The sequence below is a fragment of the Streptomyces sp. B1I3 genome (genome assembly GCF_030816615.1).
Taxonomy (GTDB): domain Bacteria; phylum Actinomycetota; class Actinomycetes; order Streptomycetales; family Streptomycetaceae; genus Streptomyces.
Genome location: NZ_JAUSYD010000001.1, coordinates 2,844,505 through 2,902,175 on the forward strand (window position 1 = coordinate 2,844,505; position 57,671 = coordinate 2,902,175).

Below are 57,671 nucleotides of genomic sequence, written 5' to 3' on the forward strand. Positions count from 1 at the left end.
AAGCGGACTCTGCATGATGTGTCTCTCCCCCCGCTCAGTTCCGGACCCGCAGGCGGTCGGTGCTGTCCTCGCTCGGCTGGACGACGACGATGCCCTCCCCCGAGAAGGCCATCTGGTACGCCTCTCCGCTGCCCCGCCCGATGAGGGAGCTCGCCTTGAAGCTGCGCTTGCCCTTCACCTTGAGGTTGGGCGACCACGCGACGAGCGCGTCGGGGTCGACGTACGTCTCGTCCTCTCCGCGGCCGCAGTCGACGACGATCGGTGTGCCGCGCGAGGTGATGGCGACCCACCCCGTGCCCTGGATGGCGACGTTCCACAAGCCTTGGCCGGCGAACTTGGCCAGGCCCTTGACCCGCTCCACGCCCCAGCTGAGGTGCCCGTCGAAGGCGAGGAGATTGGTGCCGTTGACCGACAGCGAGTCGTTGTCGAGATAGATGACGACCACGTCGGCGCCGTAGTCGGCGAGGTAGAGCAGCCCGTCGCCGGCGCACTTCATCAGGGGCGCGCCCTCACCGGTGATCCACTGCGCGGCGATCTGGCGGGCGGCGGGAGGATTGGGCTCGTACTGGATGAAGCCCTCGTAGGCCACCATCGAGCCGGTACGTGCGTAGAGGTCCTGGCCGGAGGCCATGGCGACCTTGAGCATCGTCCGGCCGTGGTTCTCCATCCGGGCCGTGACGGGGGTCGGGGCGAAGCCCGCGAGTTGCTGGTTCATTACGGGCTCCCTCAGACCTCGTAGGGCTGGACGACGATGAAGTTCCCGGGGGCTCCCCGGAACTGGAGGTTGACGGTCTCCCCGCTGTGCCCGGGGTACGCGTTGCGGCGCAGCCGGACCTGGCTGGAGAGGATCACCTGGGACGCGGAGGACCAGGCCACCACGGCGTTGCAGTCCGCGAACGTGGTCGGGGTGACCGGCAGGACGACCGGAACGCCGTGGGTCTTGACGACGACGGTGCCGGTGCCCTGGAACTGCATGGTGAACAGGGCCCCTCCGGGAATCCCGTGCCCCTCGATCCTGCGGACCTCGTACTGCAGCGATTCGTCGAACGCGAGGACGTTCTCGGCGGAGACGCAGATGCCGTCACCCTGCAGCTCGATGGGGTGCAGATGCGATCCGTCCTCCGCGAGGAAGACCTGACCGCGGCCTGTGCAGCGCATCAGCTGCATTTCCTGGCCGGTCGCGTTGCCGACCATGCGGCCCGCGAATCCGGCACCCTTGTAACCGAAGTCGACCTTGCCCTGGTACATCACCATGCTGCCCTGCCGGGCCAGTACCGCGGTGCCTCCCATGGTCAGGTCGACGCGCATGAGCTGCTGGTTCTGCGGGGTCCAGCGCTGCCCGGTGGCCGTCTCCTTGTAGGGCTGCAGGGCGGCCAGCAAGCCCGCGCCTCCCTGCGGAACGCCTTGGGGCACGCCAGGGGGCTGCTGGCCGTACGGGGCCGGAGGCTGCTGCCCGAAGGCGGATGCGCCCGGAGGCTGCTGGCCGAAGGCGGATGCGCCCGGAGGCTGCTGGCCGTACGGGGCCGTCGGAGGCTGCTGGCCGTACGGGGCTGCCGGAGGCTGCTGGCCGTAGGGCGGAGCGCCGGCGGGTCCGGCCTGACCCGGGACCTGCCCGAACTGGGGCTGCTGGGGCGGCTGCCCATAAGGAGCGGGCGCCTGGGGGGCCATGGGCGCCGCCATCGTCGGCGCGCTGTGCATCGGCTGCTGCGCGGGCGCCGGTGTGGCCGGGGCGCCGAAAGCCGGTGCGGGCTGGGGGGCCTGGGGTGCGGCCGGGGCGCCGAACGCCGGGGGTGCGGCGGCTTGGGCGGGTGGGGCGAACGACGGTGCCGCGCCCTGTGCCGGTGCGGCGGGCGCCTCCTCGGCCACCTCTCCACCGAAGTTCTTCAGCAGCGCGTCCAGTCCGCCGTCGAAGCCCTGGCCGACCGCCGCGAACCGCCAGACGTCCTTCAGGTAGAAGTCACCGAGCATGACGGCCCGCTCGGTGGTGAACTCCGAACCGGTGAAGGCGTACTTCACCACTTCCTCGCCGCCCGCGACGATGCGGATGTACCCGGGACCCACCTGGGACATCTGTCCGGGGCCGTCGAGGGTCGCGGTGAAGGACAACTTGTGGATACTGGCCGGAATGCGGTCGAGGGTCACGCGGAACGACTCGGTGTCACCTGCCTGCGCACCGAGGAGCTGAATGGACTCCTCGGGCGATTTGGGCTGGTTGAAGAAGATGAAATACCGGTCGTCCGAGAGCTGTTCATTGACATCGAGACCGAAGCAGCTGATGTCGAACGTCAGGCCCGGTCCGGCGATCTGCACACCTACGTACAGATCCGTCCCTGGCGTGAGATCACTGATCTTGGCCTTGTGGCCGCGTTGGAATTCCCTGGCCATGCGTAACGACCGTCCCCCATCCCGAAGGTGAATGCGTCGCGTCAGGCTAACCGCAAAACACGCCATTGAGCCAAGTCGGTACAGACCCGGTACAGAATCACCGAAGTCACTCTTCGCGCGCGGTGGGCAGGCTGGGCAGCCGGTCGGCCGCCACGACCCCTTCGAGATAACCACGGGCCCGCTCGGTACGCGGGTAGGCCTCCATCAGACGCCAGAAGTCCGGCCCGTGGCCGGGCACCAGCAGATGGGCCAGTTCGTGGAGGAGGACGTAGTCGACGACGTACTCCGGCATGCCCTGCAGCCGGTGGGAGAGACGGATGCTCCCTTCGGCCGGGGTACAGGAGCCCCAGCGCGTGTTCTGGTTGGTCACCCAGCGCACCGAGGAGGGCCGGGCCCGGCCGTCGAAATGCTGGGAGGACAGCCGCTCGGCACGCTCGGCGAGGGCGCTGTCGCCGATCACGCGCTTGCTCTCCTGCGCGGCGAGCTTGTCGAGCATCACGCCGACCCAGCGCTGCTCCTCCGCCTCCGACATCCGGGCGGGGATGAGCACGATGGTGCGGTCGCCCTCCCGGTAGGCGGAGACCGTTCTGCTGCGCCGGGCACTCCTGCGGACCTCCACGGCACTCGTCACCGAGGCTCGGGACCGGTGGGCGGCCGCACTGCGCGGATTGCGTACGGCGCCGCGCGCGGGGGTCTCCCCGGCGGGACCGGGCGAGGAGTCGGCGGGCACGCCATGACGTTACCCGCTGCGGGTACGAGAAGTCCCGCCTCCTCGGCGGTCGGCGTCGATCCACTTCTCGTCACGCACCATTTGAACGATTAACGCCCCACCCTGTGGATAACTCTCCGCATGTTTCGCAACCGCCCCGCATTCTGGTGACGAGCCCGAACGATCTGGGGGACAAGTCATGCATCCGATGTTGAAGCCGGCGCTGCGCCGGGCCTGGCGTGGACGGAACACCGTGCAATTCGGTGTGACACCCGCGCATGCCGTGACGTTGGGACCGATGGATATCGCCACCGGAAGCTTTCTGGAACTGCTGGACGGAACACGCGGTTTGCCGCTGCTCCGCGAAGAAGCCCGGGCACTGGATCTGTCGGACCGGCACGTCGACGTCCTCGTGTCGCGGCTCACGGAGGCCGGGTTGCTCGACGACCCCACAGGAGGCGGTCCGGAAGCCGACACGTTACGTCGGCGCGCCGAGACCCTGGAGCGGCAGCGCCCCGACGCTGCGTCACTCTCCGTGGTCCACCCGGCGCCCGGCGGGGCTCTGCGCAGACTCGCCGCCCGCCGCGCCACGCGGGTCCAGGTGCGGGGGGCGGGCCGGGTCGGCGCGGCAATCGCAGCGGTGCTGTCCGGGGCCGGAGTGGGCCGGGTCGAAGTCCTCGACGGTGGCCGCGCCGAACCCTGGGACGTCGCACCGGGCGGACTCCCGGCGGCGGCGATCGGGGAGCGGCGTGACACGGCGGCCCGGCAGCTGGTCCGCCGATCCGCGGTCGGCAGCCCTCCCCGGGCCGGGGCGGACGGTTCGGCAGCCGGCGGCGAACCCGCTCTGTCCCTGGTCGTGGTGGCTCCACGGGACGGCCTGTCGGCCTACGCCCCCGACCCGGATTCGGCGGCGCAGTGGGTCGCCTCGGGTACACCGCACCTCTTCGCGGGTGTGATCGAAGCCACCGGAGTGGTCGGCCCCTTGGTGCTGCCGGGCGGCACCGGCTGCGCCGGCTGTCTGGCACTGAACCGCGCCGAGCTGGACCCGCAGTGGCCACGCATGCTGGCCCAGTGGCGGTCCGGCCGGCGGACCTGCGTACCGGCGTGCGATCTGGGGCTGGCGACAGCGGTGGCAGGTCTTGCGGCCGCCCACGCCTTGTCCTTCCTGGACGGAGATCTCCCCGCCAGCACGGGCAGCCGGTGGGAGGCCGCGATGCCCGTGCTGGACTGGCGATCGGAGCGCCTGGGCCCCCACCGCGACTGCTCCTGCGGTGCCGCCGGGCACACTGAGGTGGAGCTCACCTCCGCAGGCGGCGCCCCGCAGGACACAATGGCCGGGTGACCGCCGCAGACGGAGCAGGACCGCATACTCACCGGCACGGCAGTCCGGGAACTGGAGGGGCACATGTCTGATCTTCCCCGGAAGGCGGTCACCCGTACCGCGAAGCTGGCCGCGCTGCCGCTGGGCTTCGCCGGCCGTGCCACGTGGGGGCTGGGCAAGCGCATCGGCGGCAGGTCGGCGGAGCTCGTCGCCCGCGAGGTCCAGCAGCGCACCGCGGATCAACTCTTCAAAGTGCTCGGTGAGTTGAAGGGGGGTGCGATGAAGCTCGGACAGGCCCTGTCCGTATTCGAGTCCGCACTGCCCGAGGATGTCGCGGGTCCCTACCGGGCGGCGCTGACGAAGCTGCAGGAAGCGGCACCGCCCATGCCGACCCGTACCGTCCACGGAGTCCTGGCCGAGCGGCTCGGTCCCGACTGGCGTGACCTCTTCCTCAGCTTCGAGGACCGGCCCTCCGCCGCCGCGTCGATCGGACAGGTCCACCGCGCGGTGTGGCACGACGGCCGGGACGTCGCCGTGAAGGTGCAGTATCCGGGCGCCGGTGAGGCGTTGCTGTCCGACCTGACCCAACTCAGCCGGTTCGCGCGGCTGCTCGGTCCCCTGATACCCGGAATGGACATCAAGCCACTCATCACCGAGCTGCGGGACCGGGTCTCGGAGGAGCTGGACTACGCCCTGGAGGCCCAGGCACAGCAGGAGCACTCCGCCGAGTTCGAGGACGACCCGGACGTCGTGATCCCCGGCGTGGTGCACCAGTCCGAGCAGGTGCTCGTGACGGAGTGGATCGACGGAATACCTCTGTCGGAGGTGATCTCCGACGGCACGCCCGCCCAGCGGGACAGGGCAGGCCAGCTGCTGGCGCGTTTCCTCTTCTCCGGGCCCGCGCGCACCGGTCTGCTGCACGCCGACCCGCACCCGGGTAACTTTCGCCTGCTGCCTCCCCCGAGCACCGGAACCGACGGCGACGCAGGCGCCCGCGTTGCCGCTGAAGCCGGAGCCGGTGACGCCGAGGGCTCCGACGGGGACGTGGACCGATGGCGCCTGGGAGTACTGGACTTCGGCACGGTGGACCACCTGCCGGGTGGCCTTCCGCAGACCATAGGCGACTGCCTGCGGATGACGCTGGACGGTGACGCCGACGCTGTGTACGCGATGCTCCGCGAGGATGGCTTCGTCAAGGAGTCGATCGAGCTCGCACCGGAGGCCGTGCTGGACTATCTGCTCCCGATCATCGAACCGGCGCAGGTGGACGAGTTCACCTTCACCCGCTCGTGGCTGCGCAGTCAGGCGGCCCGGATAGCTGATCCGCGGTCGCCCGCACATCAGCTGGGCAAGCAGATGAACCTGCCCCCGTCCTACCTGCTGATACACCGGGTCACTCTGAGCACCATCGGGGTCCTGTGCCAGTTGGGCGCGACGGTTCGGCTGCGGGAGGAGCTGGAGGCCTGGCTGCCGGGGTTCGCTCTCGAATGCGAGCCGGAGGACAGGCCGGAGGACGAGGGGCAGGAAGAGCCGGAGGACGAGGGAGACGGCGCCGGGAGGGAAGCACCCGTCAGGGCCTGAGGCCTCCCGTCGGCTTCCCCCTCGCCCGGCACCTGAGGGGACCCGGCCGGTGCTTGCCGGCCGCCGTCACCACCAGGCGGAGTCGAGGCGGCCCTCGATGGACCTGATATGCGCGCGGGAGCACGCGTCGCAGAGATACTGCCGCCTGCCGTTCTCCACGGAGAAGACCCAGGTCGGCGGCGCCGTCCCACCGTCTGCGGTGCTGCCGCAGCGGGCACAGGTCACGTGTTCGGCAGCCGGCTTCGCCGGTTCGCGCCTCTCCTCGTCCACCTGGTGACGATAACTCCGCCCGTACCGGGTCGCACCACACAACGCACCGCGGGGCCGGTCCGTTCGGACCGGTCCCGCGGGAGGGTGGGTGGCTGTACGGAGCAGAGCGGTTGCCCCGGCCGGTTGTTGCGCGGCACTGACGAACGGTCAGTGCATGACCGCCATGGCGAGCGCTCGGCGAGCGCGCATCGACGCGCGCTCGGCCCGGCGCTGCATCCGCCGGGCGGCCACCAGGCGCACTGCCTGGCGGTCCACCTCGGCTTCCCTCAGGCGGTCGTGCATATGCGCACGTGCCAGGGCTTCTGGGATGAGTTGCATTTCGCGGGTCCTGTTCTGACGCGAGTCGTTCGCGCCGATGATGGTGACGTCCGGGGTCGCGGAGCCGACGGGCTCCCTCGTGGGGGTGATCATTGGTGCCTGGTTCCGGGGGTCATGGGTGTGGGGACGATCGATGGTTCCGACGCGTGCGGGGGACATGGCCCCCAGGCCGGCGGTCACGCCGCGACCGGGTTCTTGCGGGGGCGCCCACGCGGACGCTTGCGGGCGACGACCACGCCCTGGACGAAGAGCTCGCCGCCCCAGACGCCCCACGGCTCCCGCCGCTCCTTGGCGCCGGCGAGGCAGGCCTCGACGAGCGGGCAGGTCCGGCAGAGGGACTTGGCGTACTCGACATCGGCCGGCGACTCGGCGAAGAAGACCTCCGGGTCGTAGGAACGGCAGGGGACGGGCACGCCGAGGTTGTCGATGGCGTCGTCGAGCGCGGTGAGCGCGGTGAGGGGGATCAAGGTGGAGTCCTCCGTGAGGCCGGGCGGGGAGATCGTGTCGGAAGGCGGTACGGACGGGGCGTGCGTCTCGAGTTGCACGGTGGTGTTGTCCTCGTCTGGTCGTGCCGGCCTGTTGGCCGGTTGGCGGCTGGTACCAGGTCCTGCTGTCCCGAGGCCCTTCGTCTCGTCTCATCCGTTCGGACAAAACAAAAGGGCCGCGGATCCCGAGTGGGGTTCCGCGGCCCTGAAGGCGCCGGCCTGATCGAATCAGGCTGGATCACTCCAGGGTTCAGGCCCACGGAAGGCCCACATCGTGTGATGCGTCGTCGTCTGCTCGGCTCCGGCACCGGCTGCCGCAAAGGCATAGGCCTGGGCCTGTCCCTTCGCTACTGCTGCCGCCGGTGCCTCGGTCGGTCGCTCATTACGCTCCCGAACGGGCAGGCTCGCGAGGGACAGCGGGCTGACGGCGGAGATGCCGGACATACCGGTGCCACGGAGCGAGAGTTCCGAAGAGCAGGTGAGGCTGCCGAGCGAGCATGCGGAGACGACCGAGGGATCGGTCATTTTGCTGGTGCTGATGATGTTGATCACTTCAATCGCCTCCTCTCGGCGTCTCGGCAGATCCGGCCGGGCCGGTCCTGCGGTAATCGGATAAGTACAGCACGGAGTCAGGGCTTCAGAGAAGTCGCTGTTCCCGTGGTTAAGAACCTATGGTGATGACTGCTGCCCGCGCAAACTATTTTTTCGACGAGTTCTTCTCACACGCCGCCGTCGCCCTCCCCCGATGCCTCATCCACGGGCCTGCCTGCGCAGATGGTCAGGACATCGGCTCCGAACCGGGTCAGCTTCCGGTTGCCGACGCCAGGGATGACGACGAGTTCCCGCTCGGTGCTCGGCACGGCCTCCGCGATCGCCATCAGCGTCTTGTCGGTGAACACGCAGTAGGCGGGCTGGCTGATCTCCGCAGCCCTCTCCGCACGCCACTGCCGCAGCCGCTCGTACAGCGCCTCGTCCATGTCCGAGGGGCAGTCCTCGCAGCGCATCAGCTTCATCTCGCCCGCTTCGGTGAGCGTCCTGCCGCACACCCTGCACCGGACGGGTCCGCGCCGCCGCGGCTGAGCCGCCGCTTCGGCCCCCGCGACCCCCGCGCCCGCACCCGGGCCGCGGTCGATGCCTCCGCTTCCTCCGGACCCGCCTCTCGCACCGGGTGCGGAACCGGGGCGCAGCCCGTTCAGGAAGCGGGTCGGCCGGCGTCCCCCACGACCGCCCGGCGAGCGGGACAGCGCCCACGAGAGCGACAGGTGGAAGCGGGCCCGGGTGACTCCGACGTACAGCAGCCTGCGCTCCTCCTCGACCTGCTCGTCCGTCTTGGCGTAGGCGATCGGCATCATGCCCTCGGTGAGACCCACCAGGAACGTGGCGTCCCATTCCAGTCCCTTGGCCGAGTGGAGTGAGGCGAGCGTGACGCCCTGGACGGTGGGGGCGTGCTGGGCGGCGGCGCGTTCGTCGAGCTCGGCCACCAGATCGGAGAGCGTCGCCCCAGGCCTGGCCTGCTCGAAGTCCTCGGCCAGCCGCACCAGGGCAGCGAGTGACTCCCAGCGGTCCCGCACCGCGCCGGACCCGGCGGGCGGCTTGGACCTCCACCCCTTGGTGGAGAGGACGGCGCGCACCTCGGAAGCCAGGTCGTCGGCGCCGTCGAGCAGGGAGTCGTTGCTCCCCGCGCGAGCGGCCCCGCGCAGGGCGACGCCCGCCTCCCGCACCTCAGCTCGGTCGAAGAAGCGCTCGGCACCGCGCAGCTGGTACGGCACGCCAGCGTCCGCGAGTGCCTGCTCGTAGACCTCGGACTGGGAGTTGACCCGGTACAGCACGGCGATCTCACCGGCCGGCACCCCGGCGGCGATCAGATCGCGGATCCGGCGGGCGGTCCCCTCGGCCTCCGCCGGCTCGTCCGGGTATTCCGTGTAGGTGGGTTCGGGCCCCTTGGCTCGCTGTGAGATCAGTTCGAGCCGATGCTCGGCCGCCCTCCCCCGGGCCTGGCTCAGCAGGCCGTTGGCCAGATGGACGACCTGCGGTGTGGAGCGGTAGTCCCGCACCAGCTTGACCACCGTCGCGTTCGGATGGCGGGTGCGGAAATTCAGCAGGTGGTCGGGGGTGGCACCGGTGAAGGAGTAGATCGTCTGGCCGACGTCGCCGACGACGCAGAGACTGTCCCGGTCGCCGAGCCAGAGATCGAGGAGCCGCTGCTGGAGCGGGCTGACGTCCTGGTACTCGTCGACGACGAAGTGCTGGTACTGGCGGCGCACGTGGTCGGCGATGTCGTGCCGGTCCTGGAGGATGCCGACGGTGAGGAGCAGTACGTCCTCGAAGTCGATCACCGAGCGGTCGCGCTTCAGCTGCTCGTACGTCCCGTAGATCTGGGAGAGCTCGGCCGGGTCGCGCGGTGCGTCCCGCTGGGTCTTCGCGACCGCGGCCGGATAGTCGGCGGGCACCGTCTGTGTCACCTTGGCCCACTCGATCTCGCTCGTGACGTCGCGCAGTTCGTTGCGGTCGAGGCGGATCCCGCAGCGGGCCGCCGCCTCGGCGACCAGCTGGACCTTGCGCTCCAGCAACCGGGGCAGCTCGCCACCGACTGCTTTCGGCCAGAAGTACTGCAGCTGGCGCAGGGCCGCGGAGTGGAACGTCCGGGCCTGCACGCCGGTCGCGCCGAGCTGGCGGAGCCGGCCCCGCATCTCGCCCGCCGCCCGGTTGGTGAAGGTGACGGCCAGGACGGTGGACGGCTGGAGGATTCCGGCACGCACTCCGTACGCGATGCGATGGGTGATCGCCCGCGTCTTGCCCGTACCGGCTCCGGCCAGGACACACACAGGACCGCCGAGAGCCACGGCGACCTCGCGCTGCTCCGGGTCGAGCCCGTCCAGCACAGCGTCCGGGGAGTCGGGGACCTGCGGGAAAAGGGTGGAGTGCGTTGCTGCTGTCACCCTGCCATGCTGCCAGGTCGCAAGGGGCTGGCGCGGAGGTTGTCCACAGGGGGTGCCGTTCGTCATACCGGTGGGGCGGTCAGGAGGCGGTGACGGGAATGGCGATCGGCTCCCGTACGTTCCCCTGCATGCGGGACAGTGCGCGAGCCGTGCTGTTCCGCTCTTCTCAGCAAGACGGACGAGACAAAGGAGCGCCGACGACATGCCGGGCACTGTGACGATGTACAGCACCACGTGGTGCGGCTACTGCCGCCGGCTCAAGGGTCAGATGGACCGCGAAGGCATCGCGTACACCGAGGTCAACATCGAGCAGGACCCGGAGTCGGCAGCCTTCGTCGAGAAGGCGAATGGCGGAAACCAGACGGTTCCGACTGTGCTCTTTCCCGACGGCTCGACGCTGACCAACCCCTCGCTGGCCCAGGTCAAGCAGAAGATCGGCGCCTGACCGGCTCCACGCCGCGTCCGTGCAAGGAGAAGGCCCCCGCCGAGGCGGGGGCCTTCTCCTTGCACGGACGCTCAGCCGGCGTTGCCCGGCCTCGGGAGCGGCTTGCCGTACCAGAGCTCGATGAGGCGGGCGGCGATCGAGACGCCGAACGGCGGCAGGACCGCACCCGACTCGAAGGCCTCCGTGAGTTCCTCGCGGGAGAACCACCGGGCCTCCTCGATCTCCTCGCCGTCCACCTCGATCTCCGAGGAGGTGGCGCGAGCCATGAAGCCGAGCATCAGGCTGGAGGGGAACGGCCAGGGCTGGCTGGCGATGTACTCGACCTCACCGACCGTGATCCCCGCCTCCTCGAACACCTCACGAGCCACGGACTGCTCGATCGACTCCCCGGGTTCCACGAAACCGGCGAGCGTCGAGAAGCGGCCCTCCGGCCAGTGCACCTGACGCCCCAGGAGTGCCCGGTCCTGGTCGTCGGTGACCAGCATGATCACCGCCGGGTCGGTCCGCGGGTAGTGCTCGGCGCCGCAGGCCTGGCAGCGGCGGATGTGGCCGGCCGCCGCGATGACCGTGCGATCTCCGCAGCGGGAGCAGAAGCGGTGCAGCCGCTGCCAGTTCTCCAGGGCGACGGCGTGCACCATGAGCCCGGCATCACGTGCGCCGAGGAGGAGTCCGGCCTCGCGCAGCCCGGCGGGGCGCGCGGACTGGTCCATGCGGCCCGGGAGGGAGTCCTTCTGGAGTGCGAAGTAGCGGACGCCGTCCTCGTCCGTGCCGAGGAAGTAGCGGTGGGTCTCGGTGAGCGGCGCCTCGAAGGACGGCGTCATGACGAGCTCGGTGCCGCCGTCGGGGGTGTCGTCGATGAGCGCCTGACCGCCGGAGACGACGAAGACCCTGGTCGTCGGGTGGCTCCAGGCTGCGGCGAGCCAGGCCTCGTCGAGCCGGTGGTGCGCGGCGCGGTCGATGCCGCTGGGCGCGGTGAGACCGATCGGGCGGTCTGCGCTGGCGTTGTCGAAGGTGCTCACAGGTGCTTCCTACTCCCCCGGGGATGGATCGGGTGTTCAGAGGATTCAGCGGGGTGCCGCGGCCAGCTCGCCCCACAGGTGGGCGCTGGTCTCCACGCCCTTGAGGAGGAGGTCGAGCTCGACCTTCTCGTCGGGACCGTGCCAGCCGTCGGACGGCACGGAGATGCCCAGGAAGAGCACGGGTGCGCCGAGCACGTCCTGCAGGTCGGCGGCAGGACCCGACCCGCCCTCCCGGGTGAACAGGATCTTCTGCCCGAACGCGCGTCCCATGGCCCGGGCCGCCGCCTGGAGCGCGGGGTGGTCGAGCGGGGTCAGGCAGGGGCGGGTGGCGGGCGAGAAGGTGATGCGGTGGCGGATGCCGGCCGGGATCCGGTCCTCGGCCCAGGTGCGGACCAGCTTCTGGACGTGGGCCGGGTCCTGGCCGGCGACGAGCCTGAAGCTCAGCTTCACCAGGGCCGAGGAGGGGATGACGGTCTTGCTGCCCGCGCCCTGATAGCCACCACCGATTCCGTTGACCTCGGCGGTGGGGCGGGCCCAGACGCGCTCCAGAGTGGTGAAGCCGGCCTCCCCCGCCGTGGCGTGGGAGGCGGCGGTGCGCAGCCAGGCGTCCTCGTCGAAGGGCAGTTCGGCGAAGAGGGCGCGCTCGGTGTCGGTCAGTTCGGCCACGCCGTCGTAGAAACCGGGGACCGCCACCCGGCCCTCGGCGTCGTGGAGCGCCGCGACGAGGCGGGCGAGGGCGGTCGCGGGGTTGGGTACCGCGCCGCCGAAGGACCCGGAGTGGATGTCCTGGTCGGGGCCGTACAGCTCGATCTCGCACTCCGCGAGGCCCCGCATGCCGGTGCAGACGCTGGGGGTGTTCTCGTCCCACATGCCGGTGTCGGAGACGACCACGACGTCCGCGGCGAGCCGGGAGGCCCGCTGCTCGGCCAGCGCCCGGAAGTTCGGGGAACCGGACTCCTCCTCGCCCTCGACGAGGAGTTTGAGGTGCACGGCGGGAGTGGTGCGGCCGGTCGCGGCGAGGTGGGCCCGGACACCCAGTGTGTGGAAGAACACCTGGCCCTTGTCGTCGGCCGCGCCGCGTCCGTACATCCTGCCGTCGCGGATCACCGGTTCGAACGGGTCGGTGTGCCAGCCGTCCTCGCGGGCCGCCGGCTGTACGTCGTGATGGCCGTAGACGAGCACGACCGGTGCGTCCGGGTCGTCGGACGGCCATTCGGCGAACACCGCGGGGGCGCCGGGCGTCTCCCAGATCTCGGTGACCGGGAAGCCGGTCTCCGCGAGCTTGGCGGACAGCCACTCGGCGCTGCGCCGTACGTCCCCGTCGTGCTCCGGCTGAGCGGATACGGACGGGATGCGCAGCCACTCGGCAAGGTCCTCGAGAAAGGCCGCGCGGTGCTGCTCGGTGTACGTACGGACGGCATTGTCCGGGGTGTCGCTCATGCTCCTGAGCCTATCGGCCCCGCGGAGGTGGCTCGTCCAGCAGGAGCTGTTCCAGCTCCGCCCGGCCGGGCAGGGCGGTGGGGCGGACGGTCTCCCCGGTGCGCACGTACAGGAAGGTCGCCGTCACCGAGTCCAGGGGCAGGCCGTGCAGCTCGGACCAGGCCAGCCGGTAGACGGCGAGCTGGAGCGGGTCGGCCGTGCGGTGCCGGGTGGTCTTCCAGTCGACGATCTCGTACGTGTCCCCGGTGCGGTACACCGCGTCGATCCGGCCGCGGATCAGCCGGCCCGCGAGGACGATCTGGAACGGGGTCTCGACGCGGTACGGGGTACGCCGGGCGTACTCCGTACGCTCGAAGGCCTCCTTGAGCTCGGCGAGATCGCGTTCGTCGGCGATCTCCGCGTCGTCCTCGCCACCTCCGGGGAGCTCGTCCGGGCCGAGCATGGGCAGCGGCAGCTCCTCGAAGCGGGACTCCACCCACGCGTGGAAACGGGTTCCGCGGCGGGCCGCGGGCTGTGGGGCCCTGGGCATGGGGCGGGCGAGCTCGCGAGCGAAGCCGTCGGGGTCGGCGGCCAGGTGCAGCAGCTGGGTGGCGGAGAGCGAGGCGGGTACGAGGACGTCGCGCACACCCGCGCGGGCACGGCGCAGCTCCCCGGCGAGGGCGTCGAGATCACGGTCCCAGGAGGCGAGTGCGCGGGCTTCCTCCGGGGTCAGGCCGGCCTCCGCTTCGGCGTCCGGACGCAGGTGCGTGCCGGCGTCCGGGTCCACGGGGGCGCGGGCGGCGGGGATGTGCCGAGCGGCCTCCCCCGCAGCGGGGACAGGGGTGTCCGCATGCGGGTCACCGTCCGGGAACGGGTCGTCGTACGGCGCGTCCTCCTCGTCGTACGGCGCGTCCTCCTCCCCGTACGGCGCCTCGTCGTCGTACGGGGAGGGCCCGGCGTACACGTCAGGTACGGGGGTGGCGGCCAGGGCCTCCAGGTGGGCCAGCACCGTGTCCCTGGCGGCCCGGCGGCGGGCCATGGCCGTGCCGTCCAGGGGGAGCGGCCAGGCCTGGTCGGCGTCCCGCTCCTGGAGTGCGGGATTCTCCTCGTCCTCCGCGGGTTCGTCGGCCCAGACCTCGATCTCGCCGTACCCGGCCGCGCAGTGCCCGTACAGCGCCTCCAGAAAGGCGGACGGGCCGCGGGCCTTCTTCTGGGACGGCCCCCACCAGTGGCCGGAGCCCAGGAGAAGGCTCCGGGGGCGGGTGAAGGTGACGTAGCCGAGGCGGAGCTCCTCGGTGTGCTGATGCTCCTTCATCTCCTCCTTGAAGGCCTTCAGGCCCTTGGCGTCCCAGGAGGGGACGACCGGGAGGGTGGCCGCGTCGCCGCGCAGGGCGTGCGGCAGGACCTTGGACTGCGAGGTCCAGGCGTCCCGGGACTGCCCGCTGGGGAACTGGCCGGTGACCAGTCCGGGCACGGCGACGACGTCCCACTCCAGGCCCTTGGACTTGTGGGCGGTGAGGACCTTGACGGTGTTCTCGCCGCCGGGCAGGGCGTTGTCCAGGCCCTTCTCGTACTGCGCGGCGGTGCGCAGGAAGCCGAGGAAGGCCAGCAGCGAGGCCTCCCCGTCCACTGCGGCGAAGCCGGCCGCGACATCCAGGAAGTTGGCGAGGGTCTCGCGGCGGCGTGCGGCCAGGGCGTGCGGCGACGCGGAGAGTTCGACCTCGAGACCGGTGGTGGAGAGCACGCGGTGCAGCACGTCCATGAGGGGGTCGGCCAGCGCGCGGCGCAGGTCGCGGAGCTCGGTGGCCAGGCGTGCGAAACGGACACGGGCCTCGGCGGAGAACGGCAGCCCGTCGTCCTCCGCCCCTCCGGCCTCCAGGAACGTGTCGAGGGCGTCGGCGAGCGAGATCACCTCCGCGGGGTCGATGCCCTCCACGGCCTCGGCCAGACGGATGTCCGGGTCGATGTCCTCGCCGCCGGGGGACGAGCGGTGCACCAGGAGGCGTGCGCGGCGGCCGAGGAGGGCGAGGTCCCTGGGGCCGATGCGCCAGCGCGGGCCCGTGAGCAGCCGGACCAGCGAGGCGTTGGCCCCCGGATCCTGGAGGACTTCGCAGACCGCGACGAGATCGGCGACCTCCGGGAGGTGCAGCAGTCCGGCCAGGCCGACGACCTCGACGGGGATGTCACGAGCGACGAGGGCTGCCTGGATGCGCGGGAAGTCCCCGGCGGTACGGCACAGGACGGCGATCTCCCCGGGGGCCGTGCCCGTCCCCACCAGGTGCGCGAGGGAGTCGGCGAGCCAGTCGATCTCCTCGGCGTGCGTACGCAGGAGGGCGCATCGGACCGTGCCGTCGCGCTCCGCGCCGGGGGCGGGGCGCAGGGCCTCGACGCCCTCGTGCATGGCGCGCAGTGGGCCGGCGAGAGCGTTGGCGAGGTGGAGGAGGCGGCCTCCGCTGCGGCGGTTCTCGCTGAGGGAGTAGCGGGTCGCCGGGGTGCCGTCGGCGTGCGGGAAGTGGAGCGGGAAGTCGTCGAGGTTGGCGACGGAGGCTCCGCGCCAGCCGTAGATCGCCTGGCAGGGGTCGCCGACGGCGGTGACGGCGTGACCGGTCGTGGCCCCGCCCTCCCCGCCGAAGAGGGCGGCGAGCAGGAGCCGCTGGGCCACGGAGGTGTCCTGGTACTCGTCGAGCAGGACGACCCGGAATTCGTCCCGCAGGACGACGCCGACCTCGGGCCGGGTGAGGGCGAGCTCGGCGGAGAGCGCGATCTGGTCGCCGAAGTCGAGGAGGTCGCGGCTGCGTTTGGCGTCCCGGTAGCGCCGGGTCAGTTCGAGGAGCTCGCGGCGGGCCGCGGCCGCCTCGGGGATCTTGCGCAGCTCGGCGTTGGTGAGCCGTGCCGTCTCCAGCGCGGCGAGCAGCTCGGTGTCGTACGCGGCGAGCCGCTCGGGGCGTACGAGGTGTTCGGAGAGCTCGGCGTCCAGGGCGAGCAGGTCACTGACCAGGGTGGGGAAGGACCGGGTCAGGGCGGGGTAGGGGCCGGGCGCCTCCCGCAGCACCCGGGCGGCGAGCTGGTGGCGGGTGGCGTCGGCGAGGAGGCGGGTCGTGGGTTCCAGCCCGATCCGCAGGCCGTGGTCGGTGAGGAGCCGGCCGGCGAAGGCGTGGTACGTCGAGATGCTGGGCTCGCCCGGCGGGTTGTCCGGGTCGATGACGTCCGGATCGGTGACCCCGGCCCGGACGAGGGCCTTGCGGACGCGTTCGGCGAGCTCACCCGCCGCCTTGTTGGTGAAGGTCAGGCCGAGGACCTGCTCGGGGGCCACCTGGCCGGTACCCACCAGCCACACCACCCGGGCGGCCATCACCGTGGTCTTTCCCGAGCCGGCTCCGGCCACGATCACCTGCGGGGCCGGCGGCGCGGTGATGCAGGCCGTCTGCTCCGGGGTGAAGGGGACCCCGAGGAGCTCCTTGAGCTGCTCGGGATCGGTGATACGGGTGGACACTCCAGAAAGGCTAACCGGAGAGACCGACAACGCCCTCCCCGCCGGTCGCCGCCCCGGAGGTCATTCGATGATCTGGCGGCCCTCGGGCTGCGCGCTGCACGAGGCCCGGAAGGCGCAGTGGGTGCAGTGCTGGCCGGTCGTGGGAGTGAACCGTTCGTCCAGGACACGGCCGGCCGCCGTCGCCAGGAGGTCGGAGACCCACTCGCCGGAGAGGGGTTCCTGGGCCTGCACCCTGGGGAAGGCGTCGCCACCCTCCTTCTTCGGCGCGGGCTGGCGCAGCTGTACGAGCTCGGCGCCACCGGCTTCGGGGCGGCGGCCGTCGAACACGTCGTCGACGGCGCCTTCCCTGACGGCCAGCTGGTACACGGCGAGCTGGGGGTGGGCGGCGACCTCGTCCTTCGTCGGGGCCGCCTTCCCGGTCTTGAAGTCGACGACGTAGGCCCGGCCCTCGGCGTCCTGTTCGACCCGGTCCATGGAGCCGCGGATGCGCACCTCGTACTCGCCCGCGTCGAGCGTCACGTCGAAGTCGTGCTCACTGGCGGCGGGCGTACGGCCGCCGCGGTCCATGACGTGCCAGCGCAGGAAGCGTTCGAGGGCGGCTCGCGCCTGGTCCTTCTCCTGGCCGGACTTCCAGGGTGCGTCGAAGACCAGGCCGTTCCACACGGAGTCCAGGCGTTCCATCAGGACGTCCAGATCGGCGGCGGTACGTCCGGACGCCACCTCGTCGGCCAGGACGTGCACCACGTTGCCGAAGCCCTGTGCTGCCGTCGCCGGGGCGTCCGCCTTCACTTCGCGGCCCAGGAACCACTGGAGGGCGCAGGTGTTGGCGAGCTGGTCGAGCGCGCTCCCGGAGAGCGCGACGGGACGGTCGCGGTCACGCAGCGGGACCTCGGAGCGGGTGGGCTCGTTCAGCCCCCACCAGCGGTAGGGATGGGCGGCCGGGACGAGCGGCCGGCCCTCGTCGTCGGTGAGCGCCGCGAGCCGTGCGAGCCGCTGGGCCGCGGCGTCGCGCAGAGCGTCGGAGGCCCGGGGGTCGACGGTCGTCGCCCGGAGCTCGGCGACGAGCGAGGCGACCGCGAGGGGGCGGCGGGGCCTGCCGGTGACGTCCCGGGGTTCGGCACCGAGTTCGGTGAGGAAGCGGGACGGCTGGTCGCCGTCGTCGGCGGGCGCCTTGACCGCGGTGACGACGAGCCGCTCACGGGCGCGGGTCGCGGCGACGTAGAAGAGGCGGCGTTCCTCGGCGAGGAGCGCCCCGGGGGTAAGCGGTTCCGCCAGTCCGTCGCGCCCGATCCGGTCCGCCTCGAGGAGCGAGCCCCGCCGGCGCAGGTCGGGCCAGAGTCCCTCCTGCACGCCTGCGACGACGACCAGCCGCCACTCCAGTCCCTTGGACCGGTGCGCGGTCATCAGACGCACGGCGTCGGGTCGCACGGCACGCCGGGAGAGGGTGTCGGCGGCGATGTCCTGGGCGTCGACCTCTTCCAGGAAGTTGAGCGCTCCCCGTCCCCCGGTGCGTTCCTCGGCTCTCGCCGCGGTGTCGAACAAGGCGCAGACGGCGTCGAGGTCCCGGTCGGCGTTCCGGCCGCTCACGCCGCCGCGCAGGGCGGCCCGCTCGAGCCGGCCCGGCCAGGGGGTGCCGTTCCACAGCGCCCAGAGGGCCTCCTCCGCCGTGCCGCCGCCCTCGAGGAGTTCGCGGGCCTTGCGCAGGAGCGCGCCGAGGCGCTGGGCCCCCCGGGCGTACGCCGGATCGTGTGTGGCGAGCCGTTCGGGCTCGGCGAGCGCCCGTGCGAGCAGCTCTCCTGACGGGGGCGGTACGCGGTTGCCGGCGGCCCGCTCCTCGTCGCGCAGTGCCCGGCCGAGACGGCGGAGATCGGCGGCGTCCATGGAACCGAGCGGGGAGGTGAGCAGGGCGAGGGCCGTCTCGGTGTCGAGCAGGCCGCGCGCCGTTTCGTCCTCCGCAGGCGACGGCCCGGGAGCCGTTTCGTCGTCCTCCGCAGGCGACTGCCCGGGAGCCGCGTCGGGTCCGGCGCCGTCCTCCGCCCCGGCGTGGAGCGCTCCCGGGACCGTGTCACTTCCGGCGTCGGCCTCACCGGCCGGCCGCTCGGCGTCGGCCTCGCCCACCGGCCGCCGCTCCGCCACGGCGCCGCCCGCGCCGCCCAGCGCCGCCGTGGCGACCGTGCGCAGAGCGGTCAGCAGCGGGGCCACCGCGGGTTCGTGGCGCAGGGGGAGGTCGTCGCCGTCCACCTCCAGGGGGACGCCCGCAGAGGTAAGAGCCCGGCGCACGGAAGGGATGGAACGGCCTCCGGCACGCACCAGGACCGCCATGTCCTTCCACGGCACCCCGTCCTCGAGGTGCGCGCGCCGCAGCAGGTCGGCGATGTTCTCCAGCTCCGTGGAGGCGGTCGGATAGGTGTACGTCTCCACCGTGCCGCCCTCGCGCACGGCCGACAGCTCGCGGTGCGCGCGCACCTTGTCCGACGGCAAGCGTGTGAGCGGCATCCGGCGGGTCAGCAGCCGCGTGGCGGCGAGCAGCGTCGCGCCGGACCGGCGGGAGGTGGTGAGGACACCGACGGGGGCGGGCGCCCCGTCGGCCCGGCGGAACGCGTCCGGGAAGTCGAGGATGCCGTTCACGTCGGCGCCCCGGAAGGCGTAGATCGACTGGTCCGGGTCGCCGAAGGCGATCAGCGTCCGGCCGCCGCCGGCACCCGGGACACCGCTCCCCCGGTTGCCCGCCAAGGCGTGCAGCAGGCGCACCTGGGCCGGGTCCGTGTCCTGGTATTCGTCGACGAGGACCAGGTCGTAACTGCGGGCGAGCTCGGCCGCCACCTCCGGCCGCTCGGCGAGCAGGACCGCCCGGTGGACCAGTTCGGCGTAGTCCAGGACGCCTTGGGCGTCGAGGATGTCGAGGTACTCGGCGAGGAACTGGGCGGCGGCGTTCCAGTCCGGGCGGCCGGTGCGGCGGGCGAAGGCGGCGAGGGCGTCGGGGCCGAGGCCCAGTTCACGGCTGCGGGCCAGCACCGCGCGTACCTCGTCGGCGAAACCCCGGGTGGTCAGGCAGGCCCGCAGTTCGTCGGGCCAGCGCACATGGGCGAGCCCTGCCTTCTCCAGACCGAGCTGACCGGCGAGCAGCTCGCGGACGGTGACGTCCTGCTCCGGTCCGGAGAGCAGGCGCAGCGGATCGGCGAACAGGTCCGCGTCCTGGTGGGCGCGGACCAGGGCGTAGCAGTACGAGTGGAAGGTGGTGGCCTGCGGGCCCCGGGTGCCGCCCAGCCGTGACGCCATACGGTCGCGCAGCTCCACGGCGGCCTTGCGGCTGAAGGTGAGGACCAGGATCCGGGCGGGGTCGGTCCCCGCGGCCACGCGCCGTGCCACCGTCTCGACGAGTGTCGTGGTCTTGCCGGTGCCCGGTCCCGCGAGGACGAGCAGCGGCCCGTCCCGGTGGTCGACCACCGCACGTTGGGCCGCGTCCAGAAGAGGGGGGCCCACCGAACCCGGGGGGGTGCGCACCAGCCGGTACGCGCCCGGGGCCCGCCGCCGTGCCTGACGGTGCGGGCTGTGCCGGGTGGTGGAGGAGGAGCTCACGTGGATCGCCGGTCCTGGTGGGTGTACTCGGTCTGTGCGGTGCCTGGATGCGCTGCCGGCCACGATGAGCGGAGCCGTGCGCGTGAACGACGCTACGCCGGTGCCGGGGCGGAATGCGGCGAGGTGGCTGCGTCCCTCGTCACGTGTGCGCCTCCGGAGCGGGCGGGCGCCCTCCTACCGGCCCGGCGCCTGTCGCGGCGGGACACGATGGCCGAAGCTGTCACATGTGAGTTTCCTCGCCCCCGTCCGGATCACCGGCCCCGCCCGGAACACCGGCCCCGTCGATGCCGTCCCACCTGGCCCGCTTCATGTCGAGGCGCGGGAGGTGCCCCTCCGCACTCCGCGGGGCCGGGCGCAGCGGAGTGCCCTCCTCCTGGTAGTGGCCCAGGGCGCGCTGCTCGTGTCCCGGCAGGAGTGCCCCGTCGGCCCGCACCACACGCCACCACGGCACCGCGGAGCCGTACAGCGCCATGGCCCTGCCCACCTGCCTGGGCCCGCCGTCACCGAGCCATTCGGCGACGTCTCCGTAGGTCATGACGCGACCGGGCGGGATCAGGTCGGCGACGTCCAGGACCCGCTCCGCGTACGCGGGCAGCTCGGCGACGACGGGCGCTCGGGACGCGGCGGGCGCGGCGGACGCCGGGGGCTCGGAGGACCCGGAGGGCACGGCACCGACGGAGGCTCCGGGTGTCCGGTTCTTGCTCATCCGACACATCCTGCCGTACGCCACCGACAGGCGTGCCGGTTCGGTGTAACCCTGGTCACACGGCAGGCGGGCGGGGGCGAAAAAGCGTATGTTGCGCTTCGCGCGCCCGTGCAATGCCCCCTCATGCCCCCCTCTGTCTGCACGCCGTGCCACCATCGTGCGGGCGGTGACCGGTGATACGAGAACACGAAGACCAATCAGAGGCGACGAAGGAGCAGGGCGTGCAGCCACCGAAGGCGGCGGACGCCCCTGATGCTGAGCCGCGCCCCGGCGCCTCGGAGGGCTCCGACGCGGAGCCGCGCCCCGATGCGGAGCCCGGCCCCGGTCCGTCCGGTGGCGCCGACCTCCGGAAGGCTCCCGAGACGCTCACCGGCTCGACCCTGGCGTCGGCCGACGCCACTCTGACGGACCGCGTGTCAGGCGACGAACCGCTGCTCCCCGCCCGGGTGCACCGCCCCTCCGACCTGTTGCGGCTGCTCGTCGGCGTCCTGGCGATCGTCCTGCTCTTCGCCGTCGCCGCCTTCGCCCAGGGGACCACCACCGGCCTCGAGGACGACATCTCCAAGGGCACGGACCAGGCGCCGGACCTGCTGATCAAGCTCGCCGGCCTGGTGTCGAGCATCGCCGTACTCCTCGTGCCCGTGGCCTTCGCCATCGAGCGCCTCGTCAAACGTGACGGGCTGCGCATCGCGGACGGCGTGCTCGCCGCCGTGCTCGCCCACGGGGTCACCCTGGCCACCGACCTCTGGGTCGCCAGGTCGGCGCCCGGCACCATCCGCGAGGCGCTGACCCAGCCCCAGCCCGGTGACGCCCTCACCGATCCGGTACACGGGTACCTCGCGCCCGTCATCGCCTACATGACGGCCGTCGGGATGGCGCGCAGACCGCGCTGGCGGGTCGTCCTGTGGGTGGTGCTGCTCCTGGACGCCTTCGCCATGCTGGTCGGGGGCTACACCACGCCGTTCTCGATCGTGCTCACGGTGCTGATCGGCTGGACGGTGGCGTACGGCACCCTGTACGCCGTCGGCTCGCCGAACGTCCGTCCGACCGGCCAGCACCTCATGGCCGGTCTGCGCCACGTCGGGTTCCGTCCGGTGGCTGCGATGCGGACGGAGGCGGAGGACACCCCCGACAACATCGACCAGAGCGACCGGGGCCGCCGCTACCTCGTCACACTGGAGGACGGGCCACCGCTGGACGTGACGGTCGTCGACCGGGAGCAGCAGGCGCAGGGCTTCTTCTACCGCGTGTGGCGCAGGCTCACCCTGCGCAGCATCACCCAGCGCCGCTCCATCCAGTCGCTGCGCCAGGCACTGGAACAGGAGGCTCTCCTCGCGTACGCGGCGATCGCCGCCGGGGCCAACGCGCCCAAGCTCATCGCCACCTCCGAGCTCGGTCCCGACGCCGTGATGCTCGTCTACGAGCACATCGGCGGGCACTCGCTGGACGCGATGGCGGACGAGGAGATCACCGACGACCTGGTACGCGGCGCGTGGCGTCAGGTGAAGGCGCTCCAGTCGCGCCGGATCGCCCACCGCAGGCTCACGGGGGACGCGATCCTCGTGGATCGTCCCGGCACCGTGTTCGTCACGGATCTGCGGGGCGGCGAGATCGCGGCCGGTGACCTGGTCCTGCGCATGGACGTCGCCCAGCTGCTCACCACCACCGGCCTGCGGGTGGGCGCCGAACGGGCCGTCGCCGGGGCGCTCGCCGTCCTGGGGCCCGACGCCGTCGCCGACTGCCTGCCGCTGCTCCAGCCGATCGCCCTCAGCCGCTCCACCCGTGCGACGCTGCGCCGCCTCGCCCGGGAGCGTTCGCAGCGCGAGCGGGACGCGGTGCTGGAGGCGTCCCAGGCGGCCAAGCAGGCCAGGGCGCAGGAGCACGAGGGGCCGGCCGGCGACCGCAAGGCGGCCCGCAAGTCGCTGCGCACGGAGAAGCAGGCCGAGAAGCGGGCGATAGACGACGCCCTGGACGAGGCGCGCGAGGAGGACATGCTCGCCCAGATCCGGCGCCAGGTGCTGCTGATCCGCCCGCAGGCGCCCGTGGAGCCGGTCAGGCTGGAGCGCATCAAGCCGCGGACACTGTTCAGCTTCATCGCCGGCTCGATCGCCGCGTACTTCCTGATCTCCCAGGTCACCGAGGCCGATTTCGGCACGGTCGTGGAGCAGGCGGAGTGGGGCTGGGTCGCGGCGGCCCTGGGCTTCTCCGCCCTGAGTTATGTCGCGGCGGCCATGAGCCTGCTCGGCTTCGTGCCCGAGCGGGTTCCGTTCGGCAGAACCGTGCTGGCCCAGGTGGCGGGGTCCTTCGTGAAGATCGTCGCTCCGGCCGCGGTCGGCGGGGTGGCACTCAACACGCGCTTCCTCCAGCGCGCCGGGGTGCGCCCGGGACTCGCCGTCGCCAGTGTCGGCGCCTCCCAGCTGTTCGGGCTGGGCTGCCACATCCTGCTGCTCGCCCTGTTCGGCTACCTGACGGGTACGGAGAAGACCCCGGACTCGCTCACCCCCTCGAGGACGGTGATCGCGGGGCTGCTGACCGTCGCCGTGCTCGTGCTGGTGGTGACGGCGATCCCGTTCCTGCGGAAGTTCGTCGTGACGCGCGTCCGGTCGCTGTTCGCCGGCGTCGTCCCGCGCATGCTCGATGTCGTGCAGCGCCCGCAGAAGCTGGTCACGGGCATCGGCGGAATGCTGCTGCTGACCGGCCTCTTCGTGCTCTGCCTGGACGCGTCGATCCGCGCGTTCAGCGGCCCCGACGTCCCGCAGCTCAGCTACGCCAGTATCGCGGTGGTCTTCCTCGCGGGCAACGCCCTCGGTTCGGCGGCCCCCACCCCGGGCGGTATGGGGGCCGTCGAGGGGGCCCTGACCCTGGGCCTGATCGCCGTCGGCCTGCCGAAGGAGGTCGCGGCGCCGGCGGTGCTGCTCTACCGCGTGATGACGTTGTGGCTGCCGGTGCTCCCGGGCTGGATCTGCTTCAACCAGCTGACCCGCAAGGGCGAGCTCTAGCCGGGTCCGGCCCGGCGACGGGGGAAGGGGCGGGCCACCCGCATGGACCGCGCCCCGCGCGGTTGCCCGCCCCCCGCCGCACGATGGGGGCTATGAGGACTTCCCCCGCCGTGCGTTCCGCTGCCCTCGTCGCCACCACCGTGGTGCTGCTGCCCCTGGCCGCCTGTTCGGACGACGACGGCGGGAGTCTGGACCGGTCGGTGCCCTCCGCCGCGTCGACCGCGGCCCCCACGGCGACGGCGGAGAAGCTGACCTCCCAGAAGCCCGACTGGCAGCCCTGCCCGGCGCCGAGCGAGGCGCAGGGCAGCGGCACGGCTCCGTCCCCGCTCCCGGGCGGGGCGTCGTGGGAGTGCTCCTTCATGGACGTACCGCTCGACTACGCACATCCGGGCGGCAGGACCATCGAGCTGGCGCTGATCCGCGCCACCGCCAGGGACAAGGACCGGCGGCTCGGTTCCCTCGTGTTCAACTTCGGCGGGCCGGGCGCCTCGGGTGTCGCCACGCTGCCGTCCTTCGGCACCGCGTACGACGCCCTCCGTACCCGCTACGACCTGGTGAGCTTCGATCCGCGCGGGGTCGGCCGCAGCGAGGGCGTCGCATGCTCGGACGACCAGCAACTCGACGCCCGCTACGAGAGGGACGGCACCCCGGACGACGCGAAGGAGGAGAAGGCCTTCGTCGAGGACCTGAAGTCCTACATCGCCGACTGCGAGAAGAACTCCGGGGACGAACTGCCCTACGTCGGCACGGCCAACGCCGCCCGGGACATGGACCTCCTGCGCCAGGTGCTCGGCGACAAGAAGCTGAACTACTTCGGGATCTCCTACGGCACCGAACTGGGCGGCGTCTACGCCCACCTGTACCCGAAGAACGTCGGCCGGGCCGTCCTGGACGCCGTGGTGGACCCGACCCAGGACGCGAAGCAGTCCTCGATCGGCCAGGCCCGGGGGTTCCAGCTCGCCCTGGACAACTTCACCGCCGACTGCGCCGAACGCGACGACTGCAAGCTCCCCGGATCCTCGGCCGCGGAGGTCCAGGACTGGATCGCCGCGCTCCTCGCCGACCTGGAGAAGTCGCCCGTCCCGGGCCTCGGGGAGAGGGAGCTGACGCAGACCCAGGCCACCACGGGCATCGCGTCGGCTCTGTATTCCAAGGAGACCTGGCCACTGCTCGAACAGGGACTCGACGAGGCGGACGGTGACAACGGCGGTCTGCTGCTCGCGCTCGCCGACTCGCTGAACGGCCGTACCGAGAACGGTCACTACGACAACTCGAACGCCGCCAACGCGGCCATCAACTGCGCCGACTCCGAGCAGCGCTTCACCCCGGAACAGACGAGGGCGGCGCTCCCCGAGTTCCGCAAGGCCTCCCCGGTCTTCGGCGACTACCTGGGCTGGGGGCTGATGTCCTGCACGGGCTGGCCCGTCGCGGGCGCCTGGGCCACCCCGGACGTCAGCGCCCCGGGGTCCGCTCCCATCCTGGTCATCGGGAACACCGGAGACCCGGCGACGCCGTACGCCGGCGCCAAGGCGATGGCCACCGAACTCGGCAAGGGGGTCGGGGTCGAGCTCACGTACAAGGGCCAGGGGCACGGCGCGTACAACGGCGGCAGCACCTGCGTGCAGAAGGCCGTGGACGGTTACCTGCTGGACGGCAGGGTCCCGGCGGACGGCACCGTCTGTTCGTGAACCCCCGGCAGGTCCGCCCCGGCCCCGCACGGCTGTCCGCCGCCCGCTGCCGGGGCGGCGGATTAGCATGGCCGGAGATCGAGTAACTCCCAGGTCGCGCCCCCTTGCTGCGGGGCATCGCCCTCGGGGCAGGGGAGGGGGATACGGATGGGCGTACGCGCAGGGGTGCGGCAGGCCGCGGTCCTGGCCGGGGCTGTGCTGGTGGTGACGGGGGTGCTCGCGGGCTGCGACACCACCCCGGATCCCACCGCGACCTCGTCCGGGCAGCTGGACTGGGAACGCTGCGAGGCCCCGGAGGGCGGCACCGCTCCCGGCTCGGAGTGGCGGTGCGCCACGGTCGACGTGCCGCTGGACTACGCGGAGCCGGACGGGGGCACGATCGGCATCGCGCTGATCCGCAAGGAAGCCACGAGGAGGGGCGAGCGGCTCGGCTCCATGCTCTTCAACTTCGGTGGTCCCGGCGGTTCCGGCGTCGGGATCCTGCCGCGCGCCGCCGCCGCGTACACCGGACTCAACACCCGTTACGACCTGGTGGGCTTCGACCCGCGCGGCGTCGCGGGCAGTGCCGGGGTGCGCTGCCGCGACGACGCCGAGCAGGAGAAGGCCTATCGCGAGGTCGACATGACCCCGGACACCGCCGCGGAGGAGACCGCCTTCGTCGAGGACGGCGCGGACTTCGGCGCCGGCTGCCTGCGCCTCTCCGGCACCGTGCTCCCCCATGTGGGCACGACGACGCCGCCCGGGACATGGACGCGATCCGGCGGGCGCTCGGTGACAGGAAGCTGACCTACTTCGGTATGTCGTACGGCACCGAGCTCGGCGGCACCTACGCGCACCTCTTCCCTGAGCACGTGGGACGGTTCGTGCTGGACGCCGTCGTCGACCCGACGGCGGACACGGTGGGGCACGCTCGCAACCAGGCCGCGGGCTTCCAGCGGGCGTTGGAGAACTACCTGTCGGACCGCGGCCAGGACCCGGAGGCGGGGACGCGGCGCATGGTGGAGCTGCTGCGCCGGGTGGACCGGGAGCCGCTGCCGACCGCATCGGGCCGTGCACTCAACGAGAATCTCGCCATCACCGGCATCGTGACGCCGCTCTACTCCCGGACCAGCTGGCCGGCGCTGACCCAGGCGCTCGACGAGGCCGAGAACGAAGGCACGGGCGACAGGCTGCTCCAGCTGGCCGACTCGTACAACGGCCGCGACGCGACCGGGCACTACGACACCCAGAACCATGCGCAGCGGGCGATTTCCTGCGCCGACACCAAGGCGCGACCGACGGCCGCCGAGGCACGGGCGCTGCTTCCCGATTTCCGGGAGGTGTCACCCGTCTTCGGCCCGTTCCTCGCGTGGGACACGGCCGGATGGTGTGCCCGGTGGCCGGTCGACGGGGAGCGCGACACCCCGGAGGCGAGTGCGCCGGGTGCCGCTCCCGTACTGGTCATCGGCACGACCGGCGATCCGGCGACCCCGTACGAGGGCGCACGGAGGATGGCGGACGAGCTGGGCGAAGGCGTCGGCATCATGGTGACCAACGAGGGCGAGGGGCACGGCTCGTACGGCGGGAGCGGGTGCGTGACCGCGCTCGTCGACGCCTACTTCCTCGACGGGAAGGTTCCGGCGGACGGGCACACCTGCTCCTGACGCCGCAGCACGCGAAGGGGGCCGGCTCCGCGGGTGCGGAGCCGGCCCCTTCCTGCGCACGGGCCAGGTCGGCCGGGTGTGCGGCTTCGGCCTAGTAGACCGGCTTCTCGGGCTCGATCTGGTGGACCCACCCGATCACGCCGCCGCCGACGTGCACCGCGTCGGCGAAGCCCGCCGACTTGAGGACCGCGAGGACCTCGGCGCTGCGGACACCGGTCTTGCAGTGCAGGACGATGCGCTTGTCCTGCGGGAGGTCCTGCAGGGCGTTGCCCAGGAGGAACTGGTCCTTCGGAATCAGCTTGGCGCCCGGGATCGAGACGATCTCGTACTCGTTCGGCTCGCGGACGTCGATGATCTCGATCTTCTCGTCCCCGTCGATCCACTCCTTGAGCTGCTTCGGAGTGATCGTGGATCCGGCCGCCGCCTCCTGCGCCTCCTCGGACACGACGCCGCAGAAGGCCTCGTAGTCGATGAGCTCGGTGACGGTGGGGTTCTCGCCGCAGACCGCGCAGTTCGGGTCCTTGCGGACCTTCACCTGGCGGTACTGCATCTCCAGGGCGTCGTAGATCATCAGCCGGCCGACCAGCGGGTCACCGATACCAGCGAGCAGCTTGATGGCCTCGTTGACCTGGATGGAGCCGATGGACGCGCAGAGCACGCCCAGGACACCGCCCTCGGCGCAGGAGGGAACCATGCCGGGGGGCGGCGGCTCCGGGTAGAGGCAGCGGTAGCAGGGTCCGTGCTCGGACCAGAAGACGGACGCCTGGCCGTCGAAGCGGTAGATCGAGCCCCAGACATAGGGCTTGTTCAGCAGGACGGCCGCGTCGTTGACGAGGTAACGGGTGGCGAAGTTGTCCGTACCGTCCACGATCAGGTCGTACTGGGCGAAGATGTCCATCACGTTGTCGGCTTCGAGCCGCTCCTCGTGAAGGACCACGTTCACCAGGGGGTTGATCCCCTGCACGGTCTCCTTGGCCGACTGGGCCTTGGACTTGCCGATATCGGCCTGGCTGTGGATGATCTGGCGCTGCAGGTTCGACTCGTCGACCTCGTCGAACTCCACGATGCCGAGCGTGCCGACGCCGGCCGCGGCCAAGTACATCAGGGCCGGCGAGCCGAGGCCGCCGGCGCCGACACAGAGCACCTTCGCGTTCTTCAGCCGCTTCTGTCCGTCCATCCCGACATCCGGGATGATCAGGTGGCGGGAGTACCTGCGGACCTCGTCGACGGTGAGCTCAGCAGCTGGCTCGACCAAGGGTGGCAGCGACACAGGAACCTCAACAATGCAGGTGGTCGGTTTCTACGTACTTCATCTACGTACGGTTGTTCTCCCGTAACACTGCCACGCCGCTCCTCATTCCGAGATACCGGGTCCGATCCGCGAGACGAATTCGTCCCAGTAGCTGGGCAGTGCCGCGAATGGGTCGGTATGTCCCCTCGCGTCGCCCCGGTCGGTGAAGAAGACCGTGCCCGCGCCCTGCCACCGGGCGATCCGCACGGCCTCCTCCAGGTGGGTGCGCGGGACCCCGTGGACGAAGTGGGCGAAGCGGCCCGGGTCGTACGCGGCGGTCCACTCGGCCACCTGCGACCAGCGGTAGTCGGTCCACGGGCCCCGGAAGGTGACGAGCTGGTCGGCGGCCTCCGCGTAGCCCGGATACGGGTGGGTGCCGAGCCCCAGCACCAGAAGCCCACCCTCCTCGTCCGCGTTGTCGCTGTCTCCGAGGAGCGCGGCGAGCGTGCTGGTGAGACGGCGGACGGCCGGCAGACCGCTGCGCTCGGCCGGGCAGCGGTCGAGGTAGAAGCCGCCGACGCGGTACCAGTCGAGGAAGGACCGGGCGTCCGCGACCAGCTCGCCGAAGGGGCGGCTGCCGAGGGCGAGGTCGAGGTGGCCCAGCAACCTGCCCCCGGCCGCCCGGACGGTGTCGTGCGGGGCCTCGCTGTGCAGGGCTCGTGCGCGGGCGTTGCGCAGACGGCCGGCCGCGTCGAGGCAGTGCGGGTCGGGTCGGGCGCCCGGACCGTTGTCGATGTTGAGGGCGGCCCAGTGCAGGGGGGTGCCCGGGCGGTTCAGTCCGGCCCACTCCGCGGGTGCGAGCAGTGGATGGGCGTAGCCGGGGACGCCGACTCCGAGCTGTTCGGCGCCGCCGGTCCGCGGGAGGGCCCCGGTGCTGGTCAGATACGGCATGCCGCCTCCATCCAGATGTCGGCGAGGGACTCCTCCAGGTTGATCCTGGGGCGCCAGCCGAGCCGGTCCCGCGCGGTGCGGACGTCGGCCTGCTGCCAGGCTCCGCATCCGTCGGGGTAGGGGGACGGGGTCGCCGCCAGGTGCTCGACGACGGACTCCGTCGAGGCGCGGGGGGCGCCGATCGGGAGCCGGCCGGGTGGCGTGTCGAGTTCGTGCAGGGCGCCCATGTACCCGGCGACCCTGGCGAGGACCGCCGCCGCGTCGCGCAGCCGGACGGCCCTGCCGGTGCCGATGTTCACGACTCCCTGGGCGGCGGAGAGCGAGGCGGCGTGCACGGCCCGCGCCACGTCCCGTACGTCGACGAAGTCGCGCTGGACCCCGAGACCGCTGAGCTTGAGCTCGGCGTCCCCGGACTGCATGGCGCGGCGCATGGTCTCGGCGAGCCGGCCGAGCGGGGAGCCCGCCGGGGTGCCGGGCCCGACCGGTGAGAAGACCCGGAGCACCACCGCGTCCAGGCCGGAGCCGAGGACGAGTTCGGTGGCGGCGAGTTTGCTGACGCCGTACGGCCCTCCGGGGCGGGGCACCGCGTCCTCGGCGGTGGACGAGCCGGGCTGGGAGGGGCCGTACTCGGAGGCGCAGCCGACCTGGACGAGCCGGGCGCTGCAGCCACTGCGGCGCATGGCCTCGCAGACCGTGGCGACGGCCACGGTGTTGTGACGGGTCAGGTCCCGGGCACCGCCGCGGGTGGCACCGGCGCAGTTGACGACGACTCCGGGGTGGACGGCGTCCAGGAAGCGGGTGAGCGCTCCGGGGCTGCCGCTCGCGAGGTCGAAGCGCACGTCGGCGTCGTCGCCGCGGCCGAGTGCCGTGAGGTGCACGGCAGGATCGGCGAGCAGGCGGTCGGCGACGAAGCGGCCGAGGAATCCGTTGGCTCCGAGCAGCAGAACCCTCATCGCGCGCCCCCTCGGTGCCGACGGCGGGCTGCCGGTGCGGGGGATTGGGGGGTCATGTCCGGTGTCTCCTTGTGGAAGGTGTGTGTGTGCGGTGGGGGGTCCCGCGGCGTCGGCTCCGCGGGACTGGGGTGGGCGGCTATGCCGTGGCGTGGGCGGATGCCCGGGAGAGGGTGACCGATGCGTGGATCAGCAGCCCGAAGGCGGCGATGCCGCAGGCCAGGGCGGGTACGCCGCCCGCCCCGGCCTCGCGGACGACGGCGTCGACGGGCCGTGCGAGGAGGTCGAGGCCGGGCAGCCGCCCGGCCAGGACGAGGAAGGGAGCCAGGATCTCGACGGCGCAGGCGGCCGCGAGGCCGGTGGCGGCGGGTTCCGGAAAGTCGTGGACGGCCAGCAGGCGGGCCAGGAACAGCAGGGCGCCGAGGGCGGCCGGGGCGAGGAGGGCGCCGTCGCCTGCGTGGCCGAGACCTGCGAGGTGCAGCAGTGCGGTCGTCGCGCACAGGAAGAGTGCGACGACGCCGAGGAGCAGGGGGCGCACACCGGCGCCGAAGTCCGCCAGGGCGTGGCTCCCGGTCAGCCGGTGGCGTGCGTGTGCGGAGAACAGATGGGCGCACCAGGCGGCGGGCACGACGGCGAGTGCGAGCCCGAGCAGCGGAGCGGGGTCGGCGTGCCAGTGGCCGTCGGGGCCGCCGCTGATGACCTGGGACAGCAGGTCCTCGCCGTACACGGCGTATCCGAGGAGCCAGCAGACGTACGGCGTGACGCCGCCGACGCCGCCCGAGGCCCGGAGCGGGCCGGTGCGCAGACAGAGCCGGAGGCCGAGCAGGACGAGCAGCGCTCCGACGGCGGTCACCGCGAAGCGCGCGCCCCCTCCGAGCACTCCCTCGGTGCCCCGCAGCACCCCGGCGGTCGCGAGGCACGCGGCGCCGGGCAGCAGCGCCAGCAGCGTCCAGCCGGACCGTGCCTGCGGGTCCGGCCCCCGCTCCGGGGGCGGGGGTGACACAGTCCGCCCCGCGCGCGGTGCGCGGGCGTAGAGCTCCTCGGCCAGCGAGAAGACGTCGCGGTGGCGGTAGCGGGCGGCAGTGCGGTCGGTGAGGCCGTGGGCCTCCAGGCCCGCGGCGATCTCCAGGGGGTCGACGGCCCGCTCGCACAGCTCGCGGTGCCGGTGCATGAGCACCTTCACGGGGTCGGCAGGTCCGCGTCGCACCGGCGGCCTGCGCGCCGGGTGGTACGCGATCTCGGGGGCCCGTACGGCTTCCCGGACTGCTGCGTGGCCCTCGCCCGCGACGTCGCCCTCTCCCCCGTCGCCCGCGAGGAGGTCACTCGGATCCGGGTGGTCCTCCTCCACGGCGGTCCCCCCGGCAACGGCGGATCCGCCGGCCCCCGAAGCCGCCGCTGCCAGGGGGACGAGGTCCGCGTGCCTGTGTTCCGGCCCCCCGAACTCCTGGTCAGGAGCACCGGCCGGTCCGCCCATGGAGGCTCCTCCGTCGTCGTGGCCTGCCGCGTCGTCACGCATCGCCGTCCCCCGCCCGGCCCGCGGTCGCGCAGACGCCCTCGGCCCCGATCGCCCAACTGGGCCTGCGGGGCGCCGCGGAGGCGACCGGAACGGCACTCCGGTGGTCCAGCACATGGGCCTCGGGTGGTGTCGCGAACGGGCGGGGCGGACCGCCCGGGTCTGCCGGAGCCGTCTCCGCCACCCACCGGGCCGGGGCGTGCGCCGCCAGGTCCAGGTAGATGCCACGGAACGCCGTCAGGTTCTGCTCGACGGTGAAGAGTTCGAGTGCGCGGGCGCGCGCCGCCGCTCCCAGGCGTGCGCGCCGCTCGGGGTCGCGCAGCAGCGCGACACAGGCGTCGGCGAGCGCCCGTGGATTGCGCGGAGGGACCACCAGCCCCGTGCCTCCGACGACTTCCACCACCGCGCCCACATCCGTCGAGACGGTGGCGCGGCCGCAGAACATCGCCTCGACCAGGCTGATGGGGAAGCCCTCGACGACACTGGACAGGACGACGACACCGCCGGCCGCGTAGGCCTCGGCGAGGTCGGGCACCTCGGGCCCGCCGATCTCCTCGAAGGTGACCGGATTGTCCCCGACCGCGTGGGCATCCGTGGCCTCGTCGGGGAAGAGCTGGGCGGCGAGTGCCGTACACCGGGCGAGGTAGGTCTCGCCCTCGCCTGACCGGACGGGGGCGCCGAAGATCCGCAGCCGCGCGTCCGGTTCGGCCCTGCGCACCTCGGCGAAGGCGTGCAGCAGTGCGAGGAGGTCCTTGGCGGGTTCGATGCGCCCGATCCACACCAGGGTGTCCGGGCCGCCTCGGTCGTCGCTCTCCCCCACGGGCCGGAAGCGTTCCGCCTCCATGCCCGGGTAGACCGTGCGCAGCTTCCCGCGGTCGGCTCCGCAGCGCTCCTGCCAGCGCCGGACGTGGGTGTTGCCGGGCGTGATCACCTCTGCCTGCCGGTACACCTCGGAGGCGAGCCGCGCGTGGAAGTTGGCCAGGAGGGCGCGCACCGGCGTGCTGTACGGGGTCTCGGGCCCCGCGAGGTAGTGCGTCCTCAGCGGCACGCTGTGTTCCGTGACCAGCAGGGGCACCCCGAAGAAGCGTTTGGCCAGCAGCCCCGGCAGGGCCGCTGCGCCGCCGGACGCCGCGTGGCAGAGGTCGACCGCCCCGAGGCCGTCCTCGTCGTACCAGTCGAGGGAGAGCGGGCGCAGCGCGCGCTCGACCTCACAGGCGAAGGCGAGGTAGTCGGGGACGGTGGCGCCGTGGACGGTCCGTCCGGTGCCCGGGGCACGGCAGGCCGACTCCACGATGCGTACGGTCGCCTCGGTGCGCAGGGCGGTGGGCAGTCCACCGCCCTCGCGGGCCAGCTCGGCGAGGCCGTAGAGGCCCTCCGTGAACAGGTCCGCCGCCGCGGCGCCGGCGCCGTCGGATTCCGGCCCGGCCTCCGGGCCCGCGCAGACGGACGTGACGAGCGCCGACACGTAGGCCGTGAAGCGCCGTCTGTCCCGCCGGCCGTACGCGCGCCCGAGACCGGTGGCGAGCCGGCCCGTCAGTCCGCGCGGGCGGCCTCCGCGCCCGAAGCCCTCGTGGTCCGTCCACAGCGGCGCCGTCCGCACCCGGCCGATCCGGTCCGGGAGCCTGACCCGGCCCTGTTGTTCCTGATGGGCCGAGCGGCTGAGGGCGTAGAGGTCGAACTCGTGCTGGGGAAGACCGCGTACGAGGCGGTCGCACCAGAGTCTGGACTCACCGGTCGCATACGGATAACCACCGTCCGTGAGGAGTCCGATCCGCACGAGCACACCCCCGATCTTCCGTGTGGGCGGCCGCCGTTGATCGGCGACTCGCAGCGGGACGACCGTAAGCGGATGCGACGGTGGTGCGACGGACGGTTGTCCGTCGCACCACCGAAAGGGGTGAACCGTCGTAACTTTCCCGCCCCCGTTGCGTTCTGTCGCGATAAGGGGCCGTCCGGTTACGTGGAGTCAGGCTTCGGCCAGCTCCTTGCGGGTCGCACGGCGGTGCGCGGCGCGTGCGGGATCGAGTGCGGGGACAGCCGCCAGCAGCTGCTTCGTGTACGGGTCCCGGGGCGAGCCGTAGACCTCGTCGACCGCACCCTGCTCGACGATCCGGCCCTGACGCATCACCGCCACCCGGTCGCTGACCTGGCGTACGACCGCCAGGTCGTGGGCGATGAAGACGAGGCCGATGCCCAGCTCCCGCTGCAGCTCCGCGAGGAGCGCGAGCACCTGGGCCTGGGTGGTGACATCGAGCGCGGAGACCGGCTCGTCGCACACGATCAGCTTCGGTTCGGCGGCGAGCGCACGCGCGATGCCGATCCGCTGGCGCTGCCCGCCGCTGAACTCGTGCGGATAGCGTTCGTACCGGCCGGCTTCGAGGCCGACCCGCTCCAGCAGCTCGCACACGCGGCCCCGGATCCGGGTCTCGTCCATCTCCCCTGCGGCGCGCAGCGGATCGGCCACGGACTCGCCGATCGGGCGACGCGGGTTGAGCGAGGCCACCGGGTCCTGGAAGACCATCTGGAGCTCGCGGCGGAAGGGGCGGATCCCCTTCTCCGAGAGGGTGCCGATCTCCGTCCCCCCGTACCGGAGGCCGCCCGCCGTCGGATCGAGCAACCGCACGAGCATGCGCCCGAGGGTCGTCTTGCCGCTGCCGCTCTCGCCCACGATCCCGAGGGTCTCGCCCGCGTGGACGGTGAGCGAAACCCCGTCCACGGCGGCGACCCGGCCGGCGCCCCGGCCGAACTCGCGCCTCAGCCCGACCGCTTCGAGCAGCGGCGTGCTCCCCGGGCGGGCGGCCCGCGGCCCCGGAATGCCGGCCACCCGGCGCTCGTCCACCCGGGGCACCGAGGCCAGCAGCTGACGGGTGTACGGCTGCCGGGGCGAGCCGAGCACCTCGGCGACCGGGCCGCGCTCGACCGCGCGCCCGCCTTGCATCACCAGCACGTCGTCCACGCTCTCCGCCGCCACGCCCACGTCGTGGGTGACCAGCAGCAGCCCCATGCCCGTCTCGTGGCGCAGGTCGTGCAGCAGGTCCAGGATCTGGGCCTGCACGGTGACGTCGAGGGCGGTGGTCGGCTCGTCCGCGACGATCAGCCGGGGTTCGCAGGCCAGGGCCATCGCGATGAGCGCCCGCTGCCGCATGCCGCCGGAGAACTCGTGCGGCCGGGACCGGGCGCGGCGGGCCGCGTCCGGGATGCCGACCCGGTCCAGGACCTCCACGGCCCGGGCCCGTGCCGCCCGCCGGGAGACGGAGTTGTGCACCCGGTACACCTCGGCGATCTGGTCACCGACCGTGTAGTACGGGTCGAGCGAGGAGAGTGGGTCCTGGAAGACCATCGCGACCTTCGCGCCGCGCAGCGCGCGCAGTTCGGCCTCGTCCGCCGTGCCCACATCCGTGCCGGCCACGCGGACCGTCCCGGTGACCCGGGCCCCGGTGCCCCTGTGCAGCCCCAGCAGGGCGGAGGCGGACGCGCTCTTGCCGGAGCCGGATTCGCCGACGACGCCGAGGGCGGCCCCCGCCTCCAGGGTGAAGGAGAGACCGTCCACGGCGCGGACGGTACCGAAGTCGATGGTGAGGTCCTCGACCTGGACCAGCGGTGTTGTCATGACAGGACCACCCGTCGGTCGGCCAGCGCGTACAGCATGTCCGCGACGGCATTGGCGATCACCACGAAGAAGCCGGTCACCAGCACCATGCCGACGACCACGGGCAGGTCGACGACCTTGACGGCGTGGACCAGTTCGCGCCCGATGCCCGGGATCCCGAAGAGGGACTCGGTCAGGACCGCGCCGCCGAACATGCTGCCGATGTCCAGCGCGCTGAGCGCGATCACGGGTGCGAGCGCGCCGCGCAGCGCGTGCCGTCCGATGATGGCGCGTTCGCCGACGCCGTAGGCGCGGAAGGTGCGCACATGGTCCTCGGCGAGTGTCTCCAGCATGGAGCTCCTGGTCAGCCGGGCGTACTTGGCGGACTCGATGAGTGCCAGGGACACCCAGGGCAGCAGGAGCCCCCAGGCCCACTGCTCGGGGTTCTCGGTGAAGGGCACATAGGTCGGCGACGGCAGCCACCGCAGGGTGGAGCAGAAGATGATGATGAGCAGCAACCCGATGACGAAGACCGGCGTGGTCGTCCCGGCCAGGGTCAGCCAGGTCAGGACCCGCTCGGTGATCCGGCCCCGCCGCCAGGCGGACAGCACTCCCGTACCGACGCCGAGCAGGATCCACAGGACGAAGGCGCCGATGACGAGCGATCCGGTGACCGGCAGTTCGGCCAGGATCAGCTGCATGACCTGCTGATCGCTCTGGTACGAGACCCCGAGGCAGGGTGCGGAGCAGTGCTCCACGCCGGTGCCGGTGGAGAAGTCCCGTCCGGCCACGATGCCGTGGAGGAAGTGCCAGTACTGCGTGTACACGGGGTCGTCGAGCCGGAGCTGCCCGGTCACCTGGGCGACCTGGGCGGGGGAGCAGCGTGGTCCGCAGGCGATCTGGGCCACGTCGCCCGGTGCCACGTAGAAGACCGCGTACAGGGCGACGGTCAGCGAGAGGAGGACGAAGACGGCGCCGCCGAGCCGCCGCAGCAGGAACCCGGTCACGATGCCTGCTCCTTCGTGGGTTCCTTGCGCTCCTTGCGTCCGCTGCCGATCCGCAGCCGGGAGGCGGCCCGTGGGTCGAGTGCCGTACGGACGCCCTCGCCGAGCACGGTGAGGGCGAGCACGGTGACGAAGAGCAGCCCGGCGGGCAGCAGGAGATAGGTGGGGTCCGACTGGTACCAGGTGTCGGCCTCGGTGAGCATCTGTCCCCAGGACGGTGTGGGCGGTTTTATGCCGACGCCGAGGAAGGACAGGGCCGCCTCGACGGTGATGTTGACGGGGAAGAGCAGTGCGGCGTAGGTGATGACGGGCGCGGCGAGCGAGGGCAGCAGTTCGCGCCGGGCGATGCTCCACCGTCCGCGGCCTGCGAGCCGGGCCGCGGAGACGAAGTCGAGGGACTTCAGGGCGAGCGCCTGGGCACGCACGATCTTCGACGTGCCCGCCCAGTTGATGCCGCCGATGACCAGCGCGATCAGGACGGGCCGTGGGAAGGAGGCCGGCACGATCGCGAGCAGGCCCAGGGCGATGACCATGAGCGGCAGGGCGACGTTGATGTCGGTGATCCGGCTGAGGACCTGGTCGACCCAGCGGTTGCCGAGGGCGGCCGCGAGCCCCACGACCACGCCGATGGCGACCTGGAGGACGGTGGCCGCGACGGCCACGCCGAGCGAGACCCGGGCTCCGTACACGACGCGGGCGAAGAGGTCGCGGCCGGTCTGCGGCTCGACGCCGAACCAGTGGTCCGCGCCGATGCCGCCGAAGGAGCCGATAGGGACCCCGCCGGCCGCCGAGTCGACGAGGTCGGGGTGGTAGGTGTCGGGGTCCTGTCCCGCGAGCGCGGCGAGCAGTGGCGCCCCGATCGCGGTCAGGAGGAGCAGGAGGACCACGGCCGCCGCGACGGCGGCCGCGCGCTGTGCGCGCAGCCGCAGCCAGAACTGCCGGGCCCCCGAGGCGGGGGCGGCGACCGGTGCCGCTCCCGCCTCCTGGACCAGAAGTGCTTCGGACATGGTTACTTGACCGCGACCTGCGAGATGTCGAGAACGCCGGTCCAGTCGCTGATGACGACGTTCTTGACGTCCTGACCGAAGAGCCGCTTGTAGACCGGGTGGAAGAGCGGCACCGTCAGCGCCTTCTCGCCGATCTTCTTGTCGAGCGCGCCCCAGCGCTGGGCGGCGGCGTCCAGGTCGGTGAGCTTGTTGATCTCGTCGATCTCCTTGTTGACCGACGCGTCGTTCAGGAAGCCGGTGTTGAAGTTGGCTCCGTCCTTCACGATCTGGCGGCCGTCGAAGATCGGTGCGAGGAACGGGCCGCCGGAGGGCCAGTCGGCTCCCCAGTGGGCGAGGAAGAAGCCCGGTTCCTTGGACGCGCTGTGGATGGTGTCGGAGTAGTCGTTGCCCTCCAGCCCCTTGAGCTCGACGGTGACGCCGGCCTTCTTGAGGGCGGCCTGGAGCGCCGTGGCGATCTCCGGGCCGGTCTCGAAGTCCTTGTCGTTGGAGTGCGTGAGGGGGACGGTCAGACCCTTGGGGTAGCCGGCTTCCTTCAGCAGTTCCTTGGCCTTGGCGGCGTTGCCCGTCTCGCCCGCCGGGAAGTGGTCGTAGGGCGTGTGGCCGAAGGACTTCTGGTTCGGCAGGTAGGTGGTGGCGGGCTCGGCGAGCGAGGAGCCGCCCGCCGCGTTGATCACGGAGGAGCGGTCGACCGCGTAGGAGATGGCCTGGCGCACCTTCGGGTCGTCGAAGGGCTTCACCTTCGGGTTGAAGGCGATGTAGTTCGTGTAGCCGAAGTGGCCGGTGCCGACGCGGGCGGCGAGCTTCTTGTCGCCGGAGACCTTGGCCAGCTCGGCCGGGCCGAGGTTGGTGTCGGTGGTGACGGCGGCGGCGTCGGCGCCCTGGGAGGCGGAGAGCCGCTGGTTGATGACGGCGGAGTCGAGGCCGGAGCGGACGTCGATCCTGTCCGGGTAGGCCTTGCGTTCCTCGTCGGTGGCCGCGGACCAGTGCGGGTTGCGCTCCAGGACGAGCCGCTCGCCGTCGTTCTCGTTCGAGACGACCTTGTACGGCCCCGAGGAGACGGGGTGCTCCTCGTACTTGGTGCCCGTGTCCTTGGCCTGGGGCACGGGGGTGGTCTGGGTCTGGGTGGCGAGGTACGGGAACTCGCCCTCGGGCTTGTTCAGGTGGAAGACGATCGTCTTCGCGTCCGGCACCTCGATCGAGTCGAGGCCCTTCTTGTCCTTGTAGGGGCCCTGGTAGTCGGCTCCGCCGATCAGCCAGTCACGCAGGTAGGGCGCGCCGCCGGAGAGTTCGGCGGCGAAGGACCGCTCGATGCCGTACTTGATGTCCGCGCTGGTGATCGCGGTGCCGTCCTCGTACTTCAGGCCGTCCTTGAGGGTGTACGTCCAGACGGTGGCGTTCTTGCTGGGTGTCCCCAGGTCGGTGGCGAGGTCGGGGACCACCTGTGCGCCCGCGGCACCGTTCTCGCGGTTGCGGGTGGTGAGCGTACGGAAGACCAGGGAGGGGACGTTGCCACCCCCGGAGGTGTAGAGCCGCGCCGGGTCGAAGTCCTCCTGCGGATTGCTGTTGAGGACCGTGAGGGTGCCGCCCTTGTGCGGCGTGCCCGAGGCACCGGATCCACCGCTGCCCCCGCTGTCCTGGGGCCCGGCGCAGGCCGCGAGGCCGGCGACCAGGGCGAGGCTGACAGCGGCGGCGGTTGCCACGCGGCGCGGTATGACGGACGGCTGACTCATCGGAGGACCTCTCGGTGTGCTGCGGCGGGGAAGGGTGGAAGGGGCCGCGCAGGCGCAACGAGGGTTCCGCCCCCGGACGGCGGGGGAGGACCGGATACAGCGAGGCCGCGCCTGCGGACGGAGTACGCCCGGGCGCGGTGGTCAGGAGGCCGTGGGAGCCGGAAAATGACTCGCCAGGGGGTCGACGCGCGCTCGAGCAGGCGTCAGCGACAGAGAATGTCGGCTACGCAGAACCCGGCCACGCCGAGGAGCGCCAGCTCGATGGCGGCGCGCTCGGAGGATGCGGGTTCGCGTGACATGCCGAGAAATATGGACGACATGTTCCCCTGTGTCAACGCGGAATGAGACGCTCGTCCCACGATACGGACACGGCGGCCCCGTCGCGGCTCAACTACCCGGGTACACCCAGGGGTTGGGCCTGCACTTGATCCCTTTCAGATTCAGCGTCTTGGTCTGCTGCTGCATCACGGGGGCAAGGGCTCCGGGTGTGCGGCAACTCGCGTGGTCGTGCCCCAGCCGGTGGCCGACCTCATGGTTGATGAGCATCTGACGGTAGATCAGCAGCTTGTCCGGGCCGAACGTCGAGGCGCCCTGCGCCCAGCGGTAGGCGTTGATCATGACGCGGTCCGTGGCGGCGGAGTCACAGGAGACGTTGTCCTCGGTGGTGTCCAGGCCCGACTTCTCGCACCAGACCCCGGTGGTGCCGGGGCTCGCGAGGGTGATCACGAAGTCCGGTTCGCCGGAAGAGATCCGCTCGAAGGTCATGGCACCGCCGTGCGCCCAACTCCGGTCGTCGTTCAGCGTCGTCTGCACCGCCTCGGCGAAGAGCCCGGCGTCGAGACCCAGCCCCTGCTCCACATCGACCCGGTAGCGGTACTTGCGCCCCTTGCCCGGCGCCTTCGCGAGCCCCGGCACCGCCTCGAACTTCCCCGACGCCTTCAGGTCGGGTGCGAGGGGGTAGGGCACTGCCATCCTCTCCGCGTAGGTGAGGGTCTTGACCTCCGGCCGCCCGGCCTGGGGGGTCGGACGCTCCTCCGAGCGGGAGGCGTCCTTGGAGCCCTCACGGTCGGCGCCCGCGGCCTGCGGGACGCCCCGGCCGCCGCCGGGCTCCTGCGCCACCTGTCCGGCCACCACGACGGCGAGCACCGTGGTCACCGCCGCGGCCGCGATCCCGGTGAAGGTGCGGCCCTTCCCTCCCTTGGAGACCCGGCCGCCACCACCGTCCGGGACACCGTCGGCGTCGTCCGGTCCGCCGGGGGCCCCGGCGCCGCCACCGGCTCGTACGGGCGGCGAAATGCGCGGGCCGGCCGCCCCGAACGCGTCGAGGAACTCCTTGCGCGGGCCCGGTATCAGCGGGGAGCCGGCCGGACGCGACTCCGGTGCCGTACGGCGTTCGGCCGCACGCTGCGCCGTCTGCTGGGCCGACAGCTGCCGCGCCACGGCCTGCCGCGCGTGCAGTTCCGATCCGGCGCCGGCCTGGCCCTCCCGGCCTTCGTGCCGCGACTGCGGACCGGTCCCCCAGCCGCCACCGGGCTCACGCTGCTCGGGATGCCCGCCGCGGGCCGGCGGGACGTCGTGGAACGGACCGTGCCCGTTCCCCGCAGCCGCCGTCGCGGCGTCCCGCCTGCGCCGGCCGCTGCCTTCCCGGGCCTCACCGCGTGCACCGCCGGGAGCGGCCGCGGCCCCCGTGTCCCGCCCCGCGAGCTCGGGCCCTTTACGACTGTGTCGTCCCACGCCCCGGATCAGCTCCCGCCGCGTTCGTCGAGCATGTCCCGAAACGCCTGGGCGATCGTCTCCGGGTACTCCATCATCGCCACGTGCCCCGCATCGGGCAGTGTCAGCAGCCGCGAATCGCGGAAGGCCGCGGACGCTCTGCGTGCCATCCGGTACGAGACGAGCTTGTCCCTTCCGCCGTACACCAGCAGGGCCGGTGCCAGCACCCGCTCGGCCTGGCGCCACAGCCCGTGCTGTCCGCCCAGGGTGTAGGCATCGACGATGCCCCGGGCCGAGCGCGTCATGGCGTCCCAGAAGTACGGCAGTTCCAGCCTTCGCTCCATCTCGGCCACCGCGTGGCGGAAGGCCTCCTCGGAGATTCGTGCCGGATCGCCGTAACAGAGTGCCATGACACCGCGCGTGCGCTGTTCCGCGGTCCAGTCCCGGGTGAGCCGGGAGAACAGGGGAGCGACGCCCGGGAGTGCGAGCAACCCCGTGGGGACGGCGGGCCGTTGCACCCGGATCTCGGGCAGAGCAGGGGAAATCAGCGTCAGGGTGCGCACGAGGTCGGGACGGACCGCCGCGACACGGGTGGCAACGGCACCGCCCATCGAATTACCGAAAAGGTGGACGGGCCCGCGCCGCCCGGCGTCCAGCAGCCGGATCACGGCCCGGGCGTGTCCGGTGATCGAGTAGTTCCCGTCGTCCGGCGGCGGGGAGTCCCCGAAGCCGGGCAGGTCGACCGCCTCGCCGTCGACCACGTCGGCCAGCAGCGGCATCAGCGCCGACCAGTTCTGCGAGGAGCCGCCCAGCCCGTGCACGTAGAGGGCAGGCGCCGGCCCCGTCGACCGGCCCGGCCGGGAACGAACGGTCAGCGTGAGACCCGGCAGCTCGACGGAGCGCAGCTTCTCACCCTCCGCGACCCGGACGGCACTGACCGTGGGAGCCATGGCGGCAGCGACGGCGCGGGTACCGGGCAGCTCGGTCGAAGACATGCGGCAATATTACGAGACGATCACGCACCGGTTGACGTGTTCGCGGTCACAGGCCGCATAGCGCCCCCCAGGGGTAGCTCCTACCCTGCAAGGGAAGGAAGGGAGCCACCATGACGGTCGACCCGACCGATCCAGACACGTTCGAGGACCCCCGGCCCGACGAGCCCGACCCGGAAGCCCCCGAGGCCGATTCCGCGGAGCAGCAGGCCGACGTCCGGCCGGAGAGCGACGAACCGCTCACCGACATCGACCCGGACGTGGCGAACGAGGCGGACGCCGCGGAGCAGAGCCGCGTGGTCAGACTGGATGAGGACGATTACCGGTAGTACGTCCCGCTTTCTGCTACGACCGCGCAGATCTGCGGCTTCCCCAGCCGTCCGGTCCGTGAAATTCTGCGTTCGCGCCGCGCACACCCGGGTTACTCAAAAGTACGATGGCCCCATGGCGCAGCGTGCACGTTTTCTGCTGCGTTTGAACACACAATTGGGAGGCGGCGTGACAGCCATCGAGCAGACAGAGGCAGCGCGCCCGCGGGGCACTCGCCTGCCCCGCCGCGCCCGTCGCAATCAGCTGCTGGGCGCTGCGCAGGAGGTATTCGTCGCGCAGGGCTACCACTCCGCCGCGATGGACGACATCGCCGAGCGGGCCGGGGTGAGCAAGCCGGTGCTCTACCAGCACTTCCCCGGCAAGCTGGAGCTCTACCTGGCGCTGCTCGACCAGCACTGCGAGTCGCTGCTCCAGGCGGTCCGCACGGCGCTGGCCTCGACGACGGACAACAAACTGCGCGTGGCGGCGACGATGGACGCCTACTTCGCGTACGTGGAGGACGAGGGCGGCGCGTTCCGTCTCGTGTTCGAGTCCGACCTGACCAACGAGCCGGCGGTGCGTGAGCGGGTCGACCGTGTCTCGCTGCAGTGCGCGGAGGCCATCTCCGACGTCATCGCGGGCGACACGGGCCTGTCCAAGGACGAGTCGATGCTGCTCGCGGTCGGCCTCGGCGGTGTCTCGCAGGTGGTGGCCCGCTACTGGCTCTCCAGCCGCTCCACCATTCCGCGTGACACGGCGGTCCAGCTGCTGACCTCCCTCGCCTGGCGCGGGATCGCGGGCTTCCCGCTGCACGGCATCGACCAGCACTGAGCGTCCTCGTCGCAGGACCGCCCACGGCCGGTCCCCGGCCGTGGTGTCCGCCGGTGTTCGCTGCGGGCGTTGCCGGTCGACCCGTGGTCGGGTCCTCCACCGGGCTAGTGTGTGCTGCGTACGGCGCGGTTCACCGCGCAGAGACGGACCGTCGGAGGGACATAGCCGTGGAGGTCAAGATCGGGGTGCAGCACACACCCCGGGAGATCGTTCTGGAGAGCGGGCTTTCCGCCGAAGAGGTCGAGAGCGCGGTCGGCGAGGCGCTCACCGGCAAGACGCAGCTGCTCAGCCTCACGGACGACAAGGGCCGCAAGGTTCTGGTGCCGACCGATCGGATCGCATACGTCGAGATCGGCGAGCCCAGCACCCGGCGGGTGGGCTTCGGCGCGCTGTAGTCGCCCGGCGCAACGCACAGACGCAACGGACAGGGCGGAGGCCCGGCGGACAACCGCCGGGCCTCCGCCTTCTCGTCCCACGGTGCCGCCCGGAGGTGTCCCCCGCGCCCGGAGCGTGTCGCCCGGAGGTGTCCCCCGCGCCCGGAGGAGGATTGCGTTCCGCAGGCCCCGGGTAGTACCGCCTAGGACCGAACGTCCGCGCGCAGTCAAGCGAGGTGACCTGCTGTGTTCTGGGAAATCATCGGCTCCGTCCTGCTCGGGCTCGCCCTGTCCTGGGTCGCGCTCCACTCCCTGCCGGACCGGCTGCCGTCCCCTCGCAGGGTGTTTCTCACCGGCGCACTCGGCGCGCTGTTCGGCGCCTATCTGACCCACTCGAGCCTGGACTCGGGCCCTGCCCTGGCGACCGGTGCCGGTGCCGTGCTGGTCGGGGCGGTGACGCTGTCCCTGCTGATCCGCCCGCGCCGGAGCCGGCCGGTGCGGTCCGTGACGGCCCAGTAGGCAGGCGGCCGGTCAGGCCGCGAGGCCCAGCGCGGCCATCCGCTTGGTGTGCGCCTCGGTGATCCTGGAGAACATCCGGCCGACCTCCGCGAGGTCGAAGCCGTCCGCCACTCCCCCGACGAGCATCGTCGACAGGGCGTCGCGGTCCGCGACCACCCGCTGGGCCTGGGAGAGCGCCTCACCCATCAGCCTGCGCGCCCACAGGGCGAGGCGTCCGCCGACCCGGGGTTCCGCCTCGATGGCGGCGCGCACCTTCTCGACCGCGAAGTTGCCGTGCCCCGTGTCGTCGAGCACGGCGAGGACGAGGGAGCGGGTGTTCTCGTCGAGGCGTGCGGCGATCTCACGGTAGAAGTCGCTGGCGATCGAATCGCCGACGTACGCCTTGACCAGTCCCTCCAGCCAGTCCGACGGGGCGGTCTGGCGGTGGAAGTCGTCGAGCGCCTTGGCGAACGGCTCCATGGCCGCGGTCGGCTCCTCGTCGATGGCCGTGAGCCGGTCGGTCAGCTGCTCGAAGTGATGGAATTCGGCGGACGCCATCCGCGCCAGTGCCGCCTTGTCCCCGAGTGTCGGCGCCAGCTTCGCGTCGTCGGCGAGCCGCTCGAAGGCCGCGAGCTCCCCGTAGGCGAGTGCGCCGAGCAGATCCACCACCGCGGCTCGGTACTGCGCGTCGGCGGACGCCGTTTCCCAGTCCTGGGCGGCGATACCGGTGGGTGCGGGGGCTTCGTCGGATGCTTCAGTGGCGTTGTCAGGCGTCTCCATGCAGCGCAGAATAGCCCGCCTCCCCGGGGGCGGAGGGGCCTGCCCGACAGAAGACATCACACCGATCCGATGAATTCGCCCAACACACATGCGCGAATCCGGGGTACAGTGGTATTGCGCTTACTGAGCATTTTCCTGTGCCAGGGGCGCGACCTTGAATGAGGATGCCCGGTCGGAGGCCCGATCGGCTCCGAACCGACAGCCCTCCACGCGGTGCGTACGCCATGTACGACCGCAGCTGAGGGGCCCCCTCAGCGGCACGAGCGCTCGAGCGACGGCAGTGGTCCCGCGCCACCCGGCCCATCCACGGCCGGATGACCAACCCCGGCACGGTACGACCCCCAGCGTTCGCCTCGGACCGCGTCTCACAGAAGAGGCAGCACCCTGACTACGTTCCGCGACCTCGGCATCCTTACCGAGACGGCCGAAGCCCTCGAGGCGGTCGGCATCATGTCCCCCTTCCCCATCCAGGAGATGACGCTCCCCGTAGCGCTCTCCGGATCGGACGTCATCGGCCAGGCCAAGACCGGCACCGGCAAGACGCTCGGTTTCGGTCTGCCGCTCCTGGAGCGTGTGACCGTCCCCGCCGACGTCGAGTCCGGCCGGGCGGCGCCCGAGAAGCTGACGGACGCGCCCCAGGCCCTGATCGTCGTCCCCACCCGCGAGCTGTGCCAGCAGGTCACCAACGACCTGCTCACCGCCGGCAAGGTCCGTAACGTCCGCGTTCTCGCGATCTACGGCGGCCGGGCGTACGAGCCCCAGGTCGAGGCCCTCAAGAAGGGTGTCGACGTGATCGTCGGCACTCCGGGCCGGCTGCTCGACCTGGCGGGCCAGCGCAAGCTCGACCTCTCGCACATCCGCGTCCTGGTCCTCGACGAGGCCGACGAGATGCTCGACCTGGGCTTCCTGCCCGACGTCGAGCGCATCATCACGATGCTGCCGCCCAAGCGCCAGACGATGCTGTTCTCGGCCACGATGCCCGGGGCCGTCATCAGCCTCGCGCGCCGCTACATGTCGCAGCCGACGCACATCAACGCCACCTCGCCCGACGACGAGGGCACGACCGTCAAGAACACCGCGCAGTACGTCTACCGCGCGCACAACATGGACAAGCCCGAGATGGTCTCGCGCATCCTGCAGGCCGAGGGCCGCGGACTCGCGATGATCTTCTGCCGTACGAAGCGCACGGCCGCCGACATCGCCGAGCAGCTGGAGAAGCGCGGATTCGCGTCCGGCGCGGTCCACGGCGACCTCGGCCAGGGCGCCCGTGAGCAGGCCCTGCGGGCATTCCGCAACGGCAAGGTGGACGTCCTCGTCTGCACCGATGTCGCCGCGCGCGGCATCGACGTCGAGGGTGTGACCCATGTCATCAACTACCAGTCGCCCGAGGACGAGAAGACCTACCTCCACCGCATCGGCCGTACCGGCCGCGCGGGGGCCAAGGGCATCGCGATCACGCTGGTCGACTGGGACGACATCCCGCGCTGGCAGTTGATCAACAAGGCCCTGGACCTGAAGTTCCCGGATCCGCCCGAGACGTACTCCACGTCCCCCCACCTGTACGAGGAACTCAACATCCCGGCCGGCACCAAGGGTGTCCTGCCGCGCACCGAGCGGACCCGTGCGGGTCTGCGGGCGGAGGAGATCGAGGACCTCGGCGAGACCGGCGGCCGTGGCCGCAAGTCCGCCGCCTCCGCCCCGGCACCGCGCGAGGAGCGTGCCCCGCGCACGCCCCGTCAGCGTCGTCGCACGCGTGGTGGCGACAGCATGGAGGAAGCCGCCGCGACGGTGCCCGCCCCGTCGGCGGAGGTCTCCGGTGACGAGTCGGCGGAGCCGCGTACACCGCGCCGTAGGCGCCGTACCCGTGTCGCCGCCCCCGAGGGCGTTTCGGCGGTGGCCGTGGCCGAGGCCCCGGCCGCGACGACCGCGGTGAAGGCCGCACCGGCCGTCGCTGAGGCCGTGGCCGTCGAGGCCGCGCCGGTCGAGGCCGAGGCGGAGGCGGAGGCGGAGGCGGAGGCCGAGGCGAAGCCGCGTCGCCGCCGCAGCCGTGCGGCGGTGAAGCCGGTCTCCGAAGCGGCCGAGGCCGCCCCGGCGGCCGACCCCGTGGTCGACTTCCAGACCGTGGCCGTCACCGCACCGGCGGTGGAGACCGTGGCCACCAAGCCGCGTCGGCGTGCCCGTGTCATGAAGCCCGCCGACGAGGTGGACTTCCAGATCGCTCCGGCCTCCGAGCCCGCGACCGAGACGAGGCCGCGCCGCCGTCCCCGGGCCGCCACCAAGCCGAGGACCGAGGCCGTCGCCGAGGCCCCGGTCGTGGCGGAGGACGGGGCGGAGACCAAGCCGGTACGCCGCCGCAGGCCGCGTACCGCCGCGAAGGCGGAGACCGCCGCGGTCACCACCGAGGTGGCGACGGGCGAGGACGCGCCCGCGAAGCCGCGCCGTCGCCGCGCCCGCGCCACGACGGTTGCCGAGACGCCCGGGAACTGATCCGCAGCACCTCTTCGTACGGCCCCGGTCTCCCGCTCGTCGCGGGGGGCCGGGGCCGTACGTCTGCCTGGGCGCGATCCGCCGCCCGGCGATAGCCTCGGCCCATGAGCCGGCCTCCCACCTTCGCCCCGCCCGCCTGTGCCCGTGCCCGCACGCTGTCCACGGAACGCGGCGACTTCGCCGTGCTGGACGCCGCACCGGCCGACGGCGCACACTCCACAGCGCTCCTCCTGCCCGGATACACCGGAAGCAAGGAGGACTTCATCGCCCTGCTGGAACCGCTCGCGGACGCCGGTGTCCGGGTCGTCTCGGTGGACGGCCGCGGACAGTACGAGACCGCGGGGGCTGACCGACAAGATGCTTATTCCCAGGCGGAGTTGGCGCGCGACGTGCTGGCGCAGGCCGCTGCCCTGGGAGCGGCCGGAGCGCCCGGAGGCATCCATCTGCTCGGGCACTCCCTGGGCGGCCAGATCGCCCGCGCCGCGGTCCTCCTGGACGCCGCGCCCTTCCGCTCACTGACCCTGATGTCGTCCGGTCCTGCCGAGATCTCCCCCGACCAGCAGAAGAAGGCACGCCTGCTCGCCGACACCCTGAGCCGCTGGAGCATGGCCGAGGTCTGGCAGGCCATGCGTGCCATGGATCCTCCGGAGGACGCGGACATCGGCGACGGGGAGGATCTGCGCCGCCGCTGGATGCGTCACGACCCGGCCCAGCTGATCGCCACGGGCGCGCAGCTGTCCGCCGAGCCGGACCGGGTGGACGAGCTCGCCGCGCTGCCCCTTCCCGTCCACGTGATCTCGGGCGAGAGCGACGACGTGTGGCCGGTACCGCTCCTCGACGTCATGGCGCAGCGGCTGGGGGCCCGGCGCACCGTGATCGAGGGGGCCGAGCACTCCCCCAACACGGCCAGGCCGCGGGAGACGGCGGACGCCCTCGTCTCGTTCTGGGAGTCCGTCTGAGCCGCGCCCCGGCCGGTCCGCCACTCCTGGGTCGCAGGTGCGCCAGGGGGGCCGGCACCACGCCTGCGCCGTCAGTACTGCGCCTGCAGGTGGTGCCAGAAGCCGTCGCGCAGCGCCCGGCGGAGGTGGGCGTGGCCGCGCAGGGAGTGCTGCAGCAGCCGTTCGGCCTCGACGAGGAGATCCTGGTCGACGGAGCCCGGGAGGTAGGGGTGCCCGGGCAGCAGGTCGGCGAGGGCCTCCCGGCCGCGTGAGGAGAGCCAGGTGGCGGCGATCTGCGCGCCGACGAAGCGGACGTCCTCGCGCGCCGGGGCCGGGCTGTCGTCCTCGTACATCGTGACGGGGCGCCGGGTGACGTACGGGCGGCAGAACTCCAGGTCGAAGGTCCGCTGACTGTCGACCTCCCAGAGCAGCGGCTCGGCCTGGTTGCGCCCCTCCCCGGCCTCGATGCCCCACAGGTGCACGCGGGCGCCGTAGCCCTGCGCGGACTCGACGGCCGACACCAGGTCCTCGTCCCCGCCGACGAGCGCCGCGTCGCTGATGGCCCGGTGGCGTGCGAGGGACTCGAGGTCGGTGCGGATGAGCGAGTCGACGCCCTTCTGCTGGTTGTTGGCGTTGAGGTTGCCGAGCCGGACCTTGACGTCGGGGAGTTCGGCGATGGCCTGCTGCTCGACGGTGTGGATCCGGCGCCTGGCCCCGTCGTACCAGTACACGCGCAGGAGCCGGCTGTCCGCGAAGATCGTGCGGGCCTTGTCGATGAAGGCCTCGATCAGCCCTTCCGCGTCGAGGTCGAAGGAGCGCCGGTCCTCTGTCCCGGTGACGAGCAGTCCGGCGGCGGCGTAGACGTATCCCGCGTCCACGAAGATCGCGTGGGTGGAGGGGGTCTTCGACACCTCCGCGAGAACGCGCTGGAGCAGTTCGTTGGTGCGCCCCAGCTGCTCGCGGATGTCGGGACCTCCGTCGGGCCGCGTGTCAGCCTGACTCATACGGGCCTCATCGTCTGCGCATGCTCGGTTACCGGCTGGTACTTAGACATCCAAAAAATTTCCTTAGCGTAGGGAATGTTTGCTCTGGGCAAGACGTTGTCACCACTTGTGGAGCACGGGACGTGGACCGTCCCGGGCCCCACATCCTTGCGGACGGCAAGCCGTCCCCCCAGTAGTTCTCCAGCAGGAGGATCAGACGAAGGGAAGCCTCATGCGCTTCGAGATCATGCGACTCGACGATGTCGACGGTACCGCCGTGGACAGCACGGTCGTGGACGCCGCCTCCGTCAACCGGATCGTGCAGCAGGCCGCCTCCATCGGCCAGCGCATCTACATCCGGCCGGCCGACACGTCGGCTTCATAACGCCCTGCATCGCTCGCGTCGCCGATGTCAGGCGGATGAGGAGCAGAAGACGACGCGCCCCCGCACGGAAGTTCCCGAGCGGGGGCGTTGTGGCGTCCGGGTTCAGGAGCTCCGGATGACCTGGGTGACCCCGTTGATGATCTGCTGGACGGCGATCGCGGAGAGCATCATCCCGGCGAGCCGGGTCACCAGGACCACTCCCCCGTCCCTGATCACCCGGATGATCAGCAGCGAGTAGCGCATGGCGAGCCAGAGCACGACGTGCATGGCGATGATCGCCGACCAGACGGAGGCCTGTCCGCCGAAACCGTCGGCGTGCTGCACCGCGAGGATCACCGAGACGATCGCACCCGGCCCGGCCAGCAGCGGCATGCCCAGCGGTACGAGGGCCACGTTGACGTCCTTGGTCTGCGTGGGCTCATCCGTCTTGCCGGTGAGCAGGTCCAGCGCGATCAGCAGCAGCAGGAGTCCGCCCGCGATCATCAGCGCGGGCACGGAGACGTGCAGGTAGTCGAGGATCTGCTGGCCCAGCACTCCGAAGACGGCGATCACGCCGAAGGCGACGGAGACCGCCTGCAGGGCCATCTTGCGCTGCACCTTGGCGGGGCGCCCCGCGGTGAGCGCCAGGAAGATGGGCGTGATTCCGGGCGGATCCATGATCACGAAAAGGGTGAGGAAAAGGGATCCGAAGACAGCGATGTCGAACACAGTGAGCCTTGCGAGAGAAGAACGGGTCGAACAGGGAGGTGCGCGGGCCGGCGGGCGCCACGGCGTCCGGGCACGCCGGGAGGCGGCGGCGGTGCGGTGGGCGCGGGGAGGGTGGACGCGCGGGGAACTCGTCGGGCGCGGGGAGAACTCGCCGGTCGGGGGAGGTCGTTACGCGCGGAACTCGCGGAGCGGTCCGCCGGCGCCCGGCACAGGGAACGCCCCCGTGGCACGCCGGGTGATCTCGCCGTAGATCTCGGGGTCCGTGGTGTAGTCACCGAGCCGGACGGTCTTGCGGGTGCCGTGGTAGTCACTGGACCCGGTGGGCAGCAGCCCCAGTTCGGCGGCGAGCCCTCGCAGCCGCGCCCTGGTGGGCTCGTCGTGGTCCATGTGGTCGATCTCGATGCCGTCGAGGCCGGCGGCGGCCAGGTCCGCGATCACGGACTCCGGCACCACGGCGCCGCGCTTGACGGCGAGCGGGTGGGCGAAGACCGTGACGCCTCCGGCGGCCTTGACCAGCCGGACCGCTTCGAACGGGTCGAATTCGTGCTTCTCCGCGTAGGCGCGCCCACCGTTGCCGAGCCACTGCGGGGTGAAGGCGTCGGACACCGAGTCGACGACACCGAGGTCCACGAGGGCGGTCGCGATGTGCGGGCGGCCGACCGAGCCGTCACCGGCGATCCGGGCGACCTGCTCCCAGTCGATCGGGACGCCGAGTTCCTGGAGCTTCTCCACCATGGTCCGGGCGCGCGGCACCCGGTCGTCCCGGACCAGCTCGCGCTCGCGCGCCAGTTCGGGTTCCGAGGGGTCGAAGAGGTACGCCAGCATGTGCAGCCCGACGCCGCCGACACGACAGGAGAGCTCGGCCCCCGTGACGAGCGTGAGGCCCTCGGGGAGGGCGGCTGCCGCTTCCGCGTGACCGCCCACGGTGTCGTGGTCGGTCAGGGCGACGACGTCGAGGCCCGCCGCGGCGGCGGCGGCCACCAGTTCCGCGGGGGTGTCCGTGCCGTCCGACGCGGTGGAGTGGGTGTGCAGATCGATGCGCACGACGTACTCCAGTGCTACTGACGGACGGGGGGACGCTCAAGGATAACCGGCGGCCACCCCTCCGCCTGCCGCTGCCGTCGGCCCGCTCAAGGGGGCGTCAGCAGCCGGGGGGTGAGCGCTCCGCACGGCACGAGGTCCACTTCCCCGCCCGCGTCGCGCAGATCCGTCAGCACCAGGTCGTCGTACATCATGAGCCCGGACCGTTCGGGCCAGACGATCGCCCAGAGCCACAGGCCGCGCGCCTCACCGGCGAACACGGCCCGGTCGTCGGGGGTGTCCTTGACGTGCCACAGCGGGGTGGGCCGCCCCGCGGCGAGCAGCTTGGCGTCCGGGGCTCCGTCCAGCCGCAGGCCGGCGCCGGGGTCGAGGCCGTCGATACCGGCGTAGCGCGCGCCGAGTCCGACCCCGAGCTCCTCGGCGACGAACAGCAGTTCACACAGACCGCCGAGCGGCCCGGGCCCCGAGCAGGCGACCGCGGTCGCGCGCCCGCCGCTGCGGTCGTCCCCCGCGTACGCCGCTCCCGTGAACAGCCAGCCCACCGGAAGCGGCCAGGGCATCCACACAGGCACCCGCGCCCTGTGCACGACCACACCGAGCGCCTCCACGCTGGGCGGGATCACCGGCTGCATCGGGTGCACCTGGCCGTGGGCCGAGCACTGCCAGGCATCCGCGAACAGACCGGGCGCCCTGACCCGGCCACCGCACTTCGGGCAACTGGGTTCGCCCCTCATAACGCCCAACGGTCCTCTCCGGTCGTCGTCGCGTCAAGGACGATCACCCGTCCGCAGCGTGGCCCGGGCCGGGAGAAGCGCGGGGGAAAGCCGGAGGAACTAGATGTAGCTCGCATTCATTAGGGTCTCTAACTTATTCTTTGTATGACGCAACGACCTAGTGGAGAGCGAGAGAACCCATGCGGGGAGAGGATCCGTTCGACGAAGGGGCGACCAGCATCCTGCGCCAGCCGAAGGCCGTCTGGGCCACGGCGGGCGCCTCGGTCGTGGCCTTCATGGGGATCGGCCTGGTGGACCCGATCCTGCCGTCCATCGCCAAGGGGCTCGAGGCCACGCCCAGCCAGGTGTCCCTGTTGTTCACCTCGTACTTCCTGATCACGGCGGTCGCGATGCTCGTCACGGGCTTCGTCTCCAGCCGCATCGGCGGACGCAGGACGCTGCTGGCCGGCCTCGCGCTGGTCGTCGTCTTCGCCGCCCTCTCCGGCACCTCCTCGTCCGTCGCCGAACTGGTCGGCTTCCGGGCCGGCTGGGGCCTGGGCAACGCCTTGTTCGTCTCGACCGCCCTCGCGGTGATCGTCGGAGCCGCCGCCGGAGGCAGTGCGGCGGCGATCCTGCTGTACGAGTCGGCGCTCGGCCTCGGCATGGCCTGCGGGCCGCTGGTCGGCGCCCTGCTCGGTGACGCCAGCTGGCGTTACCCGTTCTTCGGCACCGCGGCCTTGATGGCGATCGGGTTCCTCTGCATCACCGCGTTCCTCGGGGAGCAGCCGCGGCCCGCCCGCAAGACCTCGCTCCTCGACCCGGTGAGGGCGCTGGGCCACCGCGGTCTGGCCTCGGTGGCGGCCTCGGCGTTCTTCTACAACTACGCCTTCTTCACCATCCTGGCCTTCACCCCGTTCGTGCTGAACATGACGCCGTACAAGTCGGGTGCGGTGTTCTTCGCCTGGGGCCTGCTCCTCGCCGTCTTCTCCGTGCTCGTCGCCCCGCGCCTGCAACGGCGCTTCGGCTCGCTGAAGGTGCTCGGCACCTCGCTGGTGCTGCTCGCCGCCGACCTGGTGATCCTCGGCTACGGCAACCACACGACGGCCGTCGTCTGCACCATCGTCTCCGGCGCCTTCATCGGCATGAACAACACCGTCTACACCGAACTGGCCCTCGGCGTGTCGGACGCACCTCGCCCGGTGGCGAGCGCCGGTTACAACTTCGTCCGCTGGTTCGCCGCGGCCGCGGCCCCGTACCTCGCCCCGAAGATCGAGGAGTGGAGCGACATCCACGTCCCGTTCGTCGTGGCCGCGATCGCCGCCCTCGCCGGGGCCCTGGTCGTCGTGGCCCGGCGCGGGGCACTGACCCACGAGGCCGGGGAACTGGCCGAGCGGCACGCCACCGAGGACGGCGTCACGGTCTTCGCCGACTGATCACACGGCCCCGTTCCGCCCGCCCGCGGCTGCCCTCCTGGCCGCGCGGCGGGCTCCGTGTGCTCGCGGCGCGTCAGTCCAGCGGTACGGAGGCGCGGAGCGGGTCCCGCAGGTCCGTCCCCTGCGACAGCCAGCGCTCCTGGAGCTCCTGCGCCCCCTTGACCCGCTTCCAGGCGGCCTCGTTGGGCGTCATCGGGAGCAGTGGCAGGAAGCGCACCGGATCCATCGGCGCGTCCAGTTCCAGGTCCTCGACCAGGCCGCCCGGCTCGGCGACCAGCACGGAGGAGAACGGCGCCCCGGTCCACAGCGGGCTGCCGAGGTCCAGCGACGCGCCCGGTGCCACGACGAGTCCCTCGACCTGCGGGGAGGCGGCCAGCACGGCGAGGGGGCGCAGCACCTGGTCGGTGTCGGCGAGCCCCAGCCGTACGGACAGCACGAGTTCGGCCCGGGGTCCCTTCACCGGGTCGGCGAGTGCGGAGGTGGGGTCGGCCATCGGCTGGGCCGACATGCCGAGTGTGGCGTAGCGCACGACCTCACCGTCGACGAAGCGGAGCACCTCGATGCGGTCCGTGCCGAGGAAGGTCACATCGGCGCGTGCGTCCGGTTCCCCGAGAGCCGTGCGGAGCCGCGCCTCGACCAGATCAAGAATTTCTCCCATACCGCGAGCATAGAACGCGTCTCGAACGGGCAAAGGACGGAATTGGGCCCGAGGCGGCTGATAGCCTGGGCCGTCGGTCGGGACAGCACGCAGAAGCGTCGCTCTCAGTCCTGACAACACGTGATCCCCCACGGGGGACCGGCCGGAGGAGGTGGGGCTGCGGTGGATCCAAGTCGACCGTGCAGTACCGATCGTTCTTCCGCACGACGCCTTCCTCCTGTGGTCTGACGCCCTTCCCGGACGTACCCGCGGCAGTTCGCGCAACGGAAGAGCACCTCGTTTTTGCCTGTCTGTAGCGAACGCCGTCATCGCGCCTGCGCGGTGCCGCCCGCTTTGCGGACGTGAGCGCACGTCCCCATTCCGGGCTGTTCCACGCCCCGCCGACGGCCCTCCGTGAAGGAGCCAGCCATGTCGATGATCCGTGACCTGCGCGCCGCCGTGCGCCCGTCCCTGCGCAAGAGCAACACCCCGTACAACAGCTACGACACCACCCGTGATCCGTCCGCCTCGAGCGCCGTCGTCGACTGCGCGGTCTACCGGGACGGACGCCGGCTCACGGCGGACGGCTGCCGGACCCCTCACGAGGCGATGCTGCGGGTACGCGAGGAGGGCGGGTTCGCCTGGATCGGCCTGCACGAGCCGACCGAGGAGGAATTCGCCGGGATCGCACGGGAGTTCGGCCTCCACCCGCTCGCCGTGGAGGACGCGGTCCACGCGCACCAGCGGCCCAAGCTCGAGCGGTACGACGACACCCTGTTCACCGTCTTCAAGACCATCCACTACGTGGAGCACGCCGAACTCACCGCGACCAGCGAGGTCGTGGAGACCGGTGAGGTGATGTGCTTCACCGGCAGGGACTTCGTCATCACCGTGCGGCACGGCGGGCAGGGCTCGCTGCGCGCCCTGCGCCACCGGCTCCAGGACGACCCCGGACTGCTCGCCAAGGGCCCCTCCGCCGTCCTGCACTCCATCGCCGACCATGTCGTCGACGGCTACATCGCGGTGGCCTCGTCCGTGCAGGACGACATCGACGAGGTGGAGATCGACGTGTTCTCCACCCCGGCCAAGGGCAGTCCGCGCGGAGCGGACGCGGGGCGGATCTACCAGCTCAAGCGCGAGGTACTGGAGTTCAAGCGGGCCGTGTCGCCGCTGCTGCGGCCGATGCAGCTGCTGAGCGAGCGTCCGATGCGGCTGATCGACCCCGACATCCAGAAGTACTTCCGTGACGTGGCCGACCACCTGGCCCGGGTGCACGAGGAGGTCATCGGCTTCGACGAGCTCCTGAACTCGATCCTCCAGGCCAACCTGGCGCAGGCGACCGTCACGCAGAACGAGGACATGCGCAAGATCACGTCCTGGGCGGCCATCGTCGCCGTACCGACGATGATCTGCGGCGTCTACGGCATGAATTTCAAGCACATGCCCGAACTCCGGTGGACCTACGGCTATCCCATGGTGATGGGCGTCATCGGCGTCGTCTGCTTCTCCATCCACCGCACACTCAAGCGCAACGGCTGGCTCTAGGACCTCTGCCGGAAAGACCCAATAGAGTTCAGTCCATGACTCCTGCTGACGCGTTGCTTGGTCAGGCCCTCGTCGAGGAGGCCACCAAGAAGTCCGGCCTGGTCTGGGTGCGGGGCTCCGGCCCCGCCCGGGCGCTGTGGCACGTGTGGCACGAGGGCGCCGCCGTGCTGGTCGGGGACGGTCCGGGGGAGCAGCCGCTCCCCGCCGGGCTGGACGCCGGCGCCACCGCCGAGGTGACCGTCCGCAGCAAGGACAAGGGCGGCCGGATCGTCGCGTGGACCGCCGTCGTCGCCGTGCTGGAGCCGCACTCCGAGGAGTGGGAGGCCGCGGTCGCCGAGCTCAAGGGCAAACGGCTGAACGCGCCCGACGCCGAGCGGATGCCCGAGCGGTGGGCGCGCGAGTGCCGGGTCCTGCGGCTGACTCCCGGGGCGTCCCGTACGGAGCTCCCGGACAGCTCGCTGGCCGTCCCTCCCCTGCCCACCGGAGCGACCACCCGTCAGCCCGCGCCCGCGGCGCTTCACCGGCTGCTGCTGAAGCGCCGCGGGCGGCGCTGACGGACGGCGTCCGTCAGCCGGAGGACCGGGGGAGCTGGCCGCCGTAGTCGACGGTGTCGTCCTCGGGCGGCGGCTCGAGGGGGAAGGTCTCGCCCCAGTCGGCGAGGGTGAGGGTGCCGCCCCCGCCGCCCCTGGCGACCCGCAGGGGGTAGGGCGTGCCCTTCAGGGAGACGTCGAGCGTGCCACCCTCACCCTTTCCGCCCATGATCTGCACGGTGCGGACCCCGCCGATGCTGTCGCGGTCGCCCTTGTTGACCTTCCCGTGCAGCGTGAGCACCCCGTCGAGGAGGGTCTTCTTCTCCGTGAAGCCGCGCAGCTGCTTGTAGGTGGGGTCGTCCTCGGGAACCTTGACGTACTTGCCCTGGAGCTTGTCGGCGGCGGCCCGGTCGCTCTCCTCGTCGCCGTCGTGGTTCCAGAAGCCGGCGTCGGCCTTGAGGAAGAGCTCGTCACCGATCCGCAGCAGCGCGAACGTGCGCCGGCTCGAGGTGACCGATCCGGTGCCCCCGTCCGCGCTGAGCTGCATGTTCAGGGTGTACGTGCCGCCTTTGCTGACCAGTTTGCCCGTCAGCCGCACGGCGTCCGATGCCGCTGCCGCCGCCCGCGCCTTGCTGTCGATCTCCGCCGCGCTCAGTTTGCCGACGCCGTTGGTCCCCTTGTCCGGGTCCTCGCCTGCGCAGGCGGTGAGTGCGGCGGTCAGCCCCGCGCAGAGCACCACGGCGAGAGCGGTCCGGCGATGAGCCCGGGCGGCCGGGGCGGAAGAGGTCACGGGCGCACTGCCTCTCGTCTGTGTGTCGCGGGGTGGCAGACCGCAGCGTACCTGTGCCGCGTACGCCTTTCGGCCCGGCTCCGTACGGACGGTCCGCCGGGGCACGCCCGGCCGTGACGGGCTAGCCTGATCACTGGTGAGGAGGACGCGAAGCACGGAGGAGGCGCACAGGATGGCGGCAGGCGCTCCCAGGGTTTTCGTCTCGCACCTCTCCGGCGTACCGGTGTTCGACCCCAATGGCGACCAGGTCGGCCGGGTCCGTGACCTGGTGGCGATGCTCAGGGTGGGCGGCCGGCCGCCACGGCTGCTCGGCATGGTGGTCGAGGTGGTGAGCCGGCGGCGGATCTTCCTGCCCATCACCCGGGTGACCGGGGTCGAGTCGGGTCAGGTCATCACCACCGGCGTGGTCAACATGCGGCGCTTCGAGCAGCGCCCGACCGAGCGACTCGTCCTCGGTGAGTTCCTTGACCGCCGGGTGCGCCTGGTGGAGAGCGGCGAGGAGGTCACCGTCCTCGACGTCGCCATCCAGCAGCTTCCGGCCCGCCGCGACTGGGAGATCGACAAGTTCTTCGTACGCAAGGGACGGGGTGGCGCACTGCGCCGCAAGGGCGAGACGCTGACCGTGGAGTGGTCGGCGATCAGCGGGTTCTCGCTGGAGGAGAACGGGCAGGGCGCCGAGAGCCTGGTCGCCACGTTCGAACGGCTCCGCCCCACCGACGTCGCCAACGCCCTCCACCACCTGTCGCCCAAGCGCCGGGCCGAGGTGGCCGCGGCCCTGGACGACGACCGGCTGGCGGACGTGCTGGAGGAGCTCCCCGAGGACGACCAGGTGGAGATCATCGGCAAACTCAAGGAGGACCGCGCGGCGGACGTCCTGGAGGCGATGGACCCGGACGACGCGGCCGACCTGCTCTCGGAACTCCCGGAGGCCGACAAGGAACGGCTGCTGGCGCTGATGCGGCCGGACGACGCGGCCGACGTACGGCGGCTGATGGCGTACGAGGAGCGGA

The 57,671-nt window shown here is 71.9% G+C and carries 49 protein-coding genes and 1 pseudogene (2 of these 50 only partly in view); 17 read left to right on the forward strand and 33 right to left on the reverse strand.

Going from position 1 to position 57,671, the window contains the following annotated elements:
* From QFZ58_RS12840 to QFZ58_RS12855, 4 genes are all read right to left on the reverse strand, one after another.
* Window positions 1-15 carry the beginning of an AIM24 family protein gene (locus tag QFZ58_RS12840; RefSeq protein WP_307125051.1) on the reverse strand. The gene continues 741 nt to the left of window position 1, outside the view, so only the first 15 of its 756 coding nucleotides appear in the window; the start codon lies at window positions 13-15; the stop codon falls past the left edge of the window.
* Between the two features lie 19 nt (window positions 16-34).
* Window positions 35-715 carry an AIM24 family protein gene (locus QFZ58_RS12845; protein ID WP_307125053.1) on the reverse strand — a complete coding sequence of 227 codons (681 nt, stop codon included), beginning with the start codon at window positions 713-715 and terminating at the stop codon, window positions 35-37.
* 11 nt (window positions 716-726) lie between these two features.
* Entirely contained in the window at window positions 727-2,385 is a 1,659-nt protein-coding gene (locus QFZ58_RS12850; protein ID WP_307125054.1) for a TerD family protein, read from the reverse strand.
* A gap of 106 nt (window positions 2,386-2,491) precedes the next feature.
* On the reverse strand, window positions 2,492-3,115 hold the full coding sequence (locus QFZ58_RS12855; protein WP_307125055.1) for a M48 family metallopeptidase: 624 nt from the start codon (window positions 3,113-3,115) through the stop codon (window positions 2,492-2,494).
* 178 nt (window positions 3,116-3,293) lie between these two features.
* Between QFZ58_RS12855 and QFZ58_RS12860 the strand changes: the two genes are divergently transcribed.
* The gene (locus QFZ58_RS12860; protein WP_307125056.1) at window positions 3,294-4,436 is read left to right on the forward strand and encodes a ThiF family adenylyltransferase; all 1,143 of its coding nucleotides are present in this window, start codon (window positions 3,294-3,296) and stop codon (window positions 4,434-4,436) included.
* Window positions 4,437-4,499: 63 nt separating this feature from the next.
* Window positions 4,500-5,996 (forward strand): AarF/ABC1/UbiB kinase family protein, encoded by a 1,497-nt coding sequence (locus tag QFZ58_RS12865; RefSeq protein ID WP_307125057.1) that lies wholly within the window; start codon window positions 4,500-4,502, stop codon window positions 5,994-5,996.
* A gap of 66 nt (window positions 5,997-6,062) precedes the next feature.
* Here the strand turns inward: QFZ58_RS12865 and QFZ58_RS12870 are convergent, their stop codons facing one another.
* The 5 genes from QFZ58_RS12870 to QFZ58_RS12890 form a co-directional block, all read right to left on the reverse strand.
* Window positions 6,063-6,266, reverse strand: a complete 204-nt coding sequence (locus QFZ58_RS12870; protein ID WP_307125058.1) for a hypothetical protein — start codon at window positions 6,264-6,266, stop codon at window positions 6,063-6,065.
* Between the two features lie 147 nt (window positions 6,267-6,413).
* Window positions 6,414-6,743 (reverse strand): hypothetical protein, encoded by a 330-nt coding sequence (locus QFZ58_RS12875; RefSeq protein ID WP_307128847.1) that lies wholly within the window; start codon window positions 6,741-6,743, stop codon window positions 6,414-6,416.
* 17 nt (window positions 6,744-6,760) lie between these two features.
* Window positions 6,761-7,129: a WhiB family transcriptional regulator gene (locus QFZ58_RS12880; protein WP_307125059.1), complete on the reverse strand. Its 369-nt coding sequence runs from the start codon at window positions 7,127-7,129 to the stop codon at window positions 6,761-6,763.
* 168 nt (window positions 7,130-7,297) lie between these two features.
* Window positions 7,298-7,621 carry a hypothetical protein gene (locus QFZ58_RS12885; protein ID WP_307125060.1) on the reverse strand — a complete coding sequence of 108 codons (324 nt, stop codon included), beginning with the start codon at window positions 7,619-7,621 and terminating at the stop codon, window positions 7,298-7,300.
* Window positions 7,622-7,788: 167 nt separating this feature from the next.
* Complete coding sequence (locus tag QFZ58_RS12890; protein WP_307125061.1) at window positions 7,789-10,008, reverse strand: ATP-dependent DNA helicase UvrD2; 2,220 nt, start codon at window positions 10,006-10,008, stop codon at window positions 7,789-7,791.
* Window positions 10,009-10,210: 202 nt separating this feature from the next.
* Here QFZ58_RS12890 and QFZ58_RS12895 point away from each other — a divergent pair, with 202 nt between their 5' ends.
* The gene (locus QFZ58_RS12895) at window positions 10,211-10,453 is read left to right on the forward strand and encodes a mycoredoxin (protein WP_014048208.1); all 243 of its coding nucleotides are present in this window, start codon (window positions 10,211-10,213) and stop codon (window positions 10,451-10,453) included.
* A gap of 71 nt (window positions 10,454-10,524) precedes the next feature.
* Here the strand turns inward: QFZ58_RS12895 and nudC are convergent, their stop codons facing one another.
* The 5 genes from nudC to QFZ58_RS12920 all read right to left on the reverse strand — a co-directional run bounded on the left by nudC (window position 10,525) and on the right by QFZ58_RS12920 (window position 20,669).
* A complete protein-coding gene (gene nudC / locus QFZ58_RS12900) occupies window positions 10,525-11,472 on the reverse strand; it encodes an NAD(+) diphosphatase (protein WP_307125062.1) in 948 nt (315 codons plus the stop codon).
* Between the two features lie 45 nt (window positions 11,473-11,517).
* Window positions 11,518-12,912, reverse strand: coding sequence for a dipeptidase (locus QFZ58_RS12905; RefSeq protein ID WP_307125063.1), 1,395 nt, complete (start codon window positions 12,910-12,912; stop codon window positions 11,518-11,520).
* Window positions 12,913-12,922: 10 nt separating this feature from the next.
* Window positions 12,923-16,384 carry an ATP-dependent DNA helicase gene (locus tag QFZ58_RS12910; RefSeq protein ID WP_307125064.1) on the reverse strand — a complete coding sequence of 1,154 codons (3,462 nt, stop codon included), beginning with the start codon at window positions 16,382-16,384 and terminating at the stop codon, window positions 12,923-12,925.
* A gap of 60 nt (window positions 16,385-16,444) precedes the next feature.
* Window positions 16,445-19,963: an ATP-dependent DNA helicase gene (locus QFZ58_RS12915; protein WP_307125065.1), complete on the reverse strand. Its 3,519-nt coding sequence runs from the start codon at window positions 19,961-19,963 to the stop codon at window positions 16,445-16,447.
* Window positions 19,964-20,183: 220 nt separating this feature from the next.
* Window positions 20,184-20,669: an MGMT family protein gene (locus QFZ58_RS12920; protein WP_307125066.1), complete on the reverse strand. Its 486-nt coding sequence runs from the start codon at window positions 20,667-20,669 to the stop codon at window positions 20,184-20,186.
* A gap of 221 nt (window positions 20,670-20,890) precedes the next feature.
* Here QFZ58_RS12920 and QFZ58_RS12925 point away from each other — a divergent pair, with 221 nt between their 5' ends.
* From QFZ58_RS12925 to QFZ58_RS12935, 3 genes and pseudogenes are all read left to right on the forward strand, one after another.
* Window positions 20,891-23,668, forward strand: coding sequence for a lysylphosphatidylglycerol synthase domain-containing protein (locus tag QFZ58_RS12925; protein ID WP_307125067.1), 2,778 nt, complete (start codon window positions 20,891-20,893; stop codon window positions 23,666-23,668).
* 92 nt (window positions 23,669-23,760) lie between these two features.
* Window positions 23,761-25,356, forward strand: coding sequence for an alpha/beta hydrolase (locus QFZ58_RS12930; RefSeq protein WP_307125068.1), 1,596 nt, complete (start codon window positions 23,761-23,763; stop codon window positions 25,354-25,356).
* 147 nt (window positions 25,357-25,503) lie between these two features.
* Window positions 25,504-26,999 (forward strand): annotated as a pseudogene (locus QFZ58_RS12935) (alpha/beta hydrolase).
* A 91-nt stretch (window positions 27,000-27,090) separates the two neighbouring features.
* Here the strand turns inward: QFZ58_RS12935 and moeZ are convergent.
* The 12 genes from moeZ to QFZ58_RS12990 form a co-directional block, all read right to left on the reverse strand.
* Window positions 27,091-28,269: an adenylyltransferase/sulfurtransferase MoeZ gene (gene moeZ / locus QFZ58_RS12940; RefSeq protein ID WP_307125069.1), complete on the reverse strand. Its 1,179-nt coding sequence runs from the start codon at window positions 28,267-28,269 to the stop codon at window positions 27,091-27,093.
* A gap of 84 nt (window positions 28,270-28,353) precedes the next feature.
* A complete protein-coding gene (locus tag QFZ58_RS12945) occupies window positions 28,354-29,181 on the reverse strand; it encodes a spherulation-specific family 4 protein (protein ID WP_307125070.1) in 828 nt (275 codons plus the stop codon).
* Complete coding sequence (locus tag QFZ58_RS12950; protein ID WP_307125071.1) at window positions 29,169-30,134, reverse strand: NAD(P)-dependent oxidoreductase; 966 nt, start codon at window positions 30,132-30,134, stop codon at window positions 29,169-29,171. The genes QFZ58_RS12945 and QFZ58_RS12950 overlap by 13 nt, the downstream gene beginning before the upstream one ends.
* A gap of 136 nt (window positions 30,135-30,270) precedes the next feature.
* Window positions 30,271-31,605 carry a hypothetical protein gene (locus QFZ58_RS12955; protein ID WP_307125072.1) on the reverse strand — a complete coding sequence of 445 codons (1,335 nt, stop codon included), beginning with the start codon at window positions 31,603-31,605 and terminating at the stop codon, window positions 30,271-30,273.
* Window positions 31,606-31,639: 34 nt separating this feature from the next.
* Window positions 31,640-33,421, reverse strand: coding sequence for a DUF3492 domain-containing protein (locus tag QFZ58_RS12960; protein ID WP_307125073.1), 1,782 nt, complete (start codon window positions 33,419-33,421; stop codon window positions 31,640-31,642).
* Between the two features lie 189 nt (window positions 33,422-33,610).
* Window positions 33,611-35,254 (reverse strand): ABC transporter ATP-binding protein, encoded by a 1,644-nt coding sequence (locus QFZ58_RS12965; RefSeq protein ID WP_307125074.1) that lies wholly within the window; start codon window positions 35,252-35,254, stop codon window positions 33,611-33,613.
* Window positions 35,251-36,240, reverse strand: a complete 990-nt coding sequence (locus tag QFZ58_RS12970) for an ABC transporter permease (RefSeq protein ID WP_307125075.1) — start codon at window positions 36,238-36,240, stop codon at window positions 35,251-35,253. The genes QFZ58_RS12965 and QFZ58_RS12970 overlap by 4 nt, the downstream gene beginning before the upstream one ends.
* The gene (locus QFZ58_RS12975; RefSeq protein ID WP_307125076.1) at window positions 36,237-37,244 is read right to left on the reverse strand and encodes an ABC transporter permease; all 1,008 of its coding nucleotides are present in this window, start codon (window positions 37,242-37,244) and stop codon (window positions 36,237-36,239) included. The genes QFZ58_RS12970 and QFZ58_RS12975 overlap by 4 nt, the downstream gene beginning before the upstream one ends.
* A gap of 2 nt (window positions 37,245-37,246) precedes the next feature.
* A complete protein-coding gene (locus tag QFZ58_RS12980) occupies window positions 37,247-38,974 on the reverse strand; it encodes an ABC transporter substrate-binding protein (RefSeq protein ID WP_307125077.1) in 1,728 nt (575 codons plus the stop codon).
* Between the two features lie 203 nt (window positions 38,975-39,177).
* On the reverse strand, window positions 39,178-39,294 hold the full coding sequence (locus QFZ58_RS34465; protein WP_373428545.1) for an Ms4533A family Cys-rich leader peptide: 117 nt from the start codon (window positions 39,292-39,294) through the stop codon (window positions 39,178-39,180).
* Window positions 39,295-39,361: 67 nt separating this feature from the next.
* Window positions 39,362-40,708 (reverse strand): DUF3152 domain-containing protein, encoded by a 1,347-nt coding sequence (locus QFZ58_RS12985; protein ID WP_307125078.1) that lies wholly within the window; start codon window positions 40,706-40,708, stop codon window positions 39,362-39,364.
* A gap of 8 nt (window positions 40,709-40,716) precedes the next feature.
* Window positions 40,717-41,682, reverse strand: a complete 966-nt coding sequence (locus QFZ58_RS12990) for an alpha/beta fold hydrolase (RefSeq protein WP_307125079.1) — start codon at window positions 41,680-41,682, stop codon at window positions 40,717-40,719.
* 110 nt (window positions 41,683-41,792) lie between these two features.
* On the opposite strand from QFZ58_RS12990, the gene QFZ58_RS12995 reads away from it, so the two are divergent.
* The 4 genes from QFZ58_RS12995 to QFZ58_RS13010 all read left to right on the forward strand — a co-directional run bounded on the left by QFZ58_RS12995 (window position 41,793) and on the right by QFZ58_RS13010 (window position 43,712).
* Window positions 41,793-42,008, forward strand: a complete 216-nt coding sequence (locus tag QFZ58_RS12995) for a hypothetical protein (RefSeq protein WP_307125080.1) — start codon at window positions 41,793-41,795, stop codon at window positions 42,006-42,008.
* 169 nt (window positions 42,009-42,177) lie between these two features.
* A complete protein-coding gene (locus tag QFZ58_RS13000; RefSeq protein WP_307125081.1) occupies window positions 42,178-42,819 on the forward strand; it encodes a TetR/AcrR family transcriptional regulator in 642 nt (213 codons plus the stop codon).
* Between the two features lie 167 nt (window positions 42,820-42,986).
* Entirely contained in the window at window positions 42,987-43,214 is a 228-nt protein-coding gene (locus tag QFZ58_RS13005; protein WP_307125082.1) for a DUF3107 domain-containing protein, read from the forward strand.
* A gap of 225 nt (window positions 43,215-43,439) precedes the next feature.
* A complete protein-coding gene (locus tag QFZ58_RS13010; protein WP_307125083.1) occupies window positions 43,440-43,712 on the forward strand; it encodes a hypothetical protein in 273 nt (90 codons plus the stop codon).
* Window positions 43,713-43,724: 12 nt separating this feature from the next.
* Here QFZ58_RS13010 and QFZ58_RS13015 read toward each other — a convergent pair whose 3' ends face one another.
* Complete coding sequence (locus QFZ58_RS13015; RefSeq protein ID WP_373428658.1) at window positions 43,725-44,480, reverse strand: ferritin-like fold-containing protein; 756 nt, start codon at window positions 44,478-44,480, stop codon at window positions 43,725-43,727.
* A gap of 441 nt (window positions 44,481-44,921) precedes the next feature.
* Here QFZ58_RS13015 and QFZ58_RS13020 point away from each other — a divergent pair, with 441 nt between their 5' ends.
* Window positions 44,922-46,958, forward strand: coding sequence for a DEAD/DEAH box helicase (locus QFZ58_RS13020; RefSeq protein WP_307125085.1), 2,037 nt, complete (start codon window positions 44,922-44,924; stop codon window positions 46,956-46,958).
* Between the two features lie 104 nt (window positions 46,959-47,062).
* Window positions 47,063-47,917: an alpha/beta fold hydrolase gene (locus QFZ58_RS13025; protein ID WP_307125086.1), complete on the forward strand. Its 855-nt coding sequence runs from the start codon at window positions 47,063-47,065 to the stop codon at window positions 47,915-47,917.
* Between the two features lie 71 nt (window positions 47,918-47,988).
* On the opposite strand, the gene QFZ58_RS13030 is transcribed toward QFZ58_RS13025, so the two are convergent.
* Window positions 47,989-48,900: an NYN domain-containing protein gene (locus tag QFZ58_RS13030; RefSeq protein ID WP_307125087.1), complete on the reverse strand. Its 912-nt coding sequence runs from the start codon at window positions 48,898-48,900 to the stop codon at window positions 47,989-47,991.
* A 211-nt stretch (window positions 48,901-49,111) separates the two neighbouring features.
* Here QFZ58_RS13030 and QFZ58_RS13035 point away from each other — a divergent pair, with 211 nt between their 5' ends.
* Window positions 49,112-49,264 (forward strand): hypothetical protein, encoded by a 153-nt coding sequence (locus tag QFZ58_RS13035; protein ID WP_307125088.1) that lies wholly within the window; start codon window positions 49,112-49,114, stop codon window positions 49,262-49,264.
* Between the two features lie 102 nt (window positions 49,265-49,366).
* On the opposite strand, the gene QFZ58_RS13040 is transcribed toward QFZ58_RS13035, so the two are convergent.
* The 3 genes from QFZ58_RS13040 to QFZ58_RS13050 all read right to left on the reverse strand — a co-directional run bounded on the left by QFZ58_RS13040 (window position 49,367) and on the right by QFZ58_RS13050 (window position 51,747).
* A complete protein-coding gene (locus QFZ58_RS13040; RefSeq protein WP_307125089.1) occupies window positions 49,367-49,972 on the reverse strand; it encodes a MarC family protein in 606 nt (201 codons plus the stop codon).
* Between the two features lie 168 nt (window positions 49,973-50,140).
* Window positions 50,141-51,016 (reverse strand): PHP domain-containing protein, encoded by an 876-nt coding sequence (locus tag QFZ58_RS13045; RefSeq protein ID WP_307125090.1) that lies wholly within the window; start codon window positions 51,014-51,016, stop codon window positions 50,141-50,143.
* 86 nt (window positions 51,017-51,102) lie between these two features.
* Window positions 51,103-51,747: a DUF6758 family protein gene (locus QFZ58_RS13050; RefSeq protein WP_307125091.1), complete on the reverse strand. Its 645-nt coding sequence runs from the start codon at window positions 51,745-51,747 to the stop codon at window positions 51,103-51,105.
* A gap of 179 nt (window positions 51,748-51,926) precedes the next feature.
* On the opposite strand from QFZ58_RS13050, the gene QFZ58_RS13055 reads away from it, so the two are divergent.
* The gene (locus QFZ58_RS13055) at window positions 51,927-53,159 is read left to right on the forward strand and encodes an MFS transporter (RefSeq protein ID WP_307125092.1); all 1,233 of its coding nucleotides are present in this window, start codon (window positions 51,927-51,929) and stop codon (window positions 53,157-53,159) included.
* A gap of 73 nt (window positions 53,160-53,232) precedes the next feature.
* On the opposite strand, the gene QFZ58_RS13060 is transcribed toward QFZ58_RS13055, so the two are convergent.
* Entirely contained in the window at window positions 53,233-53,817 is a 585-nt protein-coding gene (locus QFZ58_RS13060; protein ID WP_307125093.1) for a suppressor of fused domain protein, read from the reverse strand.
* A gap of 408 nt (window positions 53,818-54,225) precedes the next feature.
* On the opposite strand from QFZ58_RS13060, the gene QFZ58_RS13065 reads away from it, so the two are divergent.
* Both QFZ58_RS13065 and QFZ58_RS13070 read left to right on the forward strand, forming a co-directional pair.
* Window positions 54,226-55,341 (forward strand): magnesium and cobalt transport protein CorA, encoded by a 1,116-nt coding sequence (locus tag QFZ58_RS13065; RefSeq protein ID WP_307125094.1) that lies wholly within the window; start codon window positions 54,226-54,228, stop codon window positions 55,339-55,341.
* Window positions 55,342-55,376: 35 nt separating this feature from the next.
* Window positions 55,377-55,895: a hypothetical protein gene (locus QFZ58_RS13070; RefSeq protein ID WP_307125095.1), complete on the forward strand. Its 519-nt coding sequence runs from the start codon at window positions 55,377-55,379 to the stop codon at window positions 55,893-55,895.
* Window positions 55,896-55,908: 13 nt separating this feature from the next.
* On the opposite strand, the gene QFZ58_RS13075 is transcribed toward QFZ58_RS13070, so the two are convergent.
* Entirely contained in the window at window positions 55,909-56,661 is a 753-nt protein-coding gene (locus QFZ58_RS13075; protein WP_307125096.1) for a hypothetical protein, read from the reverse strand.
* A gap of 172 nt (window positions 56,662-56,833) precedes the next feature.
* Between QFZ58_RS13075 and QFZ58_RS13080 the strand changes: the two genes are divergently transcribed.
* A protein-coding gene (locus QFZ58_RS13080) for a magnesium transporter MgtE N-terminal domain-containing protein (RefSeq protein ID WP_307125097.1) crosses the window boundary here: on the forward strand, window positions 56,834-57,671 show its 5' portion. Its footprint extends 437 nt past the window's final position; only the first 838 of its 1,275 coding nucleotides appear in the window; it begins with the start codon at window positions 56,834-56,836; its stop codon lies beyond the right edge, outside the window.

Coding starts and splice junctions, on each gene's coding strand:
- QFZ58_RS12945 (WP_307125070.1), bottom strand. CDS start 29,181: ATGCCGTATCTGACCAGCACCGGGGCCCTCCCGCGGACCGGCGGCGCC.
- QFZ58_RS12995 (WP_307125080.1), top strand. CDS start 41,793: ATGACGGTCGACCCGACCGATCCAGACACGTTCGAGGACCCCCGGCCC.
- QFZ58_RS12920 (WP_307125066.1), bottom strand. CDS start 20,669: ATGAGCAAGAACCGGACACCCGGAGCCTCCGTCGGTGCCGTGCCCTCC.
- QFZ58_RS12990 (WP_307125079.1), bottom strand. CDS start 41,682: ATGTCTTCGACCGAGCTGCCCGGTACCCGCGCCGTCGCTGCCGCCATG.
- QFZ58_RS12860 (WP_307125056.1), top strand. CDS start 3,294: ATGCATCCGATGTTGAAGCCGGCGCTGCGCCGGGCCTGGCGTGGACGG.
- QFZ58_RS12955 (WP_307125072.1), bottom strand. CDS start 31,605: ATGGGCGGACCGGCCGGTGCTCCTGACCAGGAGTTCGGGGGGCCGGAA.
- QFZ58_RS12850 (WP_307125054.1), bottom strand. CDS start 2,385: ATGGCCAGGGAATTCCAACGCGGCCACAAGGCCAAGATCAGTGATCTC.
- QFZ58_RS12965 (WP_307125074.1), bottom strand. CDS start 35,254: ATGACAACACCGCTGGTCCAGGTCGAGGACCTCACCATCGACTTCGGT.
- QFZ58_RS12950 (WP_307125071.1), bottom strand. CDS start 30,134: ATGAGGGTTCTGCTGCTCGGAGCCAACGGATTCCTCGGCCGCTTCGTC.
- QFZ58_RS12895 (WP_014048208.1), top strand. CDS start 10,211: ATGCCGGGCACTGTGACGATGTACAGCACCACGTGGTGCGGCTACTGC.
- QFZ58_RS12845 (WP_307125053.1), bottom strand. CDS start 715: ATGAACCAGCAACTCGCGGGCTTCGCCCCGACCCCCGTCACGGCCCGG.
- QFZ58_RS13055 (WP_307125092.1), top strand. CDS start 51,927: ATGCGGGGAGAGGATCCGTTCGACGAAGGGGCGACCAGCATCCTGCGC.
- QFZ58_RS13035 (WP_307125088.1), top strand. CDS start 49,112: ATGCGCTTCGAGATCATGCGACTCGACGATGTCGACGGTACCGCCGTG.
- QFZ58_RS13020 (WP_307125085.1), top strand. CDS start 44,922: ATGTCCCCCTTCCCCATCCAGGAGATGACGCTCCCCGTAGCGCTCTCC.
- QFZ58_RS13060 (WP_307125093.1), bottom strand. CDS start 53,817: ATGGGAGAAATTCTTGATCTGGTCGAGGCGCGGCTCCGCACGGCTCTC.
- QFZ58_RS12930 (WP_307125068.1), top strand. CDS start 23,761: ATGAGGACTTCCCCCGCCGTGCGTTCCGCTGCCCTCGTCGCCACCACC.
- QFZ58_RS13065 (WP_307125094.1), top strand. CDS start 54,226: ATGTCGATGATCCGTGACCTGCGCGCCGCCGTGCGCCCGTCCCTGCGC.
- QFZ58_RS13050 (WP_307125091.1), bottom strand. CDS start 51,747: ATGAGGGGCGAACCCAGTTGCCCGAAGTGCGGTGGCCGGGTCAGGGCG.
- QFZ58_RS13070 (WP_307125095.1), top strand. CDS start 55,377: ATGACTCCTGCTGACGCGTTGCTTGGTCAGGCCCTCGTCGAGGAGGCC.
- QFZ58_RS12875 (WP_307128847.1), bottom strand. CDS start 6,743: ATGTCCCCCGCACGCGTCGGAACCATCGATCGTCCCCACACCCATGAC.
- QFZ58_RS12975 (WP_307125076.1), bottom strand. CDS start 37,244: ATGTCCGAAGCACTTCTGGTCCAGGAGGCGGGAGCGGCACCGGTCGCC.
- QFZ58_RS12865 (WP_307125057.1), top strand. CDS start 4,500: ATGTCTGATCTTCCCCGGAAGGCGGTCACCCGTACCGCGAAGCTGGCC.
- QFZ58_RS12980 (WP_307125077.1), bottom strand. CDS start 38,974: ATGAGTCAGCCGTCCGTCATACCGCGCCGCGTGGCAACCGCCGCCGCT.
- QFZ58_RS13030 (WP_307125087.1), bottom strand. CDS start 48,900: ATGAGTCAGGCTGACACGCGGCCCGACGGAGGTCCCGACATCCGCGAG.
- QFZ58_RS12905 (WP_307125063.1), bottom strand. CDS start 12,912: ATGAGCGACACCCCGGACAATGCCGTCCGTACGTACACCGAGCAGCAC.
- QFZ58_RS34465 (WP_373428545.1), bottom strand. CDS start 39,294: ATGTCGTCCATATTTCTCGGCATGTCACGCGAACCCGCATCCTCCGAG.
- QFZ58_RS13025 (WP_307125086.1), top strand. CDS start 47,063: ATGAGCCGGCCTCCCACCTTCGCCCCGCCCGCCTGTGCCCGTGCCCGC.